Source organism: Williamsia sp. DF01-3 (assembly GCF_023051145.1).
Lineage (GTDB): Bacteria > Actinomycetota > Actinomycetes > Mycobacteriales > Mycobacteriaceae > Williamsia.
Genome location: NZ_JALKFS010000005.1, coordinates 2,408,429 through 2,466,099, shown reverse-complemented (window position 1 = coordinate 2,466,099; position 57,671 = coordinate 2,408,429). Strand labels below are relative to the sequence as shown.

The 57,671-nt window shown below is 65.0% G+C and carries 44 protein-coding genes, 4 pseudogenes and 1 riboswitch (2 of these 49 running past the window's edge); of the genes and pseudogenes, 22 read left to right on the top strand and 26 right to left on the bottom strand.

Going from position 1 to position 57,671, the window contains the following annotated elements; genetic code table 11:
- Both MVA47_RS13800 and MVA47_RS13795 read left to right on the top strand, forming a co-directional pair.
- Positions 1–986: the 3' portion of an acetyl/propionyl/methylcrotonyl-CoA carboxylase subunit alpha gene (locus MVA47_RS13800; protein WP_030174053.1), read on the top strand. It extends 802 nt beyond the left edge of the window; only the last 986 of its 1,788 coding nucleotides appear in the window; its start codon lies off the left edge, out of view; its stop codon occupies positions 984–986.
- Positions 987–995: 9 nt separating this feature from the next.
- Positions 996–1,337 carry a hypothetical protein gene (locus tag MVA47_RS13795; RefSeq protein ID WP_031333148.1) on the top strand — a complete coding sequence of 114 codons (342 nt, stop codon included), beginning with the start codon at positions 996–998 and terminating at the stop codon, positions 1,335–1,337.
- Positions 1,338–1,455: 118 nt separating this feature from the next.
- Here the strand turns inward: MVA47_RS13795 and MVA47_RS13790 are convergent, their stop codons facing one another.
- Positions 1,456–2,016 carry an NTP transferase domain-containing protein gene (locus MVA47_RS13790; RefSeq protein WP_247210765.1) on the bottom strand — a complete coding sequence of 187 codons (561 nt, stop codon included), beginning with the start codon at positions 2,014–2,016 and terminating at the stop codon, positions 1,456–1,458.
- A 428-nt stretch (positions 2,017–2,444) separates the two neighbouring features.
- Here MVA47_RS13790 and uraD point away from each other — a divergent pair, with 428 nt between their 5' ends.
- Genes uraD through pucL form a run of 3 tightly spaced genes read left to right on the top strand, consistent with a single transcriptional unit; the run spans position 2,445 to position 4,243 of the window.
- Positions 2,445–2,984: a 2-oxo-4-hydroxy-4-carboxy-5-ureidoimidazoline decarboxylase gene (gene uraD, locus MVA47_RS13785; protein WP_247208359.1), complete on the top strand. Its 540-nt coding sequence runs from the start codon at positions 2,445–2,447 to the stop codon at positions 2,982–2,984.
- On the top strand, positions 2,981–3,307 hold the full coding sequence (uraH, locus tag MVA47_RS13780) for a hydroxyisourate hydrolase (protein WP_247208358.1): 327 nt from the start codon (positions 2,981–2,983) through the stop codon (positions 3,305–3,307). Before uraD ends, uraH begins: the two co-directional genes overlap by 4 nt.
- Positions 3,308–3,334: 27 nt before the next feature.
- Positions 3,335–4,243 carry a factor-independent urate hydroxylase gene (gene pucL, locus MVA47_RS13775; protein ID WP_247208357.1) on the top strand — a complete coding sequence of 303 codons (909 nt, stop codon included), beginning with the start codon at positions 3,335–3,337 and terminating at the stop codon, positions 4,241–4,243.
- Here the strand turns inward: pucL and MVA47_RS13770 are convergent.
- The 5 genes from MVA47_RS13770 to MVA47_RS13750 form a co-directional block, all read right to left on the bottom strand.
- Positions 4,240–4,860: an isochorismatase family protein gene (locus MVA47_RS13770; protein WP_247208356.1), complete on the bottom strand. Its 621-nt coding sequence runs from the start codon at positions 4,858–4,860 to the stop codon at positions 4,240–4,242. The genes pucL and MVA47_RS13770 overlap by 4 nt on opposite strands.
- A complete protein-coding gene (locus MVA47_RS13765) occupies positions 4,857–6,746 on the bottom strand; it encodes a hydantoinase B/oxoprolinase family protein (RefSeq protein ID WP_247208355.1) in 1,890 nt (629 codons plus the stop codon). Before MVA47_RS13765 ends, MVA47_RS13770 begins: the two co-directional genes overlap by 4 nt.
- Before the next feature lie 64 nt (positions 6,747–6,810).
- Positions 6,811–8,865, bottom strand: coding sequence for a hydantoinase/oxoprolinase family protein (locus MVA47_RS13760; RefSeq protein WP_247208354.1), 2,055 nt, complete (start codon positions 8,863–8,865; stop codon positions 6,811–6,813).
- 75 nt (positions 8,866–8,940) lie between these two features.
- Complete coding sequence (locus MVA47_RS13755; RefSeq protein WP_308280543.1) at positions 8,941–10,152, bottom strand: CoA transferase; 1,212 nt, start codon at positions 10,150–10,152, stop codon at positions 8,941–8,943.
- Positions 10,153–10,848, bottom strand: coding sequence for a GntR family transcriptional regulator (locus MVA47_RS13750; protein WP_247208353.1), 696 nt, complete (start codon positions 10,846–10,848; stop codon positions 10,153–10,155).
- Between the two features lie 128 nt (positions 10,849–10,976).
- On the opposite strand from MVA47_RS13750, the gene MVA47_RS13745 reads away from it, so the two are divergent.
- Positions 10,977–11,873, top strand: coding sequence for a hydroxymethylglutaryl-CoA lyase (locus MVA47_RS13745; protein ID WP_247208352.1), 897 nt, complete (start codon positions 10,977–10,979; stop codon positions 11,871–11,873).
- A 25-nt stretch (positions 11,874–11,898) separates the two neighbouring features.
- Here MVA47_RS13745 and MVA47_RS13740 read toward each other — a convergent pair whose 3' ends face one another.
- Both MVA47_RS13740 and MVA47_RS13735 read right to left on the bottom strand, forming a co-directional pair.
- Positions 11,899–15,279 (bottom strand): pyruvate carboxylase, encoded by a 3,381-nt coding sequence (locus MVA47_RS13740; protein WP_247208351.1) that lies wholly within the window; start codon positions 15,277–15,279, stop codon positions 11,899–11,901.
- 203 nt (positions 15,280–15,482) lie between these two features.
- Complete coding sequence (locus MVA47_RS13735) at positions 15,483–16,976, bottom strand: APC family permease (protein ID WP_247208350.1); 1,494 nt, start codon at positions 16,974–16,976, stop codon at positions 15,483–15,485.
- A 125-nt stretch (positions 16,977–17,101) separates the two neighbouring features.
- Between MVA47_RS13735 and MVA47_RS13730 the strand changes: the two genes are divergently transcribed.
- The 3 genes and pseudogenes from MVA47_RS13730 to MVA47_RS13720 all read left to right on the top strand — a co-directional run bounded on the left by MVA47_RS13730 (position 17,102) and on the right by MVA47_RS13720 (position 22,038).
- Positions 17,102–18,460 (top strand): 8-oxoguanine deaminase, encoded by a 1,359-nt coding sequence (locus tag MVA47_RS13730; protein ID WP_247208349.1) that lies wholly within the window; start codon positions 17,102–17,104, stop codon positions 18,458–18,460.
- A pseudogene (locus MVA47_RS13725) lies at positions 18,460–19,271 on the top strand (xanthine dehydrogenase family protein subunit M). The gene MVA47_RS13730 and the pseudogene MVA47_RS13725 overlap by 1 nt, the downstream one beginning before the upstream one ends.
- Positions 19,272–19,281: 10 nt before the next feature.
- Positions 19,282–22,038 carry a molybdopterin-dependent oxidoreductase gene (locus tag MVA47_RS13720; protein WP_247208348.1) on the top strand — a complete coding sequence of 919 codons (2,757 nt, stop codon included), beginning with the start codon at positions 19,282–19,284 and terminating at the stop codon, positions 22,036–22,038.
- A 19-nt stretch (positions 22,039–22,057) separates the two neighbouring features.
- On the opposite strand, the gene MVA47_RS13715 is transcribed toward MVA47_RS13720, so the two are convergent.
- From MVA47_RS13715 to MVA47_RS13680, 8 genes are all read right to left on the bottom strand, one after another.
- On the bottom strand, positions 22,058–22,708 hold the full coding sequence (locus MVA47_RS13715; RefSeq protein ID WP_247208347.1) for an acetoacetate decarboxylase family protein: 651 nt from the start codon (positions 22,706–22,708) through the stop codon (positions 22,058–22,060).
- Entirely contained in the window at positions 22,708–24,414 is a 1,707-nt protein-coding gene (locus MVA47_RS13710) for a GMC family oxidoreductase (RefSeq protein ID WP_247208346.1), read from the bottom strand. Before MVA47_RS13710 ends, MVA47_RS13715 begins: the two co-directional genes overlap by 1 nt.
- Positions 24,411–25,952 (bottom strand): NAD(P)/FAD-dependent oxidoreductase, encoded by a 1,542-nt coding sequence (locus MVA47_RS13705; RefSeq protein ID WP_247208345.1) that lies wholly within the window; start codon positions 25,950–25,952, stop codon positions 24,411–24,413. The genes MVA47_RS13710 and MVA47_RS13705 overlap by 4 nt, the downstream gene beginning before the upstream one ends.
- Positions 25,949–26,476 (bottom strand): TetR/AcrR family transcriptional regulator, encoded by a 528-nt coding sequence (locus MVA47_RS13700; RefSeq protein ID WP_099382124.1) that lies wholly within the window; start codon positions 26,474–26,476, stop codon positions 25,949–25,951. The genes MVA47_RS13705 and MVA47_RS13700 overlap by 4 nt, the downstream gene beginning before the upstream one ends.
- 209 nt (positions 26,477–26,685) lie before the next feature.
- A complete protein-coding gene (locus tag MVA47_RS13695; RefSeq protein WP_247208344.1) occupies positions 26,686–27,924 on the bottom strand; it encodes an acyl-CoA dehydrogenase family protein in 1,239 nt (412 codons plus the stop codon).
- 50 nt (positions 27,925–27,974) lie between these two features.
- Positions 27,975–28,511 (bottom strand): histidine phosphatase family protein, encoded by a 537-nt coding sequence (locus MVA47_RS13690; RefSeq protein WP_247208343.1) that lies wholly within the window; start codon positions 28,509–28,511, stop codon positions 27,975–27,977.
- A gap of 32 nt (positions 28,512–28,543) precedes the next feature.
- On the bottom strand, positions 28,544–29,374 hold the full coding sequence (locus MVA47_RS13685) for a CbtA family protein (protein WP_247208342.1): 831 nt from the start codon (positions 29,372–29,374) through the stop codon (positions 28,544–28,546).
- 12 nt (positions 29,375–29,386) lie between these two features.
- On the bottom strand, positions 29,387–29,623 hold the full coding sequence (locus MVA47_RS13680; RefSeq protein WP_247208341.1) for a CbtB-domain containing protein: 237 nt from the start codon (positions 29,621–29,623) through the stop codon (positions 29,387–29,389).
- Between the two features lie 37 nt (positions 29,624–29,660).
- A riboswitch (cobalamin riboswitch) is annotated at positions 29,661–29,799 on the bottom strand.
- 97 nt (positions 29,800–29,896) lie between these two features.
- Here MVA47_RS13680 and MVA47_RS13675 point away from each other — a divergent pair.
- The 4 genes from MVA47_RS13675 to MVA47_RS13660 all read left to right on the top strand — a co-directional run bounded on the left by MVA47_RS13675 (position 29,897) and on the right by MVA47_RS13660 (position 36,895).
- Complete coding sequence (locus MVA47_RS13675) at positions 29,897–34,486, top strand: ATP-dependent helicase (RefSeq protein WP_247208340.1); 4,590 nt, start codon at positions 29,897–29,899, stop codon at positions 34,484–34,486.
- A gap of 94 nt (positions 34,487–34,580) precedes the next feature.
- Positions 34,581–35,195 carry a TetR/AcrR family transcriptional regulator gene (locus MVA47_RS13670; RefSeq protein ID WP_030171295.1) on the top strand — a complete coding sequence of 205 codons (615 nt, stop codon included), beginning with the start codon at positions 34,581–34,583 and terminating at the stop codon, positions 35,193–35,195.
- A gap of 63 nt (positions 35,196–35,258) precedes the next feature.
- A complete protein-coding gene (locus tag MVA47_RS13665; protein WP_247208339.1) occupies positions 35,259–36,470 on the top strand; it encodes a thiolase family protein in 1,212 nt (403 codons plus the stop codon).
- 14 nt (positions 36,471–36,484) lie between these two features.
- Complete coding sequence (locus tag MVA47_RS13660; protein WP_247208338.1) at positions 36,485–36,895, top strand: Zn-ribbon domain-containing OB-fold protein; 411 nt, start codon at positions 36,485–36,487, stop codon at positions 36,893–36,895.
- Between the two features lie 18 nt (positions 36,896–36,913).
- On the opposite strand, the gene glpD is transcribed toward MVA47_RS13660, so the two are convergent.
- On the bottom strand, positions 36,914–38,659 hold the full coding sequence (gene glpD / locus MVA47_RS13655; RefSeq protein WP_099381924.1) for a glycerol-3-phosphate dehydrogenase: 1,746 nt from the start codon (positions 38,657–38,659) through the stop codon (positions 36,914–36,916).
- Between the two features lie 233 nt (positions 38,660–38,892).
- Here glpD and glpK point away from each other — a divergent pair.
- Positions 38,893–40,340, top strand: a pseudogene (gene glpK / locus MVA47_RS13650) (glycerol kinase GlpK).
- Positions 40,341–40,342: 2 nt separating this feature from the next.
- Here the strand turns inward: glpK and MVA47_RS13645 are convergent.
- Together MVA47_RS13645 and MVA47_RS13640 are read right to left on the bottom strand one after the other, a co-directional pair.
- On the bottom strand, positions 40,343–41,662 hold the full coding sequence (locus tag MVA47_RS13645) for a hypothetical protein (RefSeq protein ID WP_247208337.1): 1,320 nt from the start codon (positions 41,660–41,662) through the stop codon (positions 40,343–40,345).
- Between the two features lie 147 nt (positions 41,663–41,809).
- A complete protein-coding gene (locus MVA47_RS13640; protein ID WP_247208336.1) occupies positions 41,810–42,313 on the bottom strand; it encodes a DUF3558 family protein in 504 nt (167 codons plus the stop codon).
- Between the two features lie 183 nt (positions 42,314–42,496).
- Here MVA47_RS13640 and MVA47_RS13635 point away from each other — a divergent pair, with 183 nt between their 5' ends.
- Positions 42,497–43,474: an IS481 family transposase gene (locus MVA47_RS13635; protein ID WP_247208335.1), complete on the top strand. Its 978-nt coding sequence runs from the start codon at positions 42,497–42,499 to the stop codon at positions 43,472–43,474.
- Between the two features lie 630 nt (positions 43,475–44,104).
- On the opposite strand, the gene MVA47_RS13630 is transcribed toward MVA47_RS13635, so the two are convergent.
- The 3 genes and pseudogenes from MVA47_RS13630 to MVA47_RS13620 form a co-directional block, all read right to left on the bottom strand.
- Positions 44,105–45,688 carry an HNH endonuclease signature motif containing protein gene (locus tag MVA47_RS13630; RefSeq protein WP_247208334.1) on the bottom strand — a complete coding sequence of 528 codons (1,584 nt, stop codon included), beginning with the start codon at positions 45,686–45,688 and terminating at the stop codon, positions 44,105–44,107.
- Between the two features lie 76 nt (positions 45,689–45,764).
- On the bottom strand, positions 45,765–46,946 hold the full coding sequence (locus MVA47_RS13625; RefSeq protein WP_247210761.1) for a PLP-dependent aminotransferase family protein: 1,182 nt from the start codon (positions 46,944–46,946) through the stop codon (positions 45,765–45,767).
- A gap of 148 nt (positions 46,947–47,094) precedes the next feature.
- A pseudogene (locus MVA47_RS13620) lies at positions 47,095–48,512 on the bottom strand (NAD(P)H-quinone dehydrogenase).
- A gap of 118 nt (positions 48,513–48,630) precedes the next feature.
- Between MVA47_RS13620 and MVA47_RS13615 the strand changes: the two are divergent.
- Entirely contained in the window at positions 48,631–49,101 is a 471-nt protein-coding gene (locus MVA47_RS13615; RefSeq protein WP_247208333.1) for a gamma-glutamylcyclotransferase, read from the top strand.
- Positions 49,102–49,122: 21 nt separating this feature from the next.
- Here MVA47_RS13615 and MVA47_RS13610 read toward each other — a convergent pair.
- The 3 genes and pseudogenes from MVA47_RS13610 to MVA47_RS13600 all read right to left on the bottom strand — a co-directional run bounded on the left by MVA47_RS13610 (position 49,123) and on the right by MVA47_RS13600 (position 52,299).
- Positions 49,123–50,318 (bottom strand): annotated as a pseudogene (locus tag MVA47_RS13610) (amidohydrolase).
- Between the two features lie 16 nt (positions 50,319–50,334).
- Positions 50,335–51,555, bottom strand: coding sequence for an amidohydrolase (locus tag MVA47_RS13605; protein WP_247208332.1), 1,221 nt, complete (start codon positions 51,553–51,555; stop codon positions 50,335–50,337).
- Between the two features lie 42 nt (positions 51,556–51,597).
- Positions 51,598–52,299 (bottom strand): enoyl-CoA hydratase/isomerase family protein, encoded by a 702-nt coding sequence (locus MVA47_RS13600; protein ID WP_247208331.1) that lies wholly within the window; start codon positions 52,297–52,299, stop codon positions 51,598–51,600.
- A 52-nt stretch (positions 52,300–52,351) separates the two neighbouring features.
- Here MVA47_RS13600 and MVA47_RS13595 point away from each other — a divergent pair, with 52 nt between their 5' ends.
- The 5 genes from MVA47_RS13595 to MVA47_RS13575 are packed head-to-tail and all read left to right on the top strand — an operon-like array spanning position 52,352 to position 56,654.
- Entirely contained in the window at positions 52,352–53,155 is an 804-nt protein-coding gene (locus MVA47_RS13595) for a purine-nucleoside phosphorylase (protein WP_247210759.1), read from the top strand.
- 7 nt (positions 53,156–53,162) lie between these two features.
- A complete protein-coding gene (locus tag MVA47_RS13590) occupies positions 53,163–54,824 on the top strand; it encodes a phospho-sugar mutase (RefSeq protein WP_247208330.1) in 1,662 nt (553 codons plus the stop codon).
- Positions 54,825–54,833: 9 nt separating this feature from the next.
- Positions 54,834–55,430 carry a hypothetical protein gene (locus MVA47_RS13585; RefSeq protein ID WP_247208329.1) on the top strand — a complete coding sequence of 199 codons (597 nt, stop codon included), beginning with the start codon at positions 54,834–54,836 and terminating at the stop codon, positions 55,428–55,430.
- Between the two features lie 4 nt (positions 55,431–55,434).
- Complete coding sequence (locus MVA47_RS13580; protein ID WP_247208328.1) at positions 55,435–56,232, top strand: ABC transporter ATP-binding protein; 798 nt, start codon at positions 55,435–55,437, stop codon at positions 56,230–56,232.
- Between the two features lie 20 nt (positions 56,233–56,252).
- A complete protein-coding gene (locus MVA47_RS13575; RefSeq protein ID WP_247208327.1) occupies positions 56,253–56,654 on the top strand; it encodes a VOC family protein in 402 nt (133 codons plus the stop codon).
- 45 nt (positions 56,655–56,699) lie between these two features.
- Here MVA47_RS13575 and upp read toward each other — a convergent pair whose 3' ends face one another.
- Positions 56,700–57,323 carry a uracil phosphoribosyltransferase gene (gene upp, locus MVA47_RS13570; RefSeq protein WP_247208326.1) on the bottom strand — a complete coding sequence of 208 codons (624 nt, stop codon included), beginning with the start codon at positions 57,321–57,323 and terminating at the stop codon, positions 56,700–56,702.
- Positions 57,324–57,374: 51 nt separating this feature from the next.
- On the opposite strand from upp, the gene MVA47_RS13565 reads away from it, so the two are divergent.
- Positions 57,375–57,671, top strand: the 5' portion of a protein-coding gene (locus MVA47_RS13565) for a type VII secretion target (protein WP_247208325.1). Its footprint extends 6 nt past the window's final position; only the first 297 of its 303 coding nucleotides appear in the window; its start codon is at positions 57,375–57,377; the stop codon falls past the right edge of the window.

Here is a 57,671-nt window from a genome sequence, read left to right as displayed (position 1 = left end):
CCATCTGCAAGGAAGCCGGCTACTACGGCGCGGGCACGGTGGAGTTCCTCGTCGGTTCCGACGGCCTCGTGTCGTTCCTCGAGGTCAACACCCGTCTGCAGGTCGAACACCCCGTCACCGAGGAAACCGCCGGCATCGACCTCGTCCGCCAGCAGTTCCGCATCGCAGCAGGCGAAAAGCTCGAGTTCACCGAGGATCCGACCCCTCGCGGCCACTCGTTCGAGTTCCGCATCAACGGTGAGGATGCCGGCCGCGGCTTCCTCCCGGCTCCCGGGCCGATCACCGTCTACAAGGAGCCGACCGGCCCCGGCGTCCGCGTCGATTCCGGCGTCGTCGAAGGCGACGTGATCGGCGGCGGGTTCGACTCCATGCTTGCCAAGCTGATCGTCACCGGTGAGAACCGTGAGCAGGCGCTCGAGCGGTCACGACGCGCGTTGGCCGAGTTCCAGGTGGAGGGTCTGGCGACTGTCATCCCGTTCCACCGCCACATCGTGTCCAACCCGGCCTTCATCGGTGACGGCGAGGGCTTCGACATCTACACCAAGTGGATCGAGACCGATTGGGACAACCCGATCGAGCCCTACACCGGTGGACAGCCCATCGAGGACGACGACAACGAGCCCCGCAAGACCGTGGTGGTCGAGGTCGGCGGACGGCGCCTCGAGGTGTCGCTGCCGGGCGATCTGGCCCTGGGTGGTGGCGGATCCAATGGAGTCGCCACGAAGAAGCCCAAGGCACGCACACGCGCCAAGGGCGGCAACGCCGCTGTGTCCGGTGACGCCGTCACCGCGCCCATGCAGGGCACCGTCGTCAAGGTCTCGGTCACCGAGGGCCAGGAAGTCGCCGCGGGCGATCTGGTTGTCGTTCTCGAGGCCATGAAGATGGAGAACCCGGTCACCGCCCACAAGGACGGTGTCGTGACAGGCCTGGCCGTCGAGGCCGGCGCAGCGGTCACCCAGGGCACGGTCCTGTTCGAGCTGAAGTAGGCGTACGCCATCGAGGCTGTCGAGATCAACGCCGGCGCATGGTACCTGCGGGCGTTGCGTGACGATGATCGTGTGTCGGATCGGCCGGCGCTGGCTCTCGCCGGTGTCACCGACCCCGATCACGTGCGCGCCTGCGAGCGCGGCTGGGACGAAGAGACCCGCTTCACCTGGGCAGTGTGTGAGCCGACCACCGGTGAGATGCTCGCCGAGGTCGCCATCGAGCCCCAGGGAACCGGTAACGCAGCCCGATTGACCGGCTTCGCCCGGGATGGCTACGACGAACCGCTGGCGGCAGCACGAATCGTGGTGCAGCGCTTTGGTGAAGGCGCGCTGGGCTACACCTTCGACTGACCCGTTCCACGGGACCCGCAAAACCCACAGACGAATTCGCGCCACCTCCTTGCATTCGCGCCGGTTGCAACCGGCGCGCACGCAGGCAGGTGGCGCGAGTTCTTGCGCAGTGCCCGCTTCAGACGTCTGGACGGTCGTGGTCCAGCCCGGTGCCGAGGTCGGTGCAGTCGACCTCGATGACGTCGGTACGGGCCGCGAGATAGGGTCCCGCCCCACGGCCCCCTGACAACGACTCCAGGACCCCATCGAGATGATCTGCCCCGAGGTAGACCGGATGTCCGGCAGACCCCGCGAATCCGGCTCTGCCCAGTCGGTCGGGTCGGGGGCCGCACGCGTCCAGAAGTCGCCGCACCTGCTCGCCCGTCACGTCCGGGATGTCAACAACATGTAAAACCACTCCGACGAGATCGGGGACGTCGGCGGCTTCCAGAAGCGCCGTGCGGACCGACTCGCTCAAGCCCCTGCGCCAGTCAGGCACCTGTACGGCCCGCGCTCCTCCGGGCATCTCCGGGGCAGCGGCACCGATGGTGACGAGCACCTGTCCGCATCCGCCGTCGCCGAGCGCACCCACCCCGGCACGTAGCCAATCACCCTGATGAGCAAGTATTTTCGGCATCCCGTACCTGGTGCCCGCGCCTGCGGCCAGCAGAACCCCGACCACCGTTCCATGCTCTGGCATGCCGCCTGGGCCCGCGCTCGCACTCGATGGTGCTGCCCTGTCACCGGCGTCTCCGGTGGCCGCCTCACCCGCCGTGCGCTCCAACGGTCGACCTCCTCCGGGCCTGACGGCCATGGATATATCGGTTCTGCTCGCCGAGCGGACGAGCAGACTTCGCGAGATCCTCATGGGAAGCGATGGCACCCGGCCGGATGGGGGTGCCGACGAGACCCACACGACCATCTCACCAGAGGTACCACCGAATGAGCACCGACTCCGAGGCCGGATGTCCCGGCGCCACCCCGATCGTTCCGGCCCGATCCAATCGCTTTCAGGACGTGATGGGCTGAACAGGCACAGACTTCGACCATTGACGTCTGCAACAACCAGAGTGGGCGCTGCGATGAAGGCAGCAGCACCACGAGAAACCGGAGAGGACGGGACCTGACGTGCGACGAGTTGACTGGCGAGGACTCGAGAGTTTCAACGAGTTGCGCGAGCGCCAGGCGATCCACGCCCTCTACCAGTGCTGCACGTCGTGCATCTGGGCGATCCGGGTGGCGGCGGGCAGGCCGTTCCCGGACGAAGAAGCCCTCTACAACCGCTCGGATCTGATCCTGGCCGAGTTGTCCGAGGCAGACCTGGACGAGGCGCTCGACGGGCACCCCCGGATCGGTGACCGGCCGACGAACTCGTCGTCAGCCCGCGAGCAGTCCGGGGTCGCCGGCGCAGACGAGGCTGTTCTGGCCGAGCTCAAGCGGTGCAACGCCGAGTACGAGGAGAAGTTCGGCCATGTGTACCTGGTCTTCGCCGATGGACGACCCGCCACGGAGCTGCTGGCAATTCTGCACGAACGCATGAACAATGATCCGGAAACTGAAAGGCGGGTCATGCGAATGGAATTGGCGAAGATCAATCGTCGGCGGCTACGACTCATGTTGGAGCCGGCTATCAGATACGTCGACGAAGGAGAGGACGCCGCGTCGTGAGTGACCTCAGCACCCACGTTCTCGATGCGGTCACGGGCAAGCCGGCCAGCGGCCTCACGGTCATCCTCTACGATTCAGAAGGCGCCGAACTCGCCTCCAGCACAACCGATTCCGATGGTCGTATCGGATCGCTCGCCGGTCGCGGGCTCACCGAGGGCGTCTACCGGCTGCTTTTCGACACCGGCAAGTGGTTCGCCGACAACCACATCGAGGGTTTCTACCCGGAGGTGGCGATCACGTTCTCTGTCACCGATACCACCAGGCACCACCACGTACCCCTGTTGCTGAGCCCGTTCGCCTACTCGACCTACCGCGGCAGCTGACGATACAAAGGAGAAGACACAGAGCTCATGGGCATCATCCTGGGTGAGAACCAGTACGGGAAAGCCGAGAACCGGGTGGTGCGGATCTATCGCGACACCCCCAGGCACGAGATCAAGGACATCAACGTCGGCAGCACCCTTCGCGGCGACTTCGCCGCGGCCTACACCGACGGTGACCAGCGGAAGGTGCTGCCCACCGACACGCAGAAACAGACCGCTTATGCCTACGCCAAAGAAAAGGGCATCGAGTCGATCGAGAAGTACGCGCTCGAACTCGCCCGCCATTTCGTGGACGACTTCGAACCGGTGTCCGGGGCAAGGATCGAGGTCGAGGAGTACGCCTGGGAACGCGCCGTGGTCGACGGTGCCGAGCACGACCACACATGGGTCCGTAAGGGTCAGGAGACCCGGACCGCCGACATCACCGTGGAAGGCAAGGGTGATGCCCAGCGGACGTGGGTGATCGGAGGCCTCAAAGACCTGGTGCTGTTGAAGTCGACCGGTTCGGAGTTCCACGACTTCCTCGAAGACGAATACACGATCCTCGAACCGACCACCGACCGGGTGATGGCCACATCGCTGGTGGCCAAATGGCGTTTCACCACGACCGATGTCGATTGGGAGGCGCTCTACCCGGCCATCAAACAGATCATCATCAACCGCTTTGCGACCGTGCAATCGCTCGCCTTGCAACAGACCCTCTATGAGATCGGGAAGACCATCCTGGAGACCTACGACGTGATCGCCGAGGTACGCCTGTCGGCTCCCAACAAGCATCACTTCATCTACGACCTGTCTCCGTTCGGCCTGGAGAACAACAAGGAGGTCTTCAATGCCGACGACCGTCCCTACGGTTTGATCCAGGGCACGGTGACCCGCGACGATGCGCCGGACGCAGGCCCGGCATGGAATCCGCAGATGGCGTGGCTGGGCTAGGACCTCAGTTGCGCGAGCGCTTCGTCGAGGCCCAGGACGTCTGCGTACTTCGCCTGCAGATCGAGCAGGTTGGCGTCGTGCAGGCGCTGTTCTCTATCGCCGCACGCGTCGGCGACCACCAGTGGCCGAAATCCGTGTTGGAGCGCGTCGGTTGCGCTCGCTCGGATGCACCCGCTGGTGCTGAGCCCGCAGATGTAGAGAGTGTCGATCCCTCGGGCCGTCAACGTGGCTGCCAACGACGTTCCGAAGAAGGCACTCGCATACTGTTTCGTGATCACGGTCTCGCCGGGCTCAGGACGCGGATCGGTGACGAAGTCGGCCAGCGGTGATCCCTCCTCGAAAACCCTCAGTGAAGGGATCTTCCGGGTGAACAGTCCGCCGTCGATCCCACCGGGCTGGTAACTGACTCGTGTGAAGATCACCGGGACCCCGACGTCTCGAGCCACGGACACCAGGGTTCCGGCGCATGCCACCGCACTCTCCACCGGCGCCCTCAGGGGCGAGTCGTCGTCCAGGTAGGCCCTGGCGAGATCGATCGCCAGAACTGCAGCACTACGTCCCGGTCCCAGCGACCCACCGAATCCGGATGCGCGGTAGTCCTCGAGGGTGTCCTTCACGCGCGCACAGCTTTTCGAACGTTCACCGGAGGCCTCGGTGCGGGCAGGCCCGTCTCTGTTTCGCACCGCTCGAGGATCTCAGGGATGGGCGGACCCATGTCGAAGATGGGCAACTCACCGCGGTCGGCGCTGAGCCTTTGTCGCCTCGCCTCGGTCGCCGGGGCGTCGATCGCTCCTCTGTCGTCGCACACCACGCCGTACGCCTCGGCCGCACCGTCGACGCTCACGAGCCCCCGGCGCACCTCCAACGCAACCACTTCGGGATCGCGCGCGAGTGGGTCTCCCCAGCCGCCTCCGCCCCAGGTCACGAAATGCAGGACATCCCCCCGCCCGACCTCTACGTCGTGGATCTTGCTGGGCAGTACCTCGGTCTCACCTGACGCCCTGATGAGCCACTTCCTGCCGCGCGCACCGGGTTTGCCGCCGTTGACACCCCATGGGTAAGTGAGCCAACGGTCGTCGTGGACCGCGATGGTCCCCGGCTCTTCGAAGTGGTAAGCGACGTCGACGCCGTTTCCCCCTCGGTGCAGTCCTGCACCACCGGTGTCGGCGATGGTCTCCCATCGTTCGATCCGAAGCGGGTAGTAGGACTCCAGGTACTCACAGGGGATGTTGACGAACGACGGCCACAGTGAATGACCATCTGGCCCATCCCCTATCGGGCGCCCGGGGATGCCTCCGAAGCCGATCGAGTAGAGCTGGAACCACTCTCCGTCTCGGGGTCCGCCGTCGTAGTGACCCGAATACATGAAGTGCGGCGACGACGAGAACCCGGCAGCGTTGAGTATCTCTGGGTTGTTCTGGCCGAGCAGTCCGCCGAACAGATCGAACACCCGCCCGATGCCGTGGTTCCGCCCGTTGAGTGCTGCCGGGAACCTCGGCTTCCAGAAGGAGTCCTCGGGAATCGTCACGTCGATGAGCGGATAGAACCCGTCGTTCCAGAGGATCTGAGGGTCGGCGATCGTGATCACGTAGATGCCGAAGAACATCCGGACGAGGTTCTCGTTGATGAAGTAGTTGATCGGCCCGACGGCCTGCGGCGCCTCCTCGGAGAAGTCGAGATGGATCTTCTCGCCATGCCGGGTCAACTTGATCGTCAGTTTGTACGGCCCGTAGCCGCAACCGTCATCACAGATGTAGTCACTGAACTCGATGGTCTCGCCGTCGATGAACAGCGTTGCCAGGAGCACCTTCATCGCCTGGTAGTTCCGGTCGAGCAGGGCGTCGAGCGCCGAGAGGTACACGTCCGCCCCGAACCGGTCACACAACTCCACGATCCGCCGTGAGGCGGTCGTGCAGGCGGCTACCAGTCCGTTGAGATCAGCTCGGTTCCAGTCCGGCATGCGCACCTGGTTGAGGATGATGTCGAGCGCGGTCTCATTGAGTTCACCCTTGTCATAGAGCTTGAACGGCGGAATTATCACGCCTTCTTCGTAGATGGTGTGCGCGTCCGCGGGCATCGAAGAAGGTGTGCTTCCACCGACATCGGACATGTGCCCGAACATGGACGACCAACCCACCACCCGGCCGCTGTGGAAGATGGGCAGAACGATGAGCCAGTCGTTGGCATGACTGATGGCGGCCCCACAGGCATACGGGTCCGAGGTCAGCAGGATGTCGCCCTCTCCGACCGTGCCGTCGAAGTTGTCGAGGAAGTCCGGTACCGACAGACCGAATTGTCCGACAACCATTTTCCCGGCCGGATCGGCGATGAGGGGGAACTCGTCGTGTTGCTCTCGAATACCTGGCGACAGTGCGGTGCGGAACAGCACCTCGTCCATCTCGTACCGGGCGTTACGCAAGGCGTTCTCGATGATGTCGAGGGTGACCGGGTCGACCGGCACCTTGTTCACGGGTGCGGTGGTGCTTTCGATGATGGTGGCCATCACATCTCCTGAAACTTGGGCGAGTTGAGGGTGGGATCAGATCCGACGAAGCGGGGCGAGGCGGTCACACAGGCCGTATGAGGAGGCTGGCGCTGGAATGCACGGTTGCGGCGTGGCCGGCCAGCACCAAGGTGGTGGAGTCCATCTCGGTGATGACTGCCGGCCCGGGCACCACGTTGCCGGCGAGTAGTTTGTCGCGGTCGTAGATCCCGGCGGAGACGTGACCACCGTCCATCCAGACCTCGGTCTCCTTGATCAATGCCGCCGATGGGTCGGACCCCCCGTCGGGCAACTCTTTCCACGCCACCTCCGGCCGGGGTCCGCTGACGGTCACCCTGAGGTTGATCACCTCACGCTCGTTCTTGAGCAGGAACGAGAAGAGCCGCTGGTGCTCGGCATCAAACGCATCGCCCAGACTGGCCAGTACCTCGCCGCCCTCCAGCACGCCGGGGTCGAGGTCGACCGGGATCTCGAAACCCTGCCCGTGATACCGCAGATCCACCTGATACTTGGCCGTCTGCTCATCGACGGGCACGCCTTCGGAGGCCAGACGTTCGGCGGCCGACTCGGCGAGTTCGGCCAGAGCCGAACGTATTTCCTCGTCTGTTGTGGCGGAGAATGCACGAACCAGAGTGCGGGCACTCTCGTCGCGCACGCACGTGGTGGCATCGCCGTAGGCACACAGCACCCCGGGTGAGGGCGGCACGATGACAGGCCAGGAACCGGTGAGCCGTCCCAGCGCGTTTGCGTGCAGCGGCCCGGCACCACCGAAGGACACGAGTGCGAAATCCCTTGGGTCGTAGCCCTGTTGCACACTCACCAGGCGCAGCGCGCCGAACATGTTCTCGTTGACGATGTCGACGATCCCTGCCGCCGCCGACTCGATGCTCTCGAGGCCCATGGCATCGGCCACCGTTGCCACAGCCTGCCGCCCGGCCTCGACGTCGAGAGTCACCTCACCGCCGGCCAATTCACCGGGCAGATATCCGAGGACCACGTTGGCATCGGTGACGGTGGGCTCGGTCCCACCTCCGCCGTACGACGCGGGCCCCGGATCGGCACCCGCCGATTGAGGCCCTACCCGCAGCGCCTTGGTGAGTTCGGGAACGTGGGCGATCGAACCACCACCGGCACCGACCGTGCGCACATCGACACTGGTGGCTCGGACAGCGAGATCGCCGACCTTGGTCTCGCGTCCGATCCTGGGTTCACCGCCGAGAACGAGTGCGACATCGGTGGAGGTGCCGCCCATGTCGAAGGTGAGGAAGTCGGAGAATCCGGCCTGCTCTGCGAACCACACGGCACCGGTCACCCCGCCAGCAGGCCCCGACAACAGTAGCGACACAGGGTCTTCCGCCGCTTTCGCGGACTGCACCAGGCCACCGTCGCTGCGCAGTATCGACAACGGTGCTTCGATGCCGGTCTCGCGCAACGAAGTGTCGAGGTTCTTCACGTACCGGGAGACCTCCGGCTGCACGTAGCTGTTCGCCACGGTTGTCAGGGTTCTCTCGTATTCGCGCATCTCGGGCAGGACGTGGCTCGAGATGGAGACCGGGATACCCGGGAGTTCCTCTGCAGCCCACACCGCCACACGCTGCTCATGGTCATCGTTGGCGTAGGAATTGATCAACGAAATGGTCAGCGCCTCGATGCCCTCCCCCTTCAGCGCGGCGAGCGCGGTGCGTGCCTGCGACTCGTCCAGTGGCGTCACCTCCGACCCGTCGGCTGCTATCCGGCCTGCCACCTCGATCGTGTCCTCCAGTCGTGCCAGGGGCTCGGGTTTGGGCCAGATGATCCACCCCGCCAAGCCCCCTGGAACGAATGACCGGGCAATTTGCAACACCTGCCTGAAGCCATCGGTGGTGACCAGCCCGACCCTGGCCCCCTTGTTCTGCAGGATGGCATTGGTGGCGACCGTGGTGCCGTGAAGAACCTGTCCGACCTCCGCGAGTTCGATGCCTGCCTCGGCGCAGACCTTCCTCACGCCGTTGAGAACGCCGACAGACTGGTCGGCCGGCGTCGATGGCGTCTTCGCCCGCCACGTCGTTCCGGACGTTTCTTCGAGGAGGAGCACGTCGGTGAACGTGCCACCGACATCAACTCCGAGCCGGTATCGCATACGGTCTCCCAGTGTTTGAGGTTGTGAAGGTTGAAGTTGTGGGGCTGTGCCGGACGCCGACGGGACTGCTGACCGTCAGATCACGCCCCGCTCGGTGAACGCTGTCTGCTCTGCTTCGGTCAGCCCCAACAGGCCGCCATAGATGGCATGGTTGTGTTGGCCCAACGCGGGCCCAGGGTGGCGCACCCCGCCGGGCGTCTCGCTCAGCTTGGGAAAGACGCCGTGCATGGGGATTTCGCCGAAGTCGGGGTGGGCGAGTTTGACGATGGCGTCGCGGGCTGCGAAATGCGGATCGTTGAACATGTCGCTGGCGGTGTAGATCTTTCCTGCGGGGACCCCGGCCTCGTGGAGGAGGTCGAGAAGCTCTCCGGCTTCGTATGATCTCGTCCAGTCGGCGATGAGGTCGTCGAGCTCGGTCATGTTCGCTCCGCGCGAAGCATGGTCCCGGTAGCGGGGGTCGTCGATGAGTTCGGTTCGTTTCATCGCCGTGGCCAGCCGCCCGAAAACGCTGTCCTGGTTGGCCGCAACGAGAATCATGTCATCCGACTTCGTCGGGTAGACGTTGCTCGGCGCGATGTTCGGCAGCACCGAGCCGGTGCGTTCACGCTGGTATCCCCCGATTGCCCATTCAGGCAACAGAGATTCCATCATCGCCAGGACGGCCTCATAGATCGCCGAGTCGACCAGTTGACCGCGACCGGTCTTCTCCCTGTGGTGCAGTGCAGCCAGTACACCAACCGTGGCGAATACGGCAGCGAGTGAATCACCCAGCGAGATTCCGGCCCGCGAAGGCACTGATCCCGGATCGCCTGTGATGTAACGGATTCCGCCCATGGCCTCGCCGATCGACCCGAACCCTGCGCGGGCGGAATACGGGCCGGTCTGGCCGTAACCACTGACCCGCGCCACGATGAGCCCCGGGTTGATCTCCTGGAGCTGGTCGACACCGAGACCCCAACGTTCCAGAGTCCCCGGCCGGAAGTTCTCGACCACCACGTCAGCTTTCGCGATGATCTGCCTAGCCAGATCCTGCCCCTCAGGGGTCCGCAGGTTGCAGGTCACGGATTTTTTCCCGCGGGCGACCACCGGCCACCACAACGACTTGCCGTGGGGCTTCTCCCGGCCCCACTGCCTCATGGGATCTCCCGATCCGGGTGACTCCAGTTTGATCACCTCCGCCCCGAAGTCGGCGAGAAGTTGACCGCAGAACGGTCCTGCCAGCAGTTGGCCCATCTCGACCACCCTCAGGTCGGTCAACGGTCCGGCGCTTACTGTTTCCTCGGTCACTTACGCGTCCCTCATTCCTTCGTCGCCGGTTTCACACTCGGCCTGCCCCGTCTGCACGTTTCCTGCCGTCAAGGCTTGCAGGAGAACGGATTTGGCCGCCCGCACGTGTGCGCGCATCACCGAATCCGCCCATACCTCGTCTCCGCTGCGCAGCGCGGCCACGAGGTCGCGGTGATGGGCACAGCTGCGAGCAAGGTCGTCCGGCGCATATTGATGAAAGGTCCGCATCACCAGGGGCAGTTGGATGACCGCGTTGAGCATCGTCATCAACCGTGTGCTCGCGGCCGCCGAACGGACAATCGCATGGAACTCGTCATTGAGTTGTGCGACGAGATCGAGGTGGTGGCGGTCGGCAGCGTTCTCCATCAGGTCACACAGCTCGGCCATCCGGTCGATGTCCTTGCCCTCGATCCGACTCGCCGCACGCGATGCAGCCATGGCCTCGAGAACCATTCGAAGGTCGTAGATCTCCTCGAGATCTTCTGCGCTCCACTCGTAGACACGAGCACCCCGGTGTGGCAGGACCTCGACGAGCCCCTCCATCTCCAGTTGCCGCAACGCTTCGCGCACGGGAGTTCGACTCGTCCTCGTCAGTTCGGCGATCTCGACCTCACCGAGCCGCGCTCCTGGCCCGTATCGACCGTCGATGATCGCCTCACGAATATGTGAGTACACCCGGTCCACTGCTCGCGTCACGCCAGTTCCTTTCGGCTTGATTGTTCACAATCTAGGGCTCCTACCCGCCAATGTCTCGGTTTTCTCTGTAAACAACCTGTTTCGATTGCGGCGTTGCATACAATCTTGAGTGCAGGAAGGATGAGCCGATGGACACTGTGCAATTGGTGGAGGTCAGTCCGCGCGACGGACTGCAGAATGAGAAGACCGTGCTGTCGGTGGACGACAAGGTCGAACTGATCAACCGCAGCGTGGCGGCAGGAGCCCGGCGCATCGAAGCCGTCAGTTTTGCCAATCCGAAACGCGTCCCCCAGATGGCCGGCGCCGAGGAGGTGATGGCGCAGCTACCCCGCGATGACGGTGTCTCCTATATCGGCCTGGTGCTCAATCGTCGCGGCCTGGACCGGGCCTTGGCCGCGGGAGTCGACGAGATCAACGCCGTGGTCGTCGCGACCGATGAGTTCAGCATGCGGAACCAGGGTTGCACGGTGGCAGAAGGCATCTCGGCCTGGGAGCACATAGCCGCCGACGCCCGCGCCGCCGGAATCTCCACCACGGTCACGATAGCTGCGTCGTTCGGATGCCCGTTCAGCGGTGAAGTTGATCCCGCGTGGGTCATCGAGGTGGCACAGCGTGTGGCGGCCGCGGGTCCCGACGAGATCGCGTTCGCCGACACGATCGGGGTGGGTGTCCCCTCTCAGGTGCGCGCGCTCGCAGCCGGTGCGCAAAGCGCCGCTCCGGGAATTCCGGTGCGTTGGCACTTCCACAACACCCGGAACACCGGCTACGCCAACGCGCTCGCCGCGCTGGAGACCGGTGCGGCAGCACTGGACGCGAGCATCGGCGGATTCGGCGGTTGCCCTTTCGCCCCCGCGGCCACGGGCAACATCGCATCCGAGGATCTCGTCTACGCGCTCGACCGCTCAGGCGTTCATACCGGCGTCGACCTCGAATCGCTCGCCTCTACGGCGACCTGGCTCGGTGCCCGATTGTCCAAAGACGTTCCCGCACAGCTCGGCCGGGCAGGCAACTTCCCGCCCAGCTGACGCCGCGGGCGGCCGCCTCGTCGGCCTACTCCAGCTCCACCAGCAGGTCTCCGCCTTCGACTTGTGCGACGGTGGTGATTGCGATGCGTTTGATGGTGCCGCCGGTGGGGGTGGTGATGGCGGCTTCCATTTTCATGGCCTCGATGGAGCCGATGGTGGCGCCGGGTTCGATGTGTTGTCCGGGTTCGACGACGGTGGTGACCACCCCGGCAAAGGGTGCGGCGATGTGTTTGGGGTTACCAGATACTGCTTTTTCGGCGACGAGGACGTCGACCTTGAGGGAACGATCACGCACCTGGACCGGCCGGAGTTGACCGTTGAGGATGCACATCACCGTGCGCATGCCTCGTTCGTCGGCCTCGCTGATCGCTTCCAAACCGATGAGCAGTTCCACACCGGGTTCGAGTTCCACCCGGTGTTCGTCGCCGTACCGCAGTCCGTAGAAGAACTGGTTGGCCGAGAGACTGGAGGTATCGCCGTAAGCGGTTTGATGCTCTTCGTAATCGCGGGTGGGGCCCGGGAACAGCAACCGGTTCAACGTCTGTCGCCGGGTCGCGCTGTCGCCGTCGAGGGCCGCCTCATCCTCGGCGGACAGGTCGGTGACCGGTTTGGCCGGGGCCCGCCCAGCCAACGCCCGAGTCCGTAGCGGTTCAGGCCAACCACCGGCCGGTTCACCCAGTTCGCCGCGCAGGAACCCGATCACCGAATCAGGGATGTCGTAGGACGCCGGGTCCTGCGCGAAGTCGTCGGCACTGACCCCGGTGCCCACCAACGCCAGGGCGAGATCACCGACGACCTTCGAGGACGGGGTGACCTTGATCAACCGCCCCAGCATCCGGTCCGCGGCGGCGTAGGCATGTTCAACCTGTTCGAACCGATCCCCCAGGCCCAAACCGATGGCCTGCTGACGCAGGTTCGACAACTGCCCACCCGGGATCTCGTGGGTGTACACCCGGCCCGTCGGGGCGGGGAGCCCGGACTCGAACGGGGCGTACACCTTCCGTAGAGCCTCCCAATACGGCTCGAGCTCGCATACCGCGGCCAGGTCCAGCCCGGTGTCGTACTCGGTGTGCGCCGTCGCGGCGACGATCGCCGACAACGCAGGCTGGCTGGTGGTGCCGGCCATCGCCGCGCTCGCACCATCGACCGCATCCGCGCCGGCCTGCCACGCCGCCAGATACGTCGCCAACTGCCCGCCCGGGGTGTCGTGGGTGTGCACGTGCACCGGCACATCAAAGTTCATGCGCAACGCTGAGACCAACGTGGTTGCCGCTTGCGGGCGCAGCAGTCCGGCCATGTCTTTGATCGCCAACACGTGAGCGCCGGCCTCCACCAGCTGTTCAGCCAGCCGCAGGTAATAGTCCAGGGTGTACAGATTCTCGGCCGGATTCGACAGATCCCCGGTGTAGGACAGGGCGACCTCTGCGATCGTGGTGCCGGTCTCGCGGACCGCGTCGATCGCCGGCCGCATCTGATCCACATTGTTCAGCGCGTCGAAGATCCGGAAGATGTCGATTCCCGTCGCGGCGGCTTCGGCCACAAACGAGCGGGTCACCTTCTGCGGATACGGGGTGTATCCGACCGTGTTCGCTCCCCGCAGCAGCATCTGCAGGTTGATGTTGGGCATAGCTTCGCGGAGCTGCGCCAACCGATCCCACGGATCTTCCTTCAAGAACCGCAGCGCGACGTCGTAGGTTGCGCCGCCCCAACACTCCACCGACAACAACTGCGGGGTCATCGCCGCCACATACGGGGCGATCGCGACCAACCCGGTGGTACGGACCCGCGTCGCCAACAACGACTGGTGAGCATCCCGGAACGTGGTGTCGGTGACACCGAGGGCTTTCGACGCCCGCAGATCCGCCGCGAACCCCTCCGGGCCCAACGACAGGAGCCGTTGCCGGGACCCGTCGGCCGGGGCACTGACGTCGATATCGGGGAGTTTGTCGCGCGGATAGACCGTCGCCGGACGTTCCCCGTGCGGCTTGTTCACCGTCACATCAGCGAGATAGTTCAGAATCCGGGTACCGCGGTCGGCCGAGACCCGCGAGGTCAGCAACTGTGGGCGTTCCTCGATGAACGACGTCGTCACGTTCCCCGTCCGAAAGTCCGGGTCATCCAACACAGCCTGCAGGAACGGCACATTCGTGGCGACACCGCGGATCCGGAACTCGGCCAGCGCCCGCCGCGACCGCGCCACCGCGGTCTCGAAGTCCCGGCCCCGGCACGTCAACTTGACCAGCATCGAGTCGAAATGCGCGCTGACCTCCGCACCCAACGTCGCCCCACCATCCAGACGCACCCCCGCCCCACCCGGAGTGCGGTACGCGGTGATCCGACCCGTGTCCGGGCGGAAACCGTTCGTCGGATCCTCGGTGGTGATCCGGCACTGCATCGCCGCGCCGCGGATCGCCACCGCCTCCTGCGACAACCCCAACTCCGCCAACGTCTCGCCCGCAGCGATCCGCAACTGGGACTGCACCAAATCGACGTCGGTGATCTCCTCGGTCACGGTGTGCTCGACCTGGATCCGTGGATTCATCTCGATGAACACATGATTACCGTCGCGGTCGACCAAAAACTCCACCGTCCCGGCACACGAGTAACCGATCTTCTTCGCGAACGCGACCGCGTCAGCGCAGATCTTCTCCCGCAACCCCGGCGGCATGTTCGGTGCCGGCGCCAGCTCGATCACCTTCTGATGGCGACGCTGCACACTGCAATCACGCTCGAACAGGTGCATCACGTTGCCATGCTGATCAGCCAGGATCTGCACCTCGATATGACGCGGGGCGATCACCGCCTGCTCCAAGAACACCGACGCATCTCCGAACGCCGAATTCGCCTCGCGGGCAGCAGCTTCGATGGCCTCGCGCAGACCGTCGATGGTCTCCACCCGCCGCATCCCACGGCCACCGCCACCAGCGACCGCCTTGACGAACACCGGGAACCGCATCGACTCGGCAGCGGCCATCAACTCATCAACATCCACCGACGCCTCGGACGACGCCAACACCGGCAGACCCGCCTCCCGCGCCGCAGCGATCGCCCGAGACTTGTTACCCGTCAACTCCAAGATGTCCGCAGACGGACCCACAAAGGTGATCCCCGCATCCGCACACGCCGCAGCCAAGTCAGGATTCTCCGACAAGAACCCGTACCCCGGATAGATCGCGTCGGCACCCGCACGCCGCGCCGCCGCGATGACCTCCTCGACCGACAAATACGCCCGCACCGGATGCCCCGGCTCACCGATCTGATAGGCCTCGTCAGCCTTCAGACGGTGAATCGAATTGCGATCCTCGAACGGGAACACCGCCACCGTCCCCGCACCCAACTCATACGCAGCACGAAAAGCACGAATCGCGATCTCGCCCCGGTTGGCCACCAACACCTTGCGAAACATCAACGCACCTCCACATCGCCCACGAAACCATCACTCCACCATGACGACCCGACACCAGGTGCGGATAGTCGCGAATTGCGACCGGGATGGAGCTTCACGAATCCTAGGGGCGGCCGAAACCTCACAGAGCCGGACATGGCATCTGTGCGCAAGACGAAACCCGGTATGCACCTGCGGGGGTGGACGGAGGACGAACTCGTCGTTCACTTCCCGACAGGTTCGTCCTCGAGCGACGAGTCGGTGTCATAGAAGCCGCCGGGGCGGTTCTCGTACTTGTTGACCGCCCACGTCACCGCCCACAACACGACGCCGAGCAGCAGCATCACGCCGGCGATCTTGTACTGGATCATCTGCGCGTCGGTCCTCGCCCACGGGCCGGCGAGGAACAAACAGAGCACCGCACCGAGCGCAGGAATCCAGACCGGCGCCCGGAAGAATGCCTTCACATCACCGCGCTTGAGAACGAGGCACGCGATGTTGACCACCGCGAAGACACAGAGCAGTAAGAGGCCGGTGGTGCCGGACAGCGCACCCACAACGGAGTTCTCAGACAGCTGGTTCACCACGATGATCAACACGAACGAGAGCAGCGTGGTGAAGATGATCGCGGTCCACGGTGACCGGCGACCCGGAAGCACCTTGCCGAGTCCACGGGGCAACACCCGTTGGTTGGCCATGCCGTAGATCAGCCGGCTCGCCATCAGCATGTTGATCAGTGCGGTGTTGGCAACTGCGAACACCGTCAGGTACGGGAAGATCTCCTCGATGGGGACGGACGGAGCGCCCAGCTTCACCACCGACAGCAGGATGCCTTCGTCGGAGTTCTCCGGCTCGAAGTCCAGCGGGAGTACCGCGATGACCGCGACCACCACCAGCACATAGATGAGGCAGGCGATGCCGAGACCGGACAGCATCACCTTGGGGAAGATCTTCTCAGGGTTCTTCGTCTCCTCGACCATGTTGACCGAGTCCTCGAACCCGACCATGGCGAAGAAGGCGATGGTGGTCGCGACCGTGACCGCCAGGAACCAGCCCTTGTCGTTGGCGTCTTCGAACACCACCAGGTTGCTGATGTCACCGTCTCCGGTTCCCCGGCCGGCCGCGACGAATCCGATCACGATGACGATGATCAGCGCTGTCATCTCGACCAGGGTGAGGATCACGTTGAACTTCACCGACTCACCTACGCCGCGCAGGTTGATCAGGGCCAGGACGATCATGAAGGCCAGAGCGACCACCAGTTGAGCGGTTTTTCCGGTCGGCACGTCGAACCAGCCGAGTCCGTTGGCGTCACTGAAAGATTCGTTCAGCCCGGCCAGGAGGTTGGCGGCCACCACATTCGACGACGTGGATGCGCTGGTGATGCCGGAGCACACCACCGCGAACGCGACCAAGAAGGTCAGGAAGTGGATACCGAACGCCTTCTGGGTGTACAGGGCGGCGCCTGCACACTGCGGGAACTTGGTGACCAACTCGAGGTAGGAGAAGGCTGTCAGTGTTGCCACGGCGAAGGCGAGGATGAACGGCAGCCAGGCCATACCGCCGACGTTGTCGATCATGCTGCCGGTCACCGCGTAGACGCCTGCGCCGAGAATGTCGCCGACGATGAACAGCAAGAGCAGCTTGGGGCCCATCACCCGTTTGAGTTCGGTCGGCTCGCTCTTTTCCGGAGCGGGATCAACAGTCGTCGCCGTCATCGTCAACCATCCGTTCGCCGGGAATTGATTTCACTCAGCCTCTACCCCAATCGTCCGGCCCGCAAGTGGTACCGCCCAGCTCGAATGTCATTTTTCCGTAACGCTTTCGCCGTAGCGTGGCGGGCATGACCACCGTCGTGGAGAACGCCTACGTCATCACCATGGACGCAGAGCGCCGTGAGATCGCCTCCGGGTCCGTTGTATTCGACGGCAACCGGATCACGGATGTCCTCGACGGCAAGGTGGATCCCGCGATCGCGGAGGGAGCCGAGATCGTCGACGGACGCGGCTGCATCCTCACCCCGGGCCTGATCAACACCCATCACCACCTCTATCAATGGCTGACACGTGGCCTGGCCGCTGATCACACCCTGTTCGAGTGGCTCACCACGCTGTATCCCGTGTGGGCGGGCATCGACGAGAAGGCCGTGAACGTGGCCGCAACCGGCGCACTCGGTTGGCTGGCACTGTCGGGGTGCACCACCAGCACCGACCACCACTACGTCTTCCCGAAAGAGGGTGGCGACATGTTGGCGGCCGAGATCATCGCGGCGCAGACGGTCGGCGTGCGTTTTCACCCCACGCGCGGCTCGATGGACCTGAGCGAGAAGGACGGTGGGCTGCCCCCGGACAGCGTGGTCGAGACCATCGACCAGATCATGTCCGCCAGCGCAGATGCGATCGACCGCTGGCACGACCCGGGTCCCGATGCGATGGTGAAGATCGCTCTTGCACCGTGTTCACCGTTCTCGGTGACTGCCGACCTGCTCCGTACCTCTGCCGAACTCGCCAGAGAGAGGCGAGTACGTCTGCACACACATCTGGCCGAGACGGAGGACGAGTCCGCCTATACCGCAGAGCGTTTCGGATGCACACCGATCGAATACATGGAAACGGTCGGCTGGCTGGGCACTGATGTCTGGTTTGCACACGGGGTCCACTTCGACGACCACGCGATCACGACTTTGGCCACCTCCGGGAGTTCGGTGGCCCATTGCCCATCGTCCAACGGCCGCCTCGGTGCCGGAACCGCCCGCGCCCGTGACCTTTTGGCGGCGGGTGTCCCGGTCGGCCTGGGTGTGGACGGAGCGGCCTCGAACGAATCCAGCCGCATTCTCGAAGAAGCGCATCAGGCGGTGTTGATGGCGCGTGCCACCGGCGGACCGACGGCGCTCACCACTCGACAGGCACTCGAGATGGCCACGCTGGGCGGCGCGCGTGCACTGGGTTGCCAGGACAGTATCGGCTCCATCGAATCCGGCAAGCTCGCCGACATGGTGCTGTGGCGACGGGACGGCCTGGGGCACGCCGGTATCGCAGACCCTGTCGCCGCCCTCGTTCTCGGCGCGGTTCCCCCGGTGGAACGTCTGTGGGTGAACGGGAAGACCGTTGTCCGGGCGGGAGAATTGACCACCATCGATGCCGAGGCAACCGCCGCCGAGGTGGCGGCCGCGCACGACGTCCTGATCGCGAAGGCCGGCTGATGGACCTGCATTCCGTCGATTCCGTTGTGGTGCCGCGGAACCGCGCAGATCTGGCCGGCCTTTCAGGCGCCGACGGCCTGATGGCGGCGGCACCTGGCTGATGAGCGAACCGCAGATGCACTTGCACCGGCTGATCGACCTACGGGGACTTCGATGGCCCGACCTCACGATCGCCGAGGACGGCCTCGACATCGGCGCCACCTGCACCATCGAGACATTGCAGTCCACCACCTACCCTGGTGACTGGGTGGCCACCACGGTGTTCCGCCAGGCCGCGCGGGCGTTGCTGGCCTCGTACAAGATCTGGAAGAGCGCCACTGTCGGCGGCAACATCTGTCTCGGGTTCCCGGTGGGTTCGATGATCTCGATGCTGTCGGCGCTCGACGCCGAGCTGCTGATCTGGAAGGCCGACGGGTCCGACGTCCGATGCACGGTCCCCCACTTCGTCACCGGCAACTCCACCACGATCCTCGACGAGGGAGATGTGTTGCGCTCGGTGCGGATTCCGGCCTCCAGCCTCCGCCAGCCGACCGTTCTGCGGAAGGTGGCCCTGTCCCCCCTCGGCCGCTCCGGAGCCGTGGTCGTCGGGCGCCGGACACCGGATGGCGTCGTGATCTCCGTGACGGCGGCGACCGATCGCCCGTATGTGGTGGTCACCGACTCCTTGGACCCCGAAGCCGTGGCAGCGCAGGTCGATTCCGCTGTCCCGGCCGGCGCCTATTACTCGGATGCCCACGGGGCGGCCGATTGGCGCCATCAGGTCACCGGAGTGCTCACCCGGGACGTCGTCGCACACTTGGCCGGACTGTGAGGAGCGGGCTGTGAAGATCAATGGTGAAGACGTGGCCGCCACGCCCGCGGCCGGGCAATGTCTACGAACGTTTCTGCGTGACCATGGCGAGTTCGGGGTCAAGAAGGGTTGCGACGCAGGCGATTGCGGTGCCTGCTCGGTACTGATCGACGGCGAGCCGCACCATTCGTGTCTCATCCCGGCGTTCCGGGCGATGGACTCCGAGATCACCACGGTCACCGGGCTCGGAACGCCAGAGAACCTGCATCCTGTGCAACAACGGTTCGTCGACGCCGCCGGCTTCCAGTGCGGTTTCTGCACCGCCGGAATGGTTGTCACCGCAAGCACTTTCGACAAAGATCAGCGAGACGACCTGCCGAACAGCCTCAAGGGCAACCTGTGCCGGTGCACCGGATACCGCGCGATCCGCGACGCCATCGACGGCGTGGTCGGCACCGAGAAGGTGTCGCCGGGAGATGCCGGTCCATCGATCGGTCGCTCGGTGTCGGCTCCGGCCGCACCACGCATCGTCACCGGGACCGAGCCGTACACGATGGATGGATTGCCCGACGACGTCGGCCACATCTCGGTGCTCGGGAGTCCACATGCGCACGCCCGCATCCTGTCCGTCGATGCCTCGGCGGCCGAGCAGATGCCCGGAGTACGAACAGTTCTGACGTACCTCGACGATCCGGGGGTGCCGTTCTCGACCGCGCGCCACGACCATCGTCACGACGACCCCGACGACGGATACATCTTCGACACCACGGTGCGTTTCATCGGGCAGCGGGTGGCTGCAGTGGTCGCCGACTCGATCACCCTCGCCCGTCGCGCCGCCGAACTCATCGTGGTCGAGTACGACGTGCTGCCCGCCAACTTCGATCCGGCGGTGGCCACCGATCCCGCGACACCGACGGTGCACGGTGAGAAGGGGCCCGATTCCCGGATTGCGGACCCGGCCCGCAATCTCGTCGCCTCCGTCGACGGCACGGTGGGCGACATCGAGGCCGGTCTCGCGCAGGCTCGTGACAACGGGGGCGCTGTGGTCTCGGGAACGTGGCAGACGGCCCGCGTCCAGCACGCCCACCTCGAAACCCATGGCGCAGTCGCCTGGCGAGACGATGACGGCCGGGTGGTGGTGCGGTCCAGCACACAGGTCCCCTTCCTGGTTCGGGCCGAGCTGTGTCACATCTTCGGATTCAGCGGCGACAACGTCCGTGTGTACGCCGCTCGGGTGGGTGGCGGTTTCGGGGGCAAGCAAGAACTGCTCACCGAAGACGTGGTGGCGCTCGCGCTCATGAAGACGGGGCGCCCCGCGGTATACGAGTTCACGCGCACCGAGGAGTTCACCCGGGCCCCGTGCCGCCATCCGATGCGTGTGGGGGTGACGGCGGCGGCGGGCGCCGACGGAATCCTCACCGCGCTCTCGGTGTCGGTACTGTCCGACGCCGGCGCCTACGGAAACCACAGCAGCGGGGTGATGTTCCACGCCTGCAACGAGACCATGGTGCTCTACCGCTGCCCCAACAAGCACGTCGACGCACAAGCTGTGTACACCAACAACATTCCGTCGGGCGCTTTCCGCGGTTACGGACTGGGCCAGGTCGCGTTCGGCATCGAAGGCGCGATCGACGAACTCGCGGCACAGCTCGGCATCGACCCATTCGAGATGCGCCGTCGTAACGTGGTCGTACCCGGAGACGAGTTCGTCGCCTGGGAGGTCGAAGAGGGCGACCTCGAGTTCGGAAGCTACGGACTCGACCAGTGCATCGATTTGGCCGAGCAAGCGCTGATCGCCGGGCGTGCCGACCCTATCCGGGCCGGCGAGGACGTCGCAGGCCGGCCCGGGTGGCACATCGGCGAAGGTATGGGAACGGCGATGATCGCCACCATTCCGCCGCGTGGGCATTTCGCCGATGTCTCGGTCACGCTGACCGACGACGGCACGTACATCGCCGCGGTCGGCACCGCAGAGTTCGGAAACGGAACCACCACCGTTCACAGCCAGATCGCCTCGTCGGCGCTGGGGTGTTCACCGGACCAGATAGTGATCAGGCAGGCCGACACCGATGAGGTCGGCTACGACACCGGCGCCTTCGGCTCAGCCGGTACGGTGGTCGCCGGCAAAGCACTCGGCCTCGCGTGCGCTCAGCTGCGCGGCGAGATCCTCGCCATTGCAGCGCGTGCACTCGACACCGATGTCGCCGAGTGCACGCTCGGACCGCAAGGTGTGCAGGCGGGCGCGGAGTTCATCGACCTCGCCGGGATCGTCACCGTCCACGGAGGGCCACTGCGCGCCACGAGCACTCAGAACGGCACCCCGCGCTCGATCGCCTTCAACGTCCATGCGTTTCGTGTCGCGGTCAATTCCGCCACTGGCGAGGTGCGCATCCTGCAGTCGGTGCAGTCCGCAGACGCCGGAGTGGTGCTCAACCCGCAGCAGTGCCGGGGCCAGGTCGAAGGCGGTGCGGCACAGGCGATCGGCAGCGCCCTGTACGAGGAGATGATCCTCGACGAGGGCCAGGTACTCACCCAGGTGTTGCGCAACTACCACATCCCGCAACTCGCCGATGTGCCGGAGACCGAGGTGTACTTCGCCGACACCTACGATTCGATCGGCCCTCTCGGCGCCAAGTCGATGAGCGAGGCGCCCTACAACCCGGTGGCTCCCGCCCTCGAGAGTGCGATTCGCAACGCGGTGGGCGTCCGGGTGTACGAATTGCCGATGAACCCGTCACGGGTGTGGCGGGCCATCAGCAACGGTCAGCCACACCAACCCGGGTCATGACCGCTGACCGGGCTCTTGTCTAGGTGGTGAGCCGGGTCGCAGGGCCTGTCTCCATCCGGCCGGAAACAATCTGGAGTCCGTGGTGGGTCCCGGGTTTCAGCCACTGCGACAACGTCGGGCCCTCGGAGAGCACGGTGACCCGGGCATAGCGCGCTTTGCCGGTGAGCTTGGACCCGGCCAGCAGCAGGGTACCGTCGACCGGCTGGGCGAATCCGAGACCGCCCTTGATCGGGAATTCCGGGCCACGGCCCTCGGATTGTGTCTGGACGGTCCAGTCCGGGCCCCCGGCACCAGAACCCGCGAGTACGTCGCCCGTGAACTCGGCCAGGACCTTCGGCAGACTCCAGTGCTCACGCCCGCCATGGACCGAGGCCGCGGAGTCGACGGCGATGAACGGCACCGACATTCGCGGCAGTGCGCCGAGGCCGCCGCCGGGTCGTCGCAGTACCGGGCTCGCCAGGATCTCCCGGTACGGGCCCACGGGCGACTCGAGATAGTCGACGACCATGCCGATGGTGATCGGGAGGACAGGGCCCTTCGGGCCGATGGCCTTGGCCTGCTCTGTGCTCCGATGCCACCACAGGGTGGCGCGCACCGCAGCCGGCCACGGCGGCGGCGAACTGATCGGCACGTCTCCTGGCTCGATCGCGGACTCGGCAACACTCCACATCAGCATGCCCCTTTCGCGGACTCCGGCATCGTGACGAACAGGGGCAGGCGCAGTGCTCCTGGCGCACTCTCGGGGACCACCGGTGATCGTGGCGCCGTGGCAGCAACGCGTCGGTACGGCTCACCGAGGCCCGGGCGCTTGTCCTGCTCACCCTTGTTGGGCCACATCGCGATCGCTCGTTCGGCCTGAGCGGTGATCGTCAACGACGGATTGACACCGAGGTTCGCGCTCACCGCCGAGCCATCCACCACATGAAGACCCGGATGCCCGTAGATGCGGTGGTAGGGATCGACGACACCGTGGTCGGCGTCGGCACCGATCACACATCCGCCGAGGAAGTGCGCGGTCATCGGAATGTTGACCACTTCGGCGATGGAACCACCCGGGTCTCCGTCGATCTTGTCGGCAAGCAACCTGATGGCTTTGTGGCCCTGGGGTATCCATGACGGAGGCGGATCACCCGCTCCGCGACGGCTGGTCAGCTGCCGACCGAAAATCGTACGTTTGGAGCCCAATTCGAGCGAGTTGTCGTCGGTCTGCATCACCAGCGCGATCACCGTCTTCTCTGACCAGTGCCGCACGGACAAACTGCGGATGAACGCTGCGGGGTGCCGCAAAGCCACCCCGATGGTCTTGAACACTCGCGGGACCGGCCCGCCGCCATCGGACAGCACGGTCTGGAGCAAGCCGATGGCGTTGCTGCCCTTGCCGTATCGCACCGGCTCGATGTGGGTGTGGTCGTCGGGGTGGAACGACGACGTGATGGCAATGCCCTGTGTGTAGTCGACTTTTCGATCACGAGCTGTCGCGGCCAGCACTGCCTCGCTGTTGGTGCGGACCACCGACCCGAGTTGGTCGGACAGCTCAGGCAGCTCACCGGTTTCCTTCATGGCCAACAACAACTTCTGGGTGCCGTACGTGCCGGCAGCGAAGACCACCTGACCGGTGAAGATCGAGGTGTCCTTGCGCCGGAGTTTGGCACCGGTGCGGCGGGTGACGACTTCGTACCCTTCGGCGGAGGGCCGCACCGCCCGCACCGTGGTGAGAGGCAACACGGTGACCCCCGCGTTCTCGGCGAGGTGCAGGTAGTTCTTGACCAGTGTGTTCTTGGCGCCCACACGGCAGCCGGTCATGCAGGAGCCGCACTCGGTGCAAGCTGTCCGTTCGGGCCCGACCCCGCCGAAGAACGGATCGGACTCTCGCTCTGTGCCGTTGCCGAAGAACACGCCGACCGGCGTGGTGGTGAACGTGTCCCCCACCCCCATGTCGTCGGCGACCTCGCGCATCACCTTGTCCGCCGCCGTGACCAGCGGGTTGTCCACCACCCCGAGCATGCGACGGGCCTGGTCGTAGTACGGGTTCAGCTCGTCCTGCCAGTCGGTGATGTGTCCCCACTGCGGGTCGTCGAAGAAGCGCTTCGGTGGTTGATAGAGAGTGTTGGCATAGTTGAGCGACCCGCCGCCCACTCCCGCGCCGGCCATCACCAACACGTCGGGCAGGAGATGGATGCGTTGCAGCCCATAGCATCCCAGCCACGGCGCCCAGAGGTACTTGCGGAGTCGCCAGCTCGTCTTGGGCAGCTGATCGTCGGTGAATCTGCGGCCGGCCTCGAGAACGGCCACCTTGTAGCCCTTTTCGGCCAGCCGTAGCGCGGCAACCGATCCGCCGAAACCTGATCCGACGACCACCACGTCATAGTCGTTCATGCCGGCTCACTTTCGCGTGGTCGAGGCGCGGGCACCGTGCCGCGGCCGAGGTCGTAGTCACTCAGATCAGCCGAGCGCAACGCTTGTCGGAACTCCCACGTGAATGTCGGCCACATGACCGAGTTCCGGCCGTTCTTGTCGAAATACCAGCTCGAACAGCCGCCCGAGTTCCACACCGTGCCCTCGAGTTGCTGGTCGATTCCCTGGTTGTATTCGGCCTGCTTGCGCTTGTTGACGTTCACCGAAGCGATGTTGCGAGAACGCATCTGGGTGATCGCCGAACTGATGTACGCGGCCTGCGACTCCAGCATGAAGACGATGGAACTGTGACCGAGGTTGGTGTTCGGCCCATACATGAGGAACAGGTTCGGGAAGCCGTGAACGGTGGTGCCGCGATACGCATTCGGGCTGCCGTTCCAGGTGTCGGCAAGGGTGCGCCCGTCTTCGCCGTAGAGCACGCTGGCCACCGGCGGCTCGGTGGCGGTGAACCCGGTGCCGAACACGATGGCGTCGACCTCGTGTTCGCGGCCGGCGCCGTCGACAACGCCGTTGGCGGTCACCGCCGCCATGCCGGTGTCCACGAGGGTGACGTCTTCGCGCGCAAGCGTGGACAACCATGTGTTGCTGAGCAACATTCGCTTGCAACCGATGGTGAACTTCGGCGTCAGCTTCTTACGCAGCACCGGATCCTTGACCTGCTTGCGTAGTTGACTCATGGCCAAGAGCTTGAACAGCGGCAGCAGGAACGTGAACTTTGCCAGGGCGACGACGTAGGCCTCGCGGTAGAAGTACAGACTGTTGCGTGCGAATCGTTGGGTGAACGGCGCCAGGCGATACAGCGTGCGTTCGAGCTTGCCGATCTGTCGGTCGAGCCGCGGGATGATCCACGCGGGCGTCCGCTGAAAGACCGTCACATGGGCTGCAGGACCGGCCAATTCAGGTACGAACTGGATCGCAGAGGCCCCGGTCCCGACAACGGCGATGCGCTTACCCGCCGGATCGAAGTCGTGGTTCCAGGTGGCGCTGTGAAACATCGTCCCGGTGAACTCGCCGATGCCGGGGACGTCGGGATAGCTGGGGTTGGACAGCGTACCGGTGGCGGCGATCAGGACCTGCGCCTCGATCTGTCCGCGCGAGGTCGACACCGACCAGCGCGCCTTGTCTGCGTCCCACTGCGCGCCGAGCAGTTCACACTCGAAGACGGTGCGATCGCGCAAGCCGCGCTGGTCCGCGACCGATCGCAGGTACGCGAAGATCTCCGGCTGGCGAGCGTAGTTGTGCGTCCACTCCGGGCTCTGGGCGAACGAGAACGAATACAGATTGCTCGGCACGTCGCATGCGGCACCCGGGTACGTGTTGTCTCGCCACGTCCCGCCGACATCGCTTGCGCGCTCGATGATCAGGACGTCGGCCGACGGGGTGTCGGCGAGAATCTTGTGTGCCGCAGCCATGCCGGCGAAACCGGTGCCGACGATCAACGTGTGCACGGACGCCGGAAGATCGTGCTGTTCGATCGGATCTGAACTCAGCGCGGTCATGTGGTGGTCACCATTGCCTCCCATATCGGTATCAACCGCTTGCGGAGCTCGCGGTCGGACTTCTCGTTGCGGAACAGTGCCGAGACCGCCAGTCCACGGGCGAGTTCGACACTGATCTCGATGGCCTCAGGCGACATCCGGTCACCGAAGATTGCGGCGCCACCGGTGTGGATGGCCTCGTTGACCCGCGCCTCGAGCGGCAGCACAGCTGCATGCAGCGCTGGATCGGTCCGGGCCGCGATCCACAACTCGAGGGCGGCGTAGAAAAGCGGACCCGAGAAGGCGTCGAGAAATACCTCGACCCCGGGAACCTCGCCACTCGCATGAGCTCCGAGCAGTTCATCCAGCCGCTGTTCCACCAGGTGCTCGACCGCCGCGACGACCAACGATTCCTTGGTCGGGAAATGGTGCAACTGGGCGCCGCGGGACACCCCCGCGCGTCGAGAGATCTCCTGGGTGCTGGTCCCGGAGTAGCCGTTGTCGATCAGGCACGAAATTGCTGCGTCGAGCAGTCGCGCCCGCATCTGCGCAGTGCGCTCGGCCTGGGTTCGACTCGGCGACGGAGCATGGCCGGTCTCCTCCGTCACCCGTGTGTTGGTCGCCACATCGGTGAGGTTAGCGAAGAATTAAGAAACAGTCCAGTCTGTTTGTAAGTTGGCCACACAACTGAAGAAACCCACCTCCGGGCCCGGGCCTTGCATTACCGGGCGGAGGTGGGCTTGGTCCAGAAGAACTACCGCGCCAGGACACCCTTGGCGACGTGAGTGATCTGCACTTCGTTGCTGCCTGCGTAGATCATCAGCGACTTCGCGTCGCGGGCCAGTTGCTCGACCCGATACTCGGCCATGTAGCCGTTGCCCCCGAACAACTGGACGGCTTCCATCGCGACCTCGGTTGCCGTGCGTGATGAGTAGAGCTTCATCGCCGACGCCTCGGCGAGGTCGACCGGCTTGCCCGCCTGCGACCGTTCGAGGGCATGAAAGACCATGTTCTGCACATTGATCCGGGCGACCTCCATCTCGGCCAGCTTGAGCTGGATGAGCTGCAGATCGGCGATGGGTTTGCCCCACAGGGTGCGCTGCTTGGCGTATTCGACGCAGAGACGCTGGCACTCGTTGATGATGCCCAGCGACAGCGAGGCGATACCGACCCGCTCGAGCACGAATCCGGCCTTGGCGCCCTCACCGCCGCCTTTGGCACCGACCTCCTCTGTCTCGCCGAGGAGCCGGTCCTTGTCGAGCTTCACGTTGTCGAAGAAAAGTTCGCCCGTGGGCGACGACATGATGCCCATCTTCTTGAACGGCTTGCCCTGAGTGAAGCCCTCCATGCCCTTGTCGAGGACAAAGGTCAAGACCTTGCGCTGGCGCCGGTCGACCGACGAGTCGCCGTCATCGAGCTTGGCGAAGACCACCGCGGTGTCCGCGAACGGGCCGTTGGTGATGAATGTCTTCTGGCCGTTGAGGATGTAGTTGTCGCCGTCTCGCCGGACAGTGGTCTTCATGCCACCCAGTGCATCCGATCCCGAATCCGGCTCTGTGATCGCCCAGGCGCCCACCTTGTTCATGGTGACCAGGTCGGGCAGCCACCGCTTCTTCTGGGCGAGCGTGCCCTTGGATCGGATCGTCGACGGGGTGAGTCCGAGACTGACACCCATCGAGGCGACGATGCCCAGGCTCACGCCCGACAGTTCGATGTTGAGGATGGCGCCCATCGAAGTCATCCCCGGGCCGCCTCCCGAACCGGTCTTGGGCTCGGCTTCCCCGCGGGCCACCGCTTCATCCCTGGCGAACTCCTTGTCCAGGGCATCGGAGGCCATCGCATCCACGCCGAAGGTCTTGAGCAGGTTCCGGATGATGTCGTAGGGCGGAAGGACGCCCGTCTCGAGCTCATCGATGTGCGGACGGATCTCCTTGTCGATGAAGCCGCGCACGGCATCGCGCACCATCAGATCTTCTTCGGACCACTCGTACATGCAGATTCCCCTCGGATGTCGACGTTCTGCACCAACACTAGAATCCGAGATCACTTTTCGAGGCGGTTCACCGATTCCCGAACGCCCGGCCGCAGACGCCAGCGGCCACCGCGACGACGTAAGCGGATCACATCTGCAGGCCGGACCTCGATGCCGAAGAAGTCCGCTCCGATCGCGGCCGCGACAACACCCTGGGCGGTACCCCCGGCGACCACCACTGCGACATCGTCGCTGCCTCGGTCCTGCAGCCAACAGCCAAGGCGCCCAACAAAATCGACAACACTCTCCCCACCATGCGGCGCCGCTGTCGGGTCGGCGAACCACTGGCCGAGTTCGACGGGATCTACCTGATCGGGCCGCAGGCCGGCCCATCGGCCCAGGTCGATGGCCCGCAGTGCCGGTTCCACGTCTGCGTCCCGCGCGCCCATCAACCTGGCCGTGTTGCGCGCAGAAACGTCCGGAGCAACAAAGACTTTCGCATTCGAATGCAGTTGCAGACCCGTGGCATCGGCTTGTCCGCGGGTGTCCAGCGGCTCGTCGTGCGACCCGAAAGCCAACGTTGCATTCGGGCCCGTTCGTGCAGCCACGACCACTGTGAGATCCAGTGGGGGTCGGCCCGTCATGTCGGGCGGGCTCCGCCTTCCGCCCCGTTGCGAGCACCTGCACCGGTCGTGCGGGCCGTATGTTTGCCGATCCAGTTGAGCGCCAGCGCGAATCCGAGGCCGAGTACTGCCCACAAGATCACCTGATTGATCACCGAGTAGTACCGGAAGTCGCCGAGCAGATCGGCCGGGAACCCCGGGAACGCCATCGACTGGCCGTCCATGAGCGGGCCCGGCACCTCGTCGAAACTCGGCAACAGAAGCACGGCGACCGCGATCGCGGCCAGATATGCAACGCCCGCCACCACTGCCGCATACAGGCCACCGATCTTCGGTGCCAGCCAGAACGCCAAGACCGCTGCGGCGATCATGAATCCCACCGACAGCAGCAGGATCGTCAGGTACGCGCCACTGCGCGACCCGATCGTGTCGTCACCACCCACAGCGGGCGGATTCGCGGGATACGCGCTGAAGGGAACGAGATACACCGCGACGAATCCGCAGACTGCGAGCAGGGCTGCCACCGTCCGCGGGTCGGTTGTCGGGTACCGCCGACCGACGTAGGCCCACACAACCGTGAAGGCAACGGCGAAGAACGCCCCGATGATCAGGCCGAACACCACCGACCCCACGCCGGCGCCGAAGTTCTGCTGCACCGTCCGGGAGAACAACTCGTGGTCGTGCGCGTGAGATCCGCCGGTCAGTTCGAGTTCGGCGTGCGACCGGCCTTCCTCATACCCGACGGCACGGTCGACGAGGGGCTCGATGTAGATCCGGGCGAAGACGAACGCGACGATTCCGGCGACCAGACCTGAGAGCAGTCCGGCGCCGATGAACTTCTTTTCCACGTGTTCGCCTGCTCAGTGGCAGGGGAAGCCGAGGAAATGGCGCGCGTCGTGGATGTACTCGTGGACGTGGGTGTCGCTGCCGAACACCGACACCGCGCCCTGGTCGAAGCCGAGGAAGTAGTAGGCGAGGGACGCGACCATGGTGGTGGCGGTCAGCCAGAGTGCGGCATTCACGACCGACACGTCCGGGACCGCGACGGCCAACGTGGGGGCACTCGAAACCGGTTGCGGGACCGAAGAACTCGACATTGATATCTCCTCTCGCGGGATGCGCGCCCCGCGTCGACCTGGTGGGTGTCGTGCCCCGGTCCCCTGACTTGCGGCTCCACCCGGTGGGTTGAGATCAGCTCACAGTGGCGCGACCGCTCCGGATTTGCACCGGATTTCCCGTTCACACGACGTGCGCTGACTCTATTCCGCGGCGTTTTGCCCGGTCAACACCGACATGCCGAATGATCTGGTGCCGACGATCCCGGTCACTGGTTCTCCCGCTCTGTCAGACCCGTCATGGATCATGGAGCAATGGCCGCCCGCAAGTCCCCCACCTCGACATCCGGCGTGCCCAGCGCCCAGCAGGTGCTGGAGCGCTTCACAGCGCCGACCCGTACGTGGTTCGACGCGGCCTTCCCGGCACCCACATCAGCACAGCTCGGGGCATGGAACTCCATCGCGGACGGCCAGAACACCCTGGTCGTCGCCCCCACCGGGTCGGGCAAGACGCTGTCGGCATTCCTGTGGGCACTCGATCGGCTCGGCGCTGACCCGCTTCCCGACGGCGCCAAGACCGCCGGCACGCGCGTTCTCTACGTGTCACCGCTGAAGGCTCTTGCCGTCGATGTCGAGCGCAACCTGCGCGCACCCCTGATCGGGATCACCCGGGCCGCGCAGGACCTGAACCTGCCCGTCCCCCAGATCACGGTCGGCGTCCGATCGGGCGACACCCCGGCCGCACAGCGCCGGCAATTGCTCCGCACCCCACCCGACATCCTGATCACCACCCCCGAATCCCTCTTCTTGATGCTCACGTCGTCCGCGCGCGACACGCTCACCTCGGTGCAGACGGTCATCGTCGACGAGGTGCACGCCGTGGCCGGCACCAAGCGGGGAACACACCTGGCGTTGTCGCTCGAACGTCTCGACGCCTTGCTCGAGAACCCGGCACAGCGCATCGGGTTGTCGGCAACCGTCCGGCCACCCGAACGTGTCGCAGGATTCCTCTCCGGCAGCCGGCCCTACACGATCGTGCAGCCGCCGGCGTCCAAGACGTTCGACCTCTCGGTCGACGTCCCCGTCGCGGACATGACCAACATCCCGGTGATCGCCGGCAGCGAAGAGATCGACGACGAGGCCTCCGCTCCGGCGGCCGGATCGCTCTGGCCATTTGTGGAGAGTTCGATCGTCGACCTCATCGAGAAGAACCGGTCCACCATCGTCTTCACCAACTCCCGTCGCCTGGCCGAGCAGCTCACGGCCCGCCTCAACGAGGTCCATGCCACCCGGCTCGGGCAGGCACCGGAGCCCGTATCCAATCCGCGGGTGCCCGGCGGTGCGCCGGCTCAGGTGATGGGCAGTGGCGCCAGCAAAGGTGCCGAGCCCCTGCTCGCGCGCGCCCATCACGGATCGGTGAGCAAAGAGGTACGCGGACAGATCGAGGACGACCTCAAGTCCGGCCGGCTGCGGTGTGTGGTGGCCACGAGCAGTCTCGAACTCGGCATCGACATGGGCGCTGTCGATCTGGTCATCCAGGTGGAGGCCCCACCGTCGGTGGCCAGCGGGTTGCAACGCATCGGTCGTGCCGGGCACCAGGTGGGCGAGATCAGTCAGGGTGTGCTGTTCCCCAAGCACCGCACCGATCTGCTGCGGTGTGCTGTGGCGGTCGAGCGGATGACCGACGGACTCATCGAAGAACTGGTCGTTCCGGCCAATCCGCTCGACGTACTGGCACAACAGACCGTCGCGGTGTGCGCAACGGGCAGCATCGACGTCGACGAGTGGTACCAAATCGTCCGGCGCAGTGCGCCTTACGCCACCCTTCCCCGTCCGGTCTACGACGCCACCCTGGATCTGCTGTCAGGCCGTTACCCGTCCGACGAATTCGCCGAACTGCGACCGCGAGTGGTCTGGGACCGCGCCAAGGGCACGATCACCGGACGTCCCGGCGCTCAGCGTCTGGCGGTCACCTCTGGCGGCGCGATCCCGGACCGCGGGCTGTTCGCCGTCTACATGGTGGGCGAAAAGCAAACGCGGGTGGGCGAACTGGACGAGGAGATGGTCTACGAGTCCCGGGTGGGTGACGTCTTCGCCCTGGGCGCGACCAGCTGGCGGATCGAGGAGATCACGCACGACCGGGTGCTGGTCACCCCGGCGTACGGCCAGGCGGGCCGGCTGCCGTTCTGGCACGGTGACAGCATCGGCCGACCCGCCGAACTCGGAGCCGCCATCGGTAAGTTCGTCGGCGAGCTAAGCAGCACGGACAAGATGGCCGACCACGCCGAACGCCTCGGCCTCAATGCGTTTGCCCGAGACAACCTGGCGCAGCTGATCTCTGAACAGCAGGCGGCCACCGGCCACCTGCCCACCGACCGCACGTTGTTGGTCGAACGCTTCCGCGACGAGCTCGGCGACTGGCGGGTGATCCTGCACTCCCCTTATGGCCTGAGGGTTCACGCGCCGTGGGCCAGTGCGGTCACCGCACGTCTGCAGCAGGACTACGGCATCGACGGGGCGGTCTCGGCCGCCGACGACGGCATCATCGTCAGGCTGCCCGACACCGACGACCAGCCTCCCGGTGCGTCGTTGTTCAGCTTCGAGCCCGACGAGATCGAGCAGATCGTCACCGAGCAGCTGGGCGGCTCGGCCATGTTCGCGTCCCGGTTCCGCGAATGCGCTGCCCGGGCGCTGCTACTGCCACGGCGCAACCCCGGCAAGCGTGCGCCGCTGTGGCAGCAGCGTCAGCGCAGTGCTCAATTGCTGGATGTGGCAAGAAAATACCCGCAGTTCCCCATCATCCTCGAGGCGTTCCGCGAATGTCTGCAGGACGTGTACGACCTGCCGGCCCTTGTCGACATGCTCACCCGCATCCAGAATCGGCGCCTGCGGGTCATCGAGGTCGAGACCGAGACGCCGTCTCCGATGGCCTCCTCGTTGCTGTTCGGCTACGTGGGTGCGTTCATGTACGCCGACGACGCGCCGCTCGCCGAGCGTCGCGCCGCCACCCTGTCCCTCGACACCGCGCTGCTGGCGCAGCTGCTCGGGCGCGTCGACCTGCGAGAGTTGCTCGACCAGAACGTCATCGCCGACACCGAGGCCAAGCTCCAACGCCTCCACCCGGACCGGCAGGCGAAAGACGCCGAAGGCATTGCCGACCTCTTACGCTGGCTCGGTCCACTCACCGCAGACGCTGTGGCCCTTCGCTACTCCGGCGACGATTCACGCGAGCTGCTCATCGAGCTGGTCGGCGCCGGCCGGGCCATCGAGGTCTCCCGCGGCGGAGACATCGTGTGGTTCGCAGCTGCCGAAGATGCCAGCCGGTTGCGGGACGGGCTCGGGATCCCGCCACCGCAGGGCCTTCCGATGGCGTTCCTCGACCCGGTCGACGATCCGCTCGGCGACCTCGTCGGCCGGTTCGCGCGCACCCATGGCCCGTTCGGCGCAGCCGATGTCGCGGAGGCGCTGGGACTGGGCGTCGCTGTTGTCCGCGACACCCTGATGCGGCTTGCCGGCCAACGACGAGTGGTCGAAGGCGACTTCCGGCCCGAACCTGCCGGCACCCTGCGCAGCGGCGAGCAATGGTGCAACACCGAGGTCCTGTCCGGTTTGCGCCGGGCCTCGCTCGCGGCGAGCCGGGCGGAGATAGCTCCCGTCAGTCACCAGACCTACGCGCGATTCGTCACCGGCTGGCAGCACGTCACCGACCGCACGCGTCTGCGTGGCATCGACGGGGTGTCTGCGGTGATCGACCAGTTGGCCGGGGTTCCCATCCCCGCCTCGGCGTGGGAGTCACTGATCCTGCCCGCCCGGGTATCCGACTACCGGCCCGACATGCTCGACGAGCTCACGGCAGGCGGCGAGGTTCTGTGGGCCGGGCACGGTCGGTTGTCCGGATCCGACGGCTGGATCAGTCTGCACCCCGCCGATCTCGCCGAGGACAGCCTGCCCGCACCCACCGAGATCGACACGGGCGATCTGCATCAGCGAGTGCTGGACCAACTTGCTCCGGGCGGCGCCTTCTTCTTCCGGCAGTTGAGCGATTCGCTGTCCGTCGACGGTGTGGCGCCGCTGGGCTCGGACCTCGAGATGGCCTTGTGGGACCTGGCCTGGGCGGGTCGCATCAGCAACGACACGTTTTCACCGGTGCGCGCCCTCCTCGGACCGGGCCGCAAACCCGGGGCCGTCCGGGGCATACCGGCCCACCGCGGGCGGCGCAGATTCGCGCGCACTCCCCGTACTGCGCCGATGTCGATGACGGGGCGATGGTTTGTCCTGCCCCCGCCGCTGGGCGACCCCACGTTGGCCATCGCCGCGCAGTGCTCGACGCTGCTGGACCGCTATGGCGTCGTCACCAAGGGAGCGGTGATGACCGAGGGCGTCGAAGGGGGCTTCTCTCGCGTCTACAAGGCCCTCACCGGATTCGAAGACAGCGGCAAGGTGCGACGCGGGTACTACATCGACGGACTCGGCGGTGCGCAGTTCGCCGCCACCACCACCATCGACCGACTACGCGACGAGGTGGAGACCATCGGTCAGTCCGCCATCGCCCTCGCCGCCACCGACCCGGCCAATCCGTACGGTTCCGCACTGGGCTGGCCGCCTCAGAAAGAAGGCCATCGCCCCGGCCGCAAACCGGGTGCGCTGGTGGTGCTGGTAGACGGCGACCTGGTGCTGTTCGTCGAACGCGGCGGAAAAACAGTGCTCACGTTCAGCGAGGACGCCGACACCCTCGCCGCAGCCACCTCCGCGCTGGCACGCGTGGTCATCCGAGGTCAGGTCGATCGGCTGTATGTGGAGAAGGTCAACGGAGAACCTGTGCTGACCGGTGACCTCGCCGAGCATCTCCGGGAAAGCGGCTTCTCGGCCACGCCTCGTGGCCTGCGTCTGCGCCGCACCGGATGACAACTCGCATACGGAAGTGGCCGGTGATGCACGTGCTGCCGGGTCGGGCGTCTTAGGCTGTACCCGGGCCGGGACGCACCACTGAAGGATGACCATGACGCAACAGGCAACGACAACTGCAGCGGCAACGCTCAGTTCGGAGCTGCCCGCCTGGCAGCAGGCTCGCCGCCTGCGGATCATCAAGGCTGCCAATGCCGCCCTCAAAGAGCAGGAGTACGAGCAGATCCAGATCCGCGACGTGGCCAATGGAGCCGGCGTCGCGTTGGGCACGCTGTACCGGTACTTCTCGTCCAAGGAGCATCTCTACGCCGCGGTACTGCTCGATTGGGCGGCACCCGCCTATGCGAGGTCGGGCGAAGAATTGTCCGAGCACCAGATCCGCGCGAAGATGAATGCCGTCATCTCCTCGTTCGAGCGACGACCGCATTTCTTCAAGGTGCACGTCATCTTGCAGTCCAGTGCCGACCCCAACGCCAAGGCCTTGCTCGCGCAATTCTTCGAGGTCTGCCAGCACACGTTGGCCGACGACTTCGCGCGCCTGGGGCCCGAGGCAGCCAAGGATGCGGCGATCATGCTGTGGTCGATCATCAACACCGTGCTCACCGGGACGGTGTACAACGAGGGATCCATGGACGACGTCTATCGCCTGTGCAACCGCTTCATCGACTTTCTGTTCGGCGCACCCATCGACCCCTCCCTTGAAAACTAGATTCGTGTTCTAGTACGTTGGCCGGAAGACTTCCACCTTCCGATCTGACGCGCAGGAGTATCCATGGGTTTTCGGGGCGATGCCGCAGTGGTCGGTTTCCAAGAGCTTGCGCCGCAGAAGGTCTCGACTCGTACACCGCGCTTCACCTTGGAGCAGTGGGCAACGCTGGGAGCGGCCGCGATCGCTGATGCAGGCCTCACCGGTGTCGAGATCGACGGGATCGTCACCTCCACCCTGCTCGAGTCCGAAATGTTCGTACCGTCCACCATTGCCGAATACCTCGGTGCGCGAATCAATTTCGCGGAGACCGTCGACCTCGGCGGCGCGTCGGCCGCCGCCATGGTCTGGCGTGCTGCCGCCGCCGTGGAACTGGGTATCTGCCAGGCTGTTCTGTGCGTGATCCCCGCTGACTACGGAGTGCCGTACAACGAGAAGAAACCGCTGCCCGACAGTCTGACCGACATCCTGCTCTACGGCTCGTCGTCGAACCGGTTCGGTTCACCGCAAGCAGAGTTCGACATCCCGTTCGGCAATCTGGGTCAGAACGGCCCGTACGGCCAGATCGCGCAGCTGTATCGATCGGTGTACGGCTACGACGAGCGGGCGATGGCCAAGATCGTGGTGGATCAGCGTGTTAACGCCAACAACACCCCCGATGCGGTGTTCCACGACAAGCCGCTGACCATCGAGGATGTTCTGGCGAGCCCGATGATCGCGGACCCGTTGCGGCGGCTCGAGATCGTGATGCCCTGTTCGGGCGGCGCCGCGGTTCTGGTGACGTCGGCCGACCTGGCCCGTCGGAGCAAGAACCGCCCGGTGTGGATCAAAGGTTTCGGCGAACACGTCGCGTACAAGACACCGACGTATGCCGAGGACCTCCTGGAGAGTCCGATCGCTCGTGCCGCCGAAACAGCGTTCGACATGAGCAGGCTCGATCGCTCCGACATGGACATGGTGTCGATCTACGACTGCTACACGATCACCGTGTTGATGAGCCTGGAAGACGCGGGATTCTGCGACAGGGGCAAGGGCATGGAGTTCGTGAACTCGCACGACCTGACGTTCCGAGGTGACTTCCCGCTCAACACCGCGGGAGGACAACTGGGTTTCGGTCAGGCCGGCCTCGCGGGCGGCATGCACCACGTCTGCGACGCGACGCGCCAGATCATGGGCCGTGCGGGTGCGGCCCAGGTGCCCGACTGCAACCGGGCTTTCGTCTCCGGCAACGGCGGCGTGATGGGCGAACAGACCACACTCGTACTGCAGGGCGACTAGGAAGCGATGACCTCATGACGTTCGCCAAGCCGATGCCGGTGAAAACCCCTGTGAGTGCCCCTTTTTGGGACGCACTCTCCGAGCACAAGATCCGGATCCAGTACTCGCCCTCGTTGGGTCGCCACGTGTTCTATCCCCGGATCTTGGCGCCGGGGACGTTGGCCGATGATCTCGAGTGGAGAGAGATTTCCGGGCTGGGAAAGCTGTACACGTTCACCATCGCGCGTAAACCGGTTTCTCCGCACTTCGCCGACTCCGTGCCGCAGCTGCTCGCCGTGGTGCAGTGGGACGAGGGACCGCGGGTATCCACCGAGTTGGTCAACGTCGACCCCTCAGAGATCCACATCGGCATGCGGGTCAAGCCGGTGTTCTTCGACTACCCCGATGACGACGTCACCTTGTTGCGGTACGAGCCAGCCGATTGACGTCGTGCCGGCGGGCGGTCAGTCCGGAACCGGCACGGGTTCTAACAGTTCGGCGCGCGACTCCGGCGCGGCCGCACGCAGGGCATCAGCGGATTCGTCATCGGGTTGCCGCTGCGATGCCACCTCCGCCTCGACACGCGCGAGATAGGTCTGCACCTCGAAGTCGGTACGGTCGCTGTCCCAATCAAGCAGCGGCGCAACAAGATCGGCCACTTCTCGTGCGCTCTTCACACCGCGATCCGGGTACTCGATCGCAATCCGTGTCCGCCGGGCCAGCACGTCTTCGAGGTGCAGTGCGGCTTCGCTGACCACCGCGTAGACCACTTCGACACGCAGATACTGGGGCGCCGCGGCCAAGGGTTCGAGAAGGCTCGAGTCCTTCTTGGCGTAGGCCAACACCTCATCGATCATCGAGCCGTAGCGGTTCAGCAAGCGACGGATGCGGTAGGGATGCAACCCGAATCGCTGCCCGAGCTGATCGCACTGGTTGATCAGGGCGTGGTACCCCTCGGCCCCGACCAGGGGAACCTTGTCGGTGACCGACGGAGCCACCCGCACCGGGATGAAGTCGGTGATCGCGTCCACCGCGTCGGCGGCCATCACCCGGTAAGTGGTGTATTTCCCACCGGCGATGGCGACGAGACCGGGCGCGACCTCGGCCACGGCATGTTCGCGGGACAGCTTCGACGTCTCGTCGCTCTCGCCCGCCAGCAGCGGCCGCAGGCCCGCGTAGACGCCTTCGATGTCGTCGTGGGTCAACGGCGTGACCAGCACCTCGTTCACCTTCTGCAGGATGTAGTCGATGTCCGCCCGGGTTGCCGCGGGGTGAGCGAGGTCGAGATTCCAGTCGGTGTCGGTGGTCCCGATGATCCAGTGCGTCTCCCAGGGGATGACAAACAGCACCGACGTGGCGGTGCGCAGGATGATGGCCGATTCGCTGACGATGCGGTCCCGTGGGACGACGATGTGGACGCCCTTGGACGCGCGGACCCGAAACCTCCCGCGCTGCTTCGACAGAGCCTGGATCTCGTCGGTCCAGACACCGGAGGCGTTGATGACGCAGTGACTGCGGATATCGGCGGTCTCGCCGGTCTCGGTGTCTCGCACGCGGACTCCGCTCACCCGGTCGGCCTCCCGCAGGAAACCCGTGACCTGGGTGGAGGTTCGGATGACGGCGCCGTAGTGCGATGCGGTGCGGGCCACCGTCAGGGTATGACGTGCGTCGTCGACCACGGTGTCGTAGTACGTGATCCCACCGGTGAGCGAGTTGCGTTTGAGCGCAGGGGCAATCCGCAGTGCGCCCGACCGTGACACATGACGTTGTCCTGGAACGGATTTGGCTCCACCGAGTGAGTCGTACAGGAACAGGCCGGCGGCCACGTACGGCCGTTCCCAAACCCGGTGGCTCAGTGGATACAGAAACGGTAGGGGCTTCACCAGGTGCGGCGCCAGCGTGCTCAGCGACAGCTCACGCTCATGGAGCGCTTCGCGAACCAGACCGAACTCGAGTTGCTCGAGGTACCGCAAACCACCGTGGAACATCTTCGATGAGCGGCTCGATGTTCCCGATGCGATGTCGCGGGCTTCGACGAGCGCCACGCGCAGACCGCGGGTTGCGGCGTCGAGCGCAGTGCCCACACCGACGATGCCGCCGCCGACCACCACCACGTCGAACAGCTCTGTGGACAGCCGTTGCCAGGAGTTCTCCCGGTATCGAGGGCCCAGGTCGGACGGTCGATCGGGGTCGAATGCCGCTGCGCTCATCGCTATCTCCTTTGGTCACGGGTCGATCACCTGCCGCCGCGAACTCCGAAGCGGGCGAACCGGCCGGACTACCGCCGACAACGCTACCCGCTGGTAACCGGTCCGCCACCGCAAGTGGACCGGCCGTGTCCAAGTAGACAATCTGCAGAGATGGTCATGCGAAACTCGTTCCTGTGAGCAACAGCACCGGTTACATCGCTTCCATCGATCAGGGCACCACGTCCACCCGCTGCATGATCTTCGACCACGCCGGCCGAGTGGTCAGTTCTGAGCAGATCGAGCATCGGCAGATATTCCCGAAGTCCGGTTGGGTGGAACATGACGGTGCGGAGATCTGGCGCAACGCCCGGAGGGTGACTGCGGCCGCGATGGCCGCTGAAGATCTGTCCACCGCAGACATCCACGCCGTGGGCATCACCAATCAACGTGAGACCACGCTGCTGTGGGATCGCGCGACCGGTGAGCCGATCTATAACGCCATCGTGTGGCAGGACACCAGAACTGCGGCACTCTGCGAGGAACTCGGCGGCGAACACGGTGCTGCGCGGTATCAGGATCGCACCGGCCTCCCCCTGTCCACCTACTTCGCCGGGCCGAAGATCCGCTGGATTCTCGACAACGTCGACGACGCGCGTGCACGTGCCGAGGCCGGTGAATTGTGTTTCGGCACAATGGATACCTGGCTGGTCTGGAACATGACCGGAGGGCCCGACGGAGGTCGACACCTGACCGATGTGACCAATGCGTCGCGGACCATGCTGATGGACATCGAAACCCTTCAGTGGGATGAGGAGATCTGCGCGGAGATGCAGATCCCGATGAGTCTTTTGCCGGAGATCTGCAGTTCGTCGCAGGTGTACGGACGGGTACGCGAGCGTGGGGCCCTCGCCGACGTGCCGATCGCGGGCATCTTGGGTGATCAGCAGGCGGCGACGTTCGGTCAGGCGTGCCTGGAGCCCGGCGAAGCGAAGAACACCTACGGCACAGGCAATTTCCTCCTCCTCAACACCGGCGAGGAGGTTGTCCGCAGCAGCCACGGATTGCTCACCACTGTGTGCTACAAGATCGGCGACAAGCGACCCGTGTACGCCCTGGAGGGCTCGATAGCCGTGACGGGTTCGCTGGTGCAGTGGCTGCGGGACAATCTCGGATTGATCAGCGCCGCAAGTGAAATCGAGACGGTGGCGCAGACCGTGGATGACAACGGCGGCGCCTACTTCGTGCCCGCCTTCTCCGGCTTGTTCGCGCCGCGTTGGCGGCCCGATGCCCGGGGGTGATCGTGGGTTTGACCAGGTTCGTGAACAAGGGCCACATCGCGCGGGCGGCTTTGGAGGCCACGGCGTTTCAGACCCGTGAGGTGATCGAGGCGATGCAGGCCGATTCCGGTGTCGAGTTGTCGACCCTGAAGGTGGACGGAGGCATGGTGGTCAACGAGCTGCTCATGCAGTTCCAGTCGGACATCCTCGGTGTTCCCGTGGTACGTCCGGTTGTCAGCGAGACCACGGCTCTCGGTGCGGCGTACGCGGCCGGGCTGGCTGTGGGCTACTGGGGCACCGAGCAGGACATTCGCGACAATTGGATGCAGGACAAGTCCTGGGAACCGTCCATGGCAGCAGAGGACCGGGATCAGCGGTTCGCCGAGTGGAACAAGGCAGTCGAGCGTAGCTACGACCTGGCCTGACCTCAGGTCCGGTCAGGGGTGTCGGGGGTGTCGGGGCCGTCGGGGTCGTTCGCGTTGCGGCTGCCGGCTCCCGGATTCGTACCTGTTCCCGGCACCGCGGCCGAGCCGGACTCGCCCGGCCTGGCCCAGTCACCCAGGACGGGTGGTCCGACCAGCGGAAGGCGCCCGATGATCTCCTCGGCGTTCTCGCGGGTGTGCAGGTAGGAAGGTGCCCGGTGTTCGCCTTCTTTGTCTCTGCCCGCGCCGCGTCCGGCTGCGCCCGGCGGGATCATCGGCGACCCACCACGAGTCGACGTGGTCGGACCGGACCCCGGCATGGGCCCGCCGCCGGCTGTTGGCGTCGCGAGGGGTGTAACCGGGCGTGCGGCAAGCGATTTCGGGTCGGCACCTGCGCTGACTCCGCCACCCGCTCCGAGTCCTCCACCGCCGCGTGCTCCGGTCCCGGCCCCTCCACCTGTTCCTGCGCCCGCAATCCCCGGACGGGTTCGAGCAGAGGTCGTCGCAGCGCCGGTCGTGCCGGCCCCGTGTGCTTGTCCGGCGACCGGTGACCCGAAAGCCCCGTTGAGCGGGCCTGGTGTTGATCCGCCGGCTTGTGCTGGCTCGGTTTGGCCCACGTCACCGAGTGAGAGCGGTTTGTCTTCTACCGGGTCACCGTGGAAGGTCTCTTGTCCACCGGTGGGGCCACCGGGCCCAGCGGGACCTGGTGCGCCCGCCATGTTGTTGCCGCCACCGACGCCTCCGAGTAGCCCTGAGTTGTCGCCGCTGCCCGAACCGCTGCCGTTGAGACCGGCTGGATGGGTGTCGATCGGTTGGAAGTCGGCCCCCAGCTGCGGCAGGGGTACCCCGGTGTATTCGGGTAGCGAGCCGTTGGCGCCGATGACCGGGTTGCTGTACATATCGGTCATCGTCGTTGCCAGTTCAAATTGTTGCAGTACCTGCCGGGCGACACTCGCAGCGTTGCCGCTGTACTGGGCATCGAGGTCTGCGACGCTGCCCTGAGTCTGCGACAGGATTTTTGAGATGGCCGAGATCTGGTCCGCTATCTGCATTCCCACCGATGCGGAGTCGTCCATATGGCGAATCGCATCCATCGTCGCGTGCCGCGAGCCGGTGACCGACTCACCGTGGAACTCCCCTTCCGGGTACAGCCGTCCCAGCGTGGCGTAGTAGGTGTCCGACGCTGCCCTGATCCTCGCCGCGATCAACCTGATCGCTTCAGCGTCTGCTTCCGCCGAACTCGGCGCCATGCTGGCGCACACCGACCGTATCTCGTCGATCGCGTGCCCGAACCAGTCCGTCTGCCCAATTGGCTTAGGCGCCATGAACTCCCCCGATTCACCTAGTCAGTGCTATATGCCTAGTCAGTGCCGTTTGCCTAGTAGTGCCGCTTACCCACCAGTGCCCGCCCCCAGGCGCCTCGCTGACTTGAACTCCAAAGTCATGTCCGCACTCATACTCCCTTGCGGGCTTTAGCCAGGGATCTTGTCGATGTATGCGCGCGTGAAGTCTTCGACGAGCTTGCAAGCGTCAATTTTCTGACCTTCATCAGATGTCGACGTGACAACGTTAGTAACTACAGCCGCAGAAAATGACTGGACGTATGTCGAGCAAGCTATGCTCCGTTCGTGATTTGCCTCGAACAACCCAACGGTTCGACCATTTATCACAATGTCTGGCTTCCACACATTTTCAACGGTTCCCGCGCGATACTCGGATAACGACCGAGAATTGGTCACCAGATTACTTAACGAGAACCGGTTGGGCATGAACCAACTACAGCCACGGATGCCTTGGCCGTTCACGATTGCAGCATCTTCGATAACCGTCGGATCAATATGGAATCGTTCAAGCTCTTCATCCGAGAATGAGACACAAGGTTCGTAGGGCGAGCCGTTGTTGTAATCGTTCCACCGATCCGGAAAGGGGTTTTCGAACGGCAGCGGAATGGGCTTTGCAACGCTTTCCGTGGTCACTATTGTCGACTTCGTCGAAGCCACCTTTGATGACAGAACCTCTGAAGCGGCGACTGCGTCCGTAGTTTTGTCGTCTAGGTGTAATGACCAGGGACGTTGTGAACGGTGTGGCACCAGTAAATAGGTGAGGACCTCCGGTATCGGTGTGGTTACCACAACTACAGCGACTACCAAGAGGTCCTCATGTCCCACGCTAATGCCTTGCTCGCTCCGAAGGGCAGATTGAAACTCGCAACAACTATCGTCGTAGACGGTTGGACGATCCGGCGAGCTGCCGAACGGTTTCAGTGCTCGCCCACCACCGCCAAGAAGTGGGCCGATCGGTACCGGGTCGGTGGCGAGAAGGCGATGGTCGACCGCTCCAGCCGCCCGCACCACAGCCCTGGACGTACCCCGAGCAAGACTGAACGGCGAATCATCAACCTGCGCTTCACACGCCGCTGGGGACCGCACCGCATCGCCTACCACCTGCACCTGCCCCGCAGCACCGTCGGCGCGGTCCTACGACGCTTCACGATGCCCTTGTTGCGGAATCTGGACCAGAACACCGGCCTGGCGGTCCGCCGACCGACACCGCGCCGATACGAGCACGACGCCCCGGGCGACCTGATCCACGTCGACATCAAAAAGCTGGGCAAGATTCCCCACGGCGGCGGACACCGCAAACTCGGACGCCAAGAAGGCAAGCGCAACAACAAACGACAGGGCCTGGGCTACGCATTCATCCACCACGCCGTCGACGACCACTCCCGGCTGGCCTACTCAGAGATCCTCGGCGACGAAAAGAAGGAGACCGCCTCAGCGTTTTGGATCCGCGCCAACGCCTACTTCAACCTTCACAACATCACCGTCAAACGAGTACTCACCGACAACGGATCCTGTTACCGCTCAACGCTATTCGCTCAAGCACTCGGCGAGACCATCAAGCACAAACGGACCCGCCCATACCGGCCGCAAACCAACGGTAAGGTTGAACGATTCAACCGAACACTCAACCAAGAATGGGCCTACGCCCACACCTACCTCTCCGACGAAGCCCGCGCCGCGACCTACCAACACTGGGTCCATGAATACAATCACCACAGACCACACACAGGCATCGACGGCAAATCACCCATCGACCGCATCACTGTGCACAACGTCCCCGGGAAGAACATCTAGGCTGCATCCAGCAAGCAGCAACACCAGGGCGATTGACGCTATGGGCCTACGTCGCATTGCGAAAGCGCTGTTCTGCGTCACTGTCACTAACTGCGAGTTCGGTCCCAGCGCCTCGACATTGCACCGCCAGCTGCCTTAAGTAGAGGGTTTCAGAATTAATTGCACCTTTGAAGGAACTAGGCCCTTCGCCATATAGAAGCAACCTCAAGTTCTCGACAATGCCGACGCCCTCACTGCAAGAGCCCGCCCAGTTTGTGGCGAGCACGTCCCTTAATCGGCCACCCTCTTGGTCAAGCACAGTTGCAAATGCGTCAGCGGCTCTTGCCAGCTCATCCCACTGCGCATCGGTGAACTTCACTTCGTCTGTCACAGATCACTCCCCCGTTAGACCCCTCGCTCGGGGTTAGACGTTAACCGGTCCTCGCTGGTTCCGTCCGATCCGTCCGCGGTTAGGTGGCTGCACCGCCGTGTTCGGCTGCTTGTTCCCGTTTTGGCGTAGCCAGGTAGTCGAATCCCTGGCCAACGAACGGCCGCCGCCCATCTTCTCGCGCGACCCGCACGGGTACACACACCAACGACCGGGCGACATCCAGCGCAGCCGCGACCCGTCGTAACCAAAGCTGGTCGCCGCTAGTGCTCTGGTAGGTCGGCCGGGTTCTCGCAGTCACCCGCGTCAGCGACGTCTAGATCTGGGCTTACCATCGACTCGGCCAGGTTGTGTTGCTGTATCTGCATGCGTTGTTCGCGTTCGTCGAGAGTTGCTTGGCGTTCGGCGATGATTCGCTGCCATGCCTCTTCGATGGTGTGGTCGGTGTGGTGAGCCCTGTTGATGCGTGGTTGTTGGTCGGGGTCGATGTATGTGGGTGGGATCCACGCGACTCGGCCGGCGTCGGGACCGTCGGTGACCATCACCGTCTGCCACTGGTCCTCGCCGGGCCCGATCATTGCGTGATGCGGGATGCACGCCGGGGCCAGTTCGTCGATGTCGGTGTGTCCGCCGTCGACCCAGGCGGTGGTGTGATGAATTTCGGTCCAGGAGATCGGGTTGCGGCAGCCTGGGCTGGTGCAGCCTCGGTCTTTGGCGAACAACGCCATCCGTTGGCCTTGCTGGGCAGTGCGTTTGGCCCGAGCGAAGTAGAGCACGTCCGCGGAGTGGTTGGCGAACACTGCCAACGACCAATCCGAGCGGGCGGCGAGTTCGAGAGCGTCCTTGACCGGTAGGTCAACACCTGAGGCGGTGTGGGCAATCCCGGCGGCCTCATCAAGCTGTTGTTTGGTCATGGTGATGATGACCTGCATGGGCAGGCCACGGTGGGAGGTGCCGAGCAGTTTGTACTCGAGGATGGTCTTCAAGATCGCTTTGAATGCGTCGTGTTGACGTTGGGCGCGGGAACGGGTGTCGCGGCCGGCCGCGGCCTCGATGATCGCTGGATCCATGGCCGGGTCGTCTGCGGCGCCGGTGGGTGAGTTCGGGTCATCAGGGTTGTTCATCCCGGGTGCTGCCCACACGTCCATCACGGTCCGAAACAGGGCCAACGTTGCCGGGTCGAGGTTGCCGGTAATTTTGGCCATCATGTCCAACCCTTGGGGACCGTCGGATAAACCCCGGTTGCGTTTGCGGTCGGCGTCATCGGTGAGCGATCCGTCCGGATCAACCCGGGCCAACACTTCCCGCCCACACACTTCGAGCTCAGTCGGAGTCGACGTGCGGGCGTTATCGGTCAGCCACGTATCGACCACGTCATACACTTCCGGCGCTGACTTGTGCGGAATGCGGTCGCGGACCTTGAGCATCACATCCATATGCGCCAACCCAATCGCACCCTCGGCCAACGCTTCCGCCGCGGCCGGACATTTCGGGGGCAACGCCTCGCCCTGCATCGACAACAACACACCAGCAGCATCAAGTGCTTTCAATCGCGAGGAGGCATCACCACGAGAGACCCGCAGCTCACTCATCACAAACCGGTGCAACGTGGAATGACCAGCCTTACGGAACAAGCCGCGGTCGTTCACCTCCTGCAACCGCTTGAGGCCTTGAAAGGTCAGTGCCCGAACAACTCTCTCGTTCACCCGCACCAACTCAGCAACCTGCACATCGTCAACATCAGCTGCTGACGCACCAGCAATCCGCTGCAGCACCGCATCAAGATCGCGATACAACCCCACCAACACCGGAACCGACGGTGGATCCACCGTCACCGAATCACTCATCGAAAAGCCCCCCAGCCTGTCGAACGCTTAGGGCAATTCTATCAGCGAAACTCGATTTTGTCGAACATGCGTTCGACTACTGGACCGATCGAATCGACTCATACGCGACCGCCAACCGCCGCACCCCTTCGGCCAGTTGATCAGGAGGGAGTGTGGCGAAACTCAGTCTGAGACAGTCCCTGAAGTCGGCGTCCACAGCAAACGCAGCGCCGGGAACGAACGCCATACCGGCATCTACCGCAGCAGGTAGCAACTCCGTCGTATCGATGCCCGGCAGTCGAACCCAGCAGAACATGCCCCCCTCAGGAGCCGTGAACTGAGCCGCCTCGCCAAACATCCGCTGCAGCGATTCGGTCAAAGCAGTTGCCCGAGAGGAATACTCGGAGCAAACATCAGCGATGTGCCCGGAGAACCACTCTCGGTCGGCCAGCAGATCTGCGACCATCAACTGGCTGAAGGTAGACCCACACAGATCAGCCCCCTGGCGTAGTCGCTCCACCAATGCGACCAGTTCGGGCGGGCCGCTCATCCATCCCACCCGCAGTGCAGGCGCGAGAACTTTGGACGCAGTACCGAGCAGGACCACCCGATCACTATGAGCAGCAATCGGTCTCACCTCTGCGCCCGAGAAGCGAAGTTTGCCGTAGGGATCATCTTCCACCACCACGAACCCGAATTCGTCGGCCAAACGGGCCAGCTCGACGCGATTCTCCTCAGACGCGCTCACACCACCAGGATTGTGGAAGTTACTGACAGTGTGGACCATTCGCGGTCGCTCCCCCTCTTCCAGCCACTCCCTGAGCAAGTCGACATCGATTCCACTCGGTGTGATGGGCAAGGCGCGAACCCGCGCCCGCACCGACTGGAACACCTGGAGAGCTCCCACGTAGACAGGGTCGTCCACGATGATCAGATCACCTGGATTGACCAGCGCGTGCGCCAGCAAGAACAGTGCCTGTTGCGACCCGTGCGTCAGCAACACCCGCCCAGGGTCGTCGGTGCCGGTGTATTCGGCGACAACCTCGCGACACGACGACACACCGGCGCTCACGGTGTACTGCAGAGCGGTCGAGTCGGCGATGATCCGGGCGGCCGATTCCGCGATCCGTTGCGCGGGAATGAGTTCCGTTGCCGGAAGCCCGCCTGCCATGCTCAGCACGTTCGGCTGTTCGGTGAGCTTGAGCAGGTCACGGATGGCCGACCCACGCACGTTGGCGAGTGCGTGCGACGCTTCGTACCGGGGACTGAGGACAACCATTCGATTCACTCCAACACATTCTGAAGACTACGAGGACAGAAGGTGATGAGTGTGGTCACCGATCAGGGCACGTCAGGTCAGCGCCCACACCGAACGTTAGCGGGCGTGACCGAAATGTGAAACTGGTTTCTCAACCAGTGAGAACTGGCTAGTCGAGATCGTCGTGACGAACCAACTGGCGCGCCGCCTCGGTGACCGATCCGGACAACGACGGGTACACCGAGAACGTGGCCGCGAGGTCACTGACCATCAGCTTGTTCTGCACCGCAAGCGCAATCGGCAAGATCAACTCCGACGCATTCGGAGCCACCACCACGCCACCGATCACCACACCCGTCGCGGGCGGCAGAAGATCTTCACGAATCCGCGCCGCAACCCGCTCATCTTCGCGCGCGGGTTGGTGGCCAACGGCAGCATCACGGTGCGAGCGGGGTACTCCCCCGAGTCGATCGCCTGCTGGCTCACCCCGACGGTCGCGATCTCCGGGCGTGTGAAGATGGCCGAGGCGACGGTCTTGAGCTTGATGGGCGTGACGCCCTCACCGAGTGCGTGGTACATCGCGATACGGCCCTGCATGGCGGCAACGGACGCCAGCGGCAACAGACCCGTGCAGTCGCCGGCCGCGTAGATCCCAGGCACACCGGTCCGCGATACCCGGTCCACCTGGAGGTAGCCGCCTTTGGCGAGTTCGATTCCGACGGCCTCGAGGCCGAGGTGGTCGGTGTTGGGCACCGAGCCCACCGTCATCAAGCAGTGCGACCCCTCCACCGTCCGGCCGTCGGACAAGATCACCTTGATCCCGTCAGCCGTGCGTTCGACCTTGTCGGCGCGCGCGTGCTTGACCAGCTTCACGCCGCGCTCGGCCAACACGTCCTCGAGCACAAGAGCAGCGTCTTCGTCTTCGCCGGGCAACACCCGGTCGCGGCTGGACACCATCGTGACGGGAACGCCCAGCTCGGTATAGGCGTGGACGAACTCGGCACCGGTGACACCCGAACCGACCACCACGAGGTGCTCCGGGAATTCGTTCAGGTCGTACATCTGGCGCCATGTGAGAATGCGCTCGCCGTCGGGCTGCGCGTCGGGCAGCACCCGCGGCGACGCGCCGGTTGCGATCAACACCACATCCGCGTCCAGGACTTCCTCGGCGCCGTCGGATCCGTCCGGGTTGATCGTTGTCGCGATCACGCGGTGCCGGCCTCGTCCCGACTCCTGCTCTCCGAGCTTCGCGCGCCCTGCGATGATCCGGACGCCCTCGGTCAGCAGCCGCGACCGGATGTCGGACGACTGCGCGAATGCGAGGTCACGCACCCGCTGGTGGATCTGCGGCAGCGACACGAGTGCGCCGTCGTAACGAAGGTTGATGCCCAGGTCGACGGCCCGGCGGACCTCGGTGCGGATGCCGGCGGACGCGATGAAGGTCTTCGACGGAACACAGTCCCAGAGCACGCAGGCACCACCGATGCCGTCGCTGTCGACCACAGTGATGTCGGCCCCGTAGCTGGCAGCGGCAAGCGCCGACTCGTAGCCGGCGGGTCCGCCGCCGATGATCACGATCTTGGTCAATTCAGCTCAACTCCCTGGAGATGTCGGGTGCCCCGAGCGGCGGGCTGCCACGTAACGAATCTAGTCGATCTGCAGTCCTGCTTTCCCGATGGGCGGATGACCATCTAGGCTCCTCCCCGTGCCCATCTACGCCGCATACGGCTCGAACATGCACCCCGAGCAGATGCTGGAGCGTGCTCCCCACTCGCCGATGGCGGGTACCGGATGGCTGACGGGCTGGCGGCTCACCTTCGGCGGCGGCGACATCGGCTGGGAAGGCGCGCTGGCAACAGTCACCGAAGACCGCGACGACCCCGACGCTCGCGTGTTCGTGGTGCTCTACGACGTGACCGAGGACGACGAGTCCAGCCTCGACCGTTGGGAAGGCTCCGAACTCGGCATACATCGCAAGATCCGGGCACGTGTCGACACCGCCGACGGCCCCGTGTTGGCATGGCTGTACGTCCTCGACGCCTTCGAAGGTGGACTGCCCTCGGCCCGCTATCTGGGCGTGATGGCCGAAGCCGCCGAAATTGCGGGCGCGCCAAGCGATTACGTTCACCAGCTGCGACTTCGCGAGTCCCGGAACGTGGGTCCAGGACCCGAGTAGAGACGCCCGGAGCCGGCGACGTCAGCGCATGGTCTGGCCGGCAGCAAGTACCACTCCGGCCAGCGCCCGAACGCCGATGGCCAGGGCCCGCTCGTCGAGATCGAAGTTCGGCTGGTGCAGATCTGTCTGCGGCCCGTGCCCGCTCCAGACCCCTAGTCGGGCCATGGCGCCCGGAACGTTCTCCAGGTACCACGAAAAGTCCTCGCCGCCACCGGATTGAGCGGTCTCGGCCAATGCCTCGGGACCGATGTTCATCACCGATTGCCGCAACATTTCAGTGGACATCGGGTCGTTGACCACCGGGGGAACACCTCGTTTGTAGACCAGGTCGTACCGAACGCTGAGCGGAGCGAGCAGTCCCGAGATGATCTCGCGCACCATCGGCTCCAGCAACGCCCACGTCGCGTGGTCACCGGTGCGAACGGTGCCGCGCAACCGGCCTTCCTGCGGTATCGCGTTCGGCGCGTCGCCGGCATGCGCAGACCCCCACACCATCACCGTGCTGGTTCGTGGGTCGATACGCCGCGACAGCACCCCCGGCAGGCCGGTGATCACGGTTCCCATCGCATAGACGAGGTCAGCGGTCAGGTGTGGGCGCGAGGTGTGCCCGCCCGGCGAATGCAACACCAGCTCGACGTGATCGGCCGCCGACGTGATGGCCCCTGGCCTCAACCCGACCTTGCCCACTTCGAGCTTGGGGTCGCAGTGCAGGGCAAAGAACTGGCTGACGCCCCGGGTGACACCGGCAGCGACCGCATCCACCGCACCGCCGGGCATCACCTCTTCGGCGGCCTGGAACACCAGCCGCACTCCGATCGGCAGATCGTCCATCGAGGCGAGCGCCTTACCGACGCCCAGCAGGATGGCGGTGTGCCCGTCGTGACCACACGCATGGGACACCCCCTCCACCGTGGAGGCGAACGGTTGCCCGGTGCGTTCGGCGATGGGCAGGGCGTCCATGTCCGCGCGGAGCCCCACCAGCGGGCCCGCCGCCCGAGATCGCACACGACGCCGGTTCCCTGAGGCAGGATGCGCGGCGAGAGACCTGCGCTGGTCAACTCGTCGAACACCACTCGAGTGGTCCGCAATTCACCCCGGGACAGTTCGGGGTTGGTGTGGAAATCACGACGCCACGCCACCAGCTGCGCACTGTTCTGCGCCAGCCAGCTGTCCAGCTCTTTGAGGAAACGTTCCGAATCCACTCTCTGCCCACTCATGTCGAATACACACTCATCATCGATTGCCCACGATCTGCGATTTGCTCATCATCTGCGGTCTCTGACCGATCCGTCTCTCATGCGCCTCCAGCAGCTCGTCGCGCCACCGGCCGTCGAGCGCCGCCGTTGCCGCGGTGCGCGTTAGCGCCATTGCCCCATCGACCACTGCCTGGTCTGCCGATGCCGACGCCGCCGCGGCGGCGAACTCCACCTCGTGGGTCCGGGCCCCATCGCTGTCGATACCGATCAGGGGGTGAATCGACGGCAGCATGTGACTGATGTTGCCCATATCCGTACTACCCAGTGGCCGAACACCTTCGACGGAAGGAGGCAGCACCTCACGACCGAGATCGGTGATCGCGTCGCGGTACGCGCCGAGCAGGCGCGGGTCGTGCCTCAGTTCGAGGTAGGTCGGCGACACGGTGGACACCTCATGAGTACAACCGGTGGCGATGGCCCCGGCTGCGAAACAACCTTCGGCGCGCTCACTCAGATCCAGCAGCGACGCCTCGTCTCGAGCACGCAGGTAATACAACAACTCACTGTGTCCGGCAACGATGTTCGGGGCGCTGCCCCCGACACTGATCATGCCGTGCAGCTGCTGTCCCCGACGCAGGTGCTGACGCAGCAACCCCAAGGACACCTGAGCGATCGTGGCCGCATCCGCAGCGTTGCGCCCACGTTCGGGCGCGGCAGAGGCATGCGACTCGACACCCGTGTAGCGGATCGCAAGATCCGCCAATGCCAATGAGCTGCAGGCCACTTCGTCCGCAGTCCCGGGATGGACCATCAAAGCCATTGCCACCGAGTCGAAAACACCGGCCTCGGCCATGGTGATCTTGCCGCCACCGGTCTCCTCGGCAGGAGTACCGAGTACCAGCACGGTGATGCCGAGCTCGTCCGCGATCTCGGCGAGGCCGCGCGCGGCTCCCACCGCAGCGGCCGCGATCACGTTGTGACCGCACGCATGGCCGATTCCGGGCAGCGCGTCGTACTCGGCACACAGCCCGACAACGAGGTCCCCTGAGCCGTAAGTGGCCGTGAAGGCTGTGGGCAGATCGGCCACACCGACGTCGACGATGAAGCCGTGATCGTCGAGCAGATCGGTGATCTTTGACACGCTGCGGTGCTCGGCAAACGCCAATTCGGGCTCGGCGTGGAGTGAATGGGACAACTCGACGAGGTCGCCGGCAACCGCGCGCACCGCACGGTCAGCTCGTTTCTCGATCTCCGCCATCAGGCCATTCTCTCACCCGTGGCCACCGTGGTCCGAACGGAGTTAGCCAATCAACGATGCCGGGGTGGGGCGCTCGAGGTCGGTCAACAGTGGCGCACGAAGTCCCTGCTTGATCACGGCGAGTGTGGGCCCGGCCACGGTGGCACGTCCGGCCGCGACACCCGATGCCTCCGTGAGCAGGTCGTCGATGGCAGCGGTCTGTTCGACGATGCCTGCCTCCGCGGCATCGAGTGCGCCGTACCGACGTCCGGTGGTCATGGCCTCGATGGCCGTCGCATCGGGCAGTCGGGTCCGCAGCAGCGACGCCATCCCCACGGTGAACGGCATCCCGAGAAGCACCTCGGGTAGCGACCAGAACCCCCGTTCGGTGCGCATGATGCGGTGGTCGGCGCACAGTGCCAGCATCGCGCCGGCCCCGAACGCGTGGCCGTTGATGGCTGCGACCGTGGGCTGCGGGAAAGTGAGCACTCGTACGTAGAGAGCGTGCACGCGGTCGAGGTACGCGGGGAGTTTGTCGGCGTTGGCACCGATGTAGTCCACGTCCAATCCGTTCGAGAAGAACTTGCCCGCACCGGTGATGACCAGCGCACCGGGAGTGGCGGCAGCAACCTCGTCGAGCAGGCCGTTGACGGCGTCCAGCCAGTCCATGGTGAACCGGTTCTCGGGATTGGCCTCGCTGGCCTCGGTCTCGCCGGCGCCCAGGTGAAGGGTGTGCACGACGTCGGCGGTGGTCACATACGGCATGCGGTGACCATATCGCCTTAGGGTTGAGCCCATGGCAATCGACGGCGCAGATGTGGACCCCTCGACCGATCCCAGGGCAAGTGCTCAGACCGCGGCTGCTGCCATCGCGCAGCAGAGCGGCCTCGACAACCACGATGTGGCGGTGGTCCTCGGCTCGGGGTGGGCGCCGGCCGCCGACGCGCTCGGCGCGGCAGAGACCAGCATCCCGATGGCGACGCTGCCCGGCTTCACCCCTCCCAGCGCCGAAGGTCATTCGGGCACCGTTCATTCGTTGCACATCGGCGGCAAATCGGTTCTGGTGTTGCTCGGCAGAACACACGCCTACGAGGGCCATCCCCTCGCGAATGTCGTTCATGCCGTCCGGACCGCCGCGGCTGCCGGTGTCCGAACCCTTGTGCTCACCAACGCCGCCGGTGGACTGCGCTCCGACATGACCGTCGGTCAACCGGTTCTGATCAGCGATCACCTCAACCTCACGGGCCGCTCGCCGCTGGTCGGCGCGCAGTTCGTGGATCTGGTCAACGCCTATTCGCCGAGGCTCCGCGGGATCGCGCAATCCGTCGATCCCTCTCTCGCCGAGGGTGTTTACGCGGGGCTTCCCGGGCCGCACTACGAGACACCCGCCGAGATCAACATGCTGCGGGTCATCGGTGCAGATCTTGTCGGGATGTCCACCGTTCACGAGACCATCGCGGCCCGAGCGGAAAAGCTCGAGGTACTCGGCATTTCTCTGGTCACCAACCTCGCAGCAGGGATCACCGGAGAGCCCCTCGACCATGAGGAGGTGCTCGAGGTCGGCCGTGCATCGGCGACACGGATGGGTCACCTCCTGGCCCAGGTGATCGAGAAGATCTGATCGTCAGATGAGCCACCTCGACAAGGTGCAGGCCTGGATCGACGCAGACCCGGACCCGGCCACCAGCCGCGAACTGCAGACCCTCGACTCCGATTCGATTGCCGAGCGCTTCTCGGACACATTGCATTTCGGCACCGCAGGACTGCGCGGCCCGGTTCGCGCGGGACCGATGGGGATGAATGTCGCAGTGGTCACGAAGGCGACGGCAGGCGTCGGGCAATGGCTCATCGACCATGGCCATCGCGGCGCCGCGGTTGTGGTCGGCCGCGATGCCCGGCACGGATCCGAGCAGTTCTTCCACGCGACAACCGAAGTGCTTGCCGCACAGGGTTTTGATGTCGTTGCGCTCCCCGATCCCGGCCCAACGCCCCTGGTCGCCTTCGCCGTTCGCGATCTCGGCGCGGCCGCGGGGATCCAGATCACCGCATCGCACAACCCACCCGCCGACAACGGCTACAAGGTGTACCTCGACGGTGGCGCCCAACTGGTCCCGCCCGCCGACAACGAGATCGAGCAGCTCATCGGCCACACCGGCGCCGCAAGCTCGATCGCCCGTCTCCCGGTGGACCCGGACTCCCGCGCCGACGCGAACACCGAGAGGTACCTGGCCCGCCTCGGGTCGCGCTTCGGCACGCGGCGCAGCGATCTCAAGGTCGCGTTGACCGCCATGCACGGTGTGGGTGGCAAACTCGCGGTCGAAGCCCTGCGTCGGGCCGGTTTCACGAAAGTCGTTGTGGTGCCCGAACAACAACACCCTGACCCCGACTTCCCGACTGCGACTTTCCCCAACCCGGAAGAACCCGGAGCTGCGGATCTCCTGCTGGACCTCGCCGATGACATCGACGCCGACCTGGCCATCGCTCTCGATCCGGACGCTGATCGCTGCGCGGTCGGGGCCCTGGTCGAGGGCTCGTGGCGGATGTTGACCGGCGATGAAACGGGCGCGCTCCTCGGCGCCGACATCCTCGCTTCCCGGAACACCGTGGCCGGAACCGGGAGCAGCCCGCTGGTTGCCAGCACGATCGTCTCCGGCAGCCTGCTGAGCAAGATCGCCGCGGCCGCGGGTGCACGCCATGCGACCACCCTCACAGGCTTCAAATGGCTGGTCCGTGCAGGCGAGGGACTCGTGTACGCCTACGAAGAAGCCATCGGCCACTGTGTGGACCCGGAGGCCGTCCGGGACAAGGACGGCATCAGCGCCGCCGTGGCACTCTGCGTGCTGGCAGACGATCTCGCCCGGTCCAGCCGAACACTCGCCCAGCGCCTTGACGAGCTGTTCGAACTCCACGGCGTCCACAGAACTGGTCAGTACTCGCTGCGGGTCGACGACCTTGATCGGATCGCAGAGATCATGCGGTCGCTGCGTCACGATCCGCCTTCTGAACTCGCGGGGGTTGTTGTTGCGATGGAGGATTTTCTCTTCAGACCGCCATCGCAGTCCACGGACCCATCGCAGTCCACGGACGCAGTGCAGTTCACCGGCACCACCGACACCGGAACGATCCGGGTGATCGCACGGCCGTCGGGTACCGAACCGAAGCTGAAGTTCTATCTCGAGGTGACCGAATCTCCCGGACGGCCGCTCGGCGATGCGCACGCGGCTGCCCAGCGACGATTGGCGCAGCTGACCGACGAGGTGTCGGCATTGACCAACGCCGGCCACCGGTAGGGTGAGCGCGTGAGCGGCAACTTCTACCCGACTCCCCCGCCGAGATCACCGTGGGCTTCTCCTCTGGTCATCGGCGCTGTCGTGGCGGGCGTCTTGGTCCTCGCGCTCGCAGTACTCCTGGGTTTTCTCTTCATCCCCGCGGACAAAAAGTCCTCGGCGTCAGACAACAGCTCCACGACGCCGCCCCCGACCACAACGCAGCAGGTGTCGACGAAAACCGAGACGGTGACCGCCACGACGCCTCCGACCACCACACCACCGACGATCTCGACCCCGCGGGCCACGCCCACGGTGCCGGGCACCGACTGGCAAGGTTTCGTCAGCGGGCCCCGCTGCAACGCGGCCGGCGATCCGGCGGTGATGATCGGCCAGACCGCGCGGTCGAATGTTGTTGTCTGCCAGGTCGGTACCCAGGTCGGCCGCTACTACTACAAGGGCCTCGCGGACGGCCAGAGCACCGAGCTGCAATTCCCCACCCGGTCGGGTGATCAGTTCGTCGCCGTCAACGTCGACACCACGTACGAGATGACACCCGCAGCCCTGACCATCTCGACCAACGGTTCGGTGGTCGCTGCCGAGCCGATGATCTACTACTGGACCAACTGATCTCGTGGTCGATCCCAGCTCTCGTGAGGTGCTTCACGCCGCACACATCGATGTGGTGCGCGGCGGGCGATTCCTCCTGCGCGACATCACCTTCACCGTTCACGCCGGAGAACATTGGGCACTGCTCGGACCCAACGGCGCCGGTAAGTCCACGCTGCTGAACATTCTCGGAGCGTTCGGCCACCCGACCCGTGGCACGGTGGACGTGCTCGGTCGCCGCCTCGGCCGGGTGGACATGCGCGAATTGCGCACACACATCGGGCACGTGGACCCGCGGCACCGATTGGATCTGCCGTTGTCGGCTCACGACGTAGTGCTCACCGGACTCACCAACACACCCGAACTCGACCACAGGCGTACATATACCGCCGACGAGAACAAACATGCCGACGAACTTCTCGACCTGCTGGGGATGTCGGACCGCCGAAAGTCGGTGTGGACGCTGATGAGCCAGGGCGAACGGGGCCGGACGCTCATCGCGCGAGCTCTGATGGCACGCCCATCGCTGCTGTTGCTCGACGAGCCGGCAACCGGGCTCGATCTCGCCGCCCGGGAACAACTGCTCGGGAGCATCGATCAACTGCGCCGCGAAGTCGTCGATCTCGCCAGCGTTCTGGTGACCCATCACCTCGAGGATCTGCCCACCAGCACCAGCCATGCCCTGCTCTTGCGTGACGGCCTGACGGTGGCGTGCGGCGAGGTCGACGAAGCCCTCACCACCGACACCATCAGCACCTGCTTCGACCATCCTGTACAGGTGCGCCGCGACGGCGGACGATGGTCCGCACGCAGTCACCCTTAGGAGAACCGGAGGAACCAACCGTGTCCGCAGCGTTCCCGCCGATCACCGGCCTCCATCACGTGAGTCTCACCGTGAGCGACGTCGACCGGAGTATCACCTGGTACCAGGATGTGTGCGGATTCCGGTTACGGCGACGCCACTCGAGTTACAACCTGAAAAAGGCCCTCCTCGCCCACGAATGCGGGATCCAGGTGGTACTCAACGGCCATGGGACCGACGCCATATCGGGTCGCTTCTCCGAGTTCCGTTGCGGTCTGGACCACCTCGCGCTCGCGGTCCCCGACCTGCGAGCACTCGAACGCTGGCTGGCCCATCTGGACGCCGCGGGCGTCGAGCACAGCGGGATCGCCGTCGGCTCCACCGGCCACCTCATCGCTTTCCGTGACCCCGACGGCATCGCGCTCGAGTTCTACACGGTCTGACCGAGCCGCCCGACCTGCGTCGGGATGCACCGGGTCAAGCTCCCGTCAGCGGGGCCCGAACTGGCGGTCCCCGGCGTCGCCGAGCCCGGGTGTGATGTATGCGGCGGCGTTGAGCCCGTCGTCGACGGCCGCGGTGACCAGGCGCACCGGGTACCCCGATTTCTCCAGCGCCTCAACACCTTCCGGCGCGGCGACGACGCACACCGCAGTGATGTCGGTGGCCTTGCGCTGCACCAGCAGTTCGATCGTGTGCAGCATCGACCCACCGGTGGCAAGCATCGGGTCGAGCACGAAGACAGGTTGGCCGGTCAGATCGTCCGGCAGCGACTCGAGGTACGGAACCGGCTGGTGCGTCTCTTCGTTGCGGGCGATCCCGACGAATCCCACGTTCGCTTCCGGCACCATCGCGTGCGCCTGTTCCACCATCCCGAGGCCGGCACGCAGAACGGGAACCAACAGTGGCGGAGCTGCGAGGCGCACCCCCGTGGTGGTGGTCACGGGCGTCGTGACCGGCACCTCCGCGACCGGCGCTCCGACGAGCGCCTCGTAGATCAGCATCTGGGTGAGGTCGGCAAGCGCGCCACGAAAGGCGGCGTTGTCGGTGCGCTCGTCGCGCAACGTGGTCAGCCTTGCGGCGGCCAATGGATGATCAACAGCTCGGATCTGCATTGACCAACCATACGAGGGAACCGTCACGCCCGGCGATCGCGTCGAATGCCCATGAGTCAGGTCTCCGTTGATCCCGCCGCCCTCCGAACCGCCTCCCTCGGCACCCGCGCCGTCGGCGAGGACATTGCCACACATGCCTTGGCAGGCCGCGCCGACGCAGCACTGCTCGCTCCGGTGTTCGGCATCATCGGAGCCGAGTTCGGGGCCGCGGCCGCGATGGTCACCGACCGGCACTGCCGCGAGATCGAACAGCTCGCGGCGAGGGTCCGGACACTCGGTGATGGCCTGCGCGGCGCGCAGATCGCCTACGCCGACACCGACGACAACAACGCGGCGCAGATCGTGGCG

Excerpts from the sequence above, each read along its gene's own strand:
- MVA47_RS13790 (WP_247210765.1), bottom strand. The coding sequence starts at position 2,016 with ATGCCAGAGCATGGAACGGTGGTCGGGGTTCTGCTGGCCGCAGGCGCG.
- pucL (WP_247208357.1), top strand. The coding sequence starts at position 3,335 with ATGGGCATCATCCTGGGTGAGAACCAGTACGGGAAAGCCGAGAACCGG.
- MVA47_RS13765 (WP_247208355.1), bottom strand. The coding sequence starts at position 6,746 with ATGGCCACCATCATCGAAAGCACCACCGCACCCGTGAACAAGGTGCCG.
- MVA47_RS13760 (WP_247208354.1), bottom strand. The coding sequence starts at position 8,865 with ATGCGATACCGGCTCGGAGTTGATGTCGGTGGCACGTTCACCGACGTG.
- MVA47_RS13745 (WP_247208352.1), top strand. The coding sequence starts at position 10,977 with ATGGACACTGTGCAATTGGTGGAGGTCAGTCCGCGCGACGGACTGCAG.
- MVA47_RS13740 (WP_247208351.1), bottom strand. The coding sequence starts at position 15,279 with ATGTTTCGCAAGGTGTTGGTGGCCAACCGGGGCGAGATCGCGATTCGT.
- MVA47_RS13735 (WP_247208350.1), bottom strand. The coding sequence starts at position 16,976 with ATGACGGCGACGACTGTTGATCCCGCTCCGGAAAAGAGCGAGCCGACC.
- MVA47_RS13730 (WP_247208349.1), top strand. The coding sequence starts at position 17,102 with ATGACCACCGTCGTGGAGAACGCCTACGTCATCACCATGGACGCAGAG.
- MVA47_RS13715 (WP_247208347.1), bottom strand. The coding sequence starts at position 22,708 with ATGTGGAGTGTTGCCGAGTCCGCGATCGAGCCAGGAGACGTGCCGATC.
- MVA47_RS13710 (WP_247208346.1), bottom strand. The coding sequence starts at position 24,414 with ATGAACGACTATGACGTGGTGGTCGTCGGATCAGGTTTCGGCGGATCG.
- MVA47_RS13705 (WP_247208345.1), bottom strand. The coding sequence starts at position 25,952 with ATGACCGCGCTGAGTTCAGATCCGATCGAACAGCACGATCTTCCGGCG.
- MVA47_RS13700 (WP_099382124.1), bottom strand. The coding sequence starts at position 26,476 with ATGCGGGCGCGACTGCTCGACGCAGCAATTTCGTGCCTGATCGACAAC.
- MVA47_RS13695 (WP_247208344.1), bottom strand. The coding sequence starts at position 27,924 with ATGTACGAGTGGTCCGAAGAAGATCTGATGGTGCGCGATGCCGTGCGC.
- MVA47_RS13680 (WP_247208341.1), bottom strand. The coding sequence starts at position 29,623 with ATGTCGAGTTCTTCGGTCCCGCAACCGGTTTCGAGTGCCCCCACGTTG.
- MVA47_RS13675 (WP_247208340.1), top strand. The coding sequence starts at position 29,897 with ATGGCCGCCCGCAAGTCCCCCACCTCGACATCCGGCGTGCCCAGCGCC.
- MVA47_RS13670 (WP_030171295.1), top strand. The coding sequence starts at position 34,581 with ATGACGCAACAGGCAACGACAACTGCAGCGGCAACGCTCAGTTCGGAG.
- MVA47_RS13665 (WP_247208339.1), top strand. The coding sequence starts at position 35,259 with ATGGGTTTTCGGGGCGATGCCGCAGTGGTCGGTTTCCAAGAGCTTGCG.
- MVA47_RS13660 (WP_247208338.1), top strand. The coding sequence starts at position 36,485 with ATGACGTTCGCCAAGCCGATGCCGGTGAAAACCCCTGTGAGTGCCCCT.
- glpD (WP_099381924.1), bottom strand. The coding sequence starts at position 38,659 with ATGAGCGCAGCGGCATTCGACCCCGATCGACCGTCCGACCTGGGCCCT.
- MVA47_RS13645 (WP_247208337.1), bottom strand. The coding sequence starts at position 41,662 with ATGGCGCCTAAGCCAATTGGGCAGACGGACTGGTTCGGGCACGCGATC.
- MVA47_RS13635 (WP_247208335.1), top strand. The coding sequence starts at position 42,497 with ATGTCCCACGCTAATGCCTTGCTCGCTCCGAAGGGCAGATTGAAACTC.
- MVA47_RS13630 (WP_247208334.1), bottom strand. The coding sequence starts at position 45,688 with ATGAGTGATTCGGTGACGGTGGATCCACCGTCGGTTCCGGTGTTGGTG.
- MVA47_RS13625 (WP_247210761.1), bottom strand. The coding sequence starts at position 46,946 with ATGGTTGTCCTCAGTCCCCGGTACGAAGCGTCGCACGCACTCGCCAAC.
- MVA47_RS13605 (WP_247208332.1), bottom strand. The coding sequence starts at position 51,555 with ATGGCGGAGATCGAGAAACGAGCTGACCGTGCGGTGCGCGCGGTTGCC.
- MVA47_RS13600 (WP_247208331.1), bottom strand. The coding sequence starts at position 52,299 with ATGCCGTATGTGACCACCGCCGACGTCGTGCACACCCTTCACCTGGGC.
- MVA47_RS13590 (WP_247208330.1), top strand. The coding sequence starts at position 53,163 with ATGAGCCACCTCGACAAGGTGCAGGCCTGGATCGACGCAGACCCGGAC.
- upp (WP_247208326.1), bottom strand. The coding sequence starts at position 57,323 with ATGCAGATCCGAGCTGTTGATCATCCATTGGCCGCCGCAAGGCTGACC.